This is a genomic window from Pseudomonas sp. GW456-12-10-14-LB2 (genome assembly GCF_002884345.1).
Taxonomy (GTDB): Bacteria; Pseudomonadota; Gammaproteobacteria; order Pseudomonadales; family Pseudomonadaceae; genus Aquipseudomonas; species Aquipseudomonas paraglycinae.
Genome location: NZ_POHV01000019.1, coordinates 1 through 57083 on the forward strand (window position 1 = coordinate 1; position 57083 = coordinate 57083).

Consider the following 57083-nt stretch of genomic DNA (forward strand, 5'->3'; position numbering starts at 1 on the left):
CCACCCCCACCACCGCAAGCCTCCAGCGACGAACTATTCAGCCAACTCGATGCAGACGGCGACGGCACGGTTACCGCCACCGAACTGAACAGCGCGTTGCAGACCAGCGACAGCACCTCCTCAAACAACACCGACACCGCCACCGCCCTGCTCAAGGTTCTGGACAGCGACAGCAGCGGAGGCGTCAGCAGCGACGAACTGAAAGCTGCACTGCATGCAGGTCGCGAACGCCCGGATGACGAACAGACCGCCAGCAATACTCAAACCACAACCGAAGCGCTGAACCGCATGATTGCCAATCTGAGCAAGCAGTACTCGCTAGAAAGCACCGCGTCGGTGGGCAAGTATTTGAATGTGGCGACTTGAGATTGGGTGAAGAGGATCGCTCTCGGGTCAAGACTTGAGGGGCGATTAACTCTGGCTGGGTGAGTGGTTTGCTTTGGCTCTGCGGTGTGTCATCAAAGCGGCCCTCACCCTAGCCCTCTCCCAGAGGGAGAGGGGACTGACCGAGGTGTTTAAGCGAACTACACCGACGTGAAATACCGAGGTGAACTCAGGTTTCAAAGCACATACAACCCCACTCCTGCTTTCGCTTTGGCTTTGGCCTCCCACCACTCAACACAATGAGCGTTAGCTCGAGTACCGCTTTTGACGTGCCGGCCCCATCGGAAGGCTGAGTGGAGGGATTTATCCGGGGGTGGGAGCGCAGCGACCGTGCGGCGCAGCCGCATGCATCGAGAGGAGGTGCAGCGAAGCAAACCGTAGGCGATGCCCCCGGATGAATCCCGGAGCGAAGGAACGCCGAGCCACAGCGAGGCGCCGAACGCAGGGGCCAAGACCTTTGCTTCCTTTGGGGCGTTTGCCAAAGGGAGTCGCTGTAAAAGCGAAACCGCCAGCGGCAACACCCGAAGAAACGGATATTCACCCAATCCCAAAGAGCCTGGTCGGCCCAAAGGCCGCCAAGTCAAAAGCCTCAAACCCGAGCCTGACTCTTACTCCAATCCGTCAACAAACTATAAGCAACAGCCAAAAGCGTAGGCCCAATAAACAACCCGATAAACCCAAACGCAATCAACCCGCCAAACACCCCAAGCAACACAATCACCAACGGCAGATTCCCACCCCGGCTGATCAGATACGGCTTGAGCACGTTATCCACGCCACTGATGATGAACGTCCCCCAGATCCCGAGAAACACCGCCATCCCGTACTCGCCCTTCCAGGCCAGCCACGCCGTGGCCGGAATCCACACCAGCGGCGGCCCCATCGGAATCAGACTGAGCAAGAACGTCACGATCCCCAGCACCAGCGCCCCCGGCACCCCGGCAATCAGGAACCCGATCAGCGCCAGCACCGCTTGCGCCGCCGCCGTACCGATCACCCCGTTGACCACCCGCTGCACCGTACCGGCCACCAGATCGATGTAGTAACCAGCCCGATCACCGATCAGGCGTTCCAGCAGACTGTGCACGAACGCCGCCAGTCGCGGCCCGTCACGGTAGAAAAAGAACACGAAGACAATGCTCAGGGTCAGCTCGAGGATCCCGCTGCCGATCTGCGCACTGCGCGCCAGCAACCAGTTGCCGACCTGCCCCAGATAAGGTTTGACCGTCACCATCAGGGCCGCGCCCTGCTGATCGATGCTGTTCCAGATCCCGACAAGCCGTTCGCCCACCACCGGTACGCCACCCAGCCAGCTCGGCGCCTCGGGCAATCCGTCGACCTGCACATCCTTGATAAACGCCGTGGCATCACGCACGTGATCGGCCAGGTTAAAGCCGAGCCACACCAGCGGCCCCGCCACGAGCAGCATCCAGCCCATGGTCAGCAACAGCGCCGCGAGGGATTCCCGGCCATTGAGCCAGCGGGTCAGCAAACGCATCAGCGGCCAACTGGCGAACGCCAGCACCGCGCCCCAGAACAGCGCCGACCAGAACGGCGCCATCACCCAGAAACTGGCACCAAACAACACCAGCAACAGGATCTGCACCAGCAGACGATCATTATTGGGCATGTGAAATCTCGAAAAAAATCAGTCAGGCAAAGAGTAGGCGAACACGTCGAGCGTGTCCGCCAAAGACACCTTATCGCAACAGATCGATGCGCAGACCTTCGCCGTCGACACTGCCGGTTTCCATTCGCGCGGCGCGCACGCCCTGCCCGATCAGCGCCTGCCGCCAGGCCTCGGCCTTGGGTCCGGACACCGTCACCCGCAACGTGGTGTCGAGGTTCAAGCCACGGGACAGCAAGCGCAGCCAGGTGTCATCCGGATCGCCGGCCAGTTTTGGAAAATCCAGTTCGCCGGTGCTTTTCAGTTCCCGCAACAGCGTGGCCGAGGTCGGCAGCAGCTCACCGAGCGGTGCCAGTGCTTCAAACTGTTCAACGTGCAGATAAGCTTTGCGATTGCCGCGGGTGATGCTGTACAGCGCCACCAGCGTGTTGTCGCGCGGGGCCGCGAGCCTCAGCAGCAGATAGGCCTGCTGCTCGTCGGCACCGTACAGCTTGGCGTTGCCGAACACCTCATTGGCCCACAGACTGCTCTCGCCGCAATCCCGGGCCTGGCACCAGAACAACAGCTGGGCATCCTGCTTTTGCAGGGCTTCGCGGGCAAGGGTAAAGGCTTCGGTGGCGGAATGCTCCGGCGGTAATTCATAGGTCACCGAGGTGGTCTGCCCCCGGGCGCTGACCTGGCCGTCGAAACGCAATTGACCGCTGATCTTGCGGATCGAGCCGAGCGGGTAGATCCGCTCCAGCTCCACGGCGGGGCGATAGTCGACGATCTGCGCATCGGCCACACGCGGCACGATCGGCAAGTCCTGACTGCCCGGCAGGTCGGCAGCGAATAGAAAGGGACTGAAACAGCACAGCGCCAGCAGACTGATAGATCGCATGGACAGGCTCATCGCAGGGGCATGGCCAGGGTGCCTTGAGGGCAGTTCGAAGTCGCAGCGGTGTAGAAATCCATCTTGGTTGTCTCCCATTTCAACCTGCCCAGCCTCGACAGTTGCCGGGAGCAAGTCAAGGAATGGCGAAGAACCGATTGAAACAGTCTGCGACAAGGTCGGCCCCGGCCTCATCGTTCAGGTGCAGATGATGCCCGCCCGGCAGCTGTTCCCGGTCAAAGGGTAGACGTTCCAGCAGCTCCGGATGTTTGGCCAGCATGCCATCGGCGGCGACCACCAATTGTGCAGGGCAGGCAATGCGCTGCACGAACGCCATCGCCTGTTCCTGGGTCAGACGCAGCGGCGAAGGCAAAGTCAGGCGGTTGTCGGTGCGCCAGGTGTAACCGCCGGGCACCGGCATCAGACCGCGCTGGGCCAGCAGTTCGGCGGCTTCGCGACTGACCGCCACCAGCCCTTTCATCCGTGCTTCGATCGCCCGGTCGAGGGTGTTGTAGACCGGTTTGCGCTTTTCCCGAAGATCGAGTTGCGCCTGCAGGGCCATGCCCATGCGCTCGGCGGCGTTCTCGCCTTTGTCGGTAGGAGGAATTATCCCGTCGATCAACGCCAGATGGGTGATGCGTTCGGGCAACGACCCGGCCAACACCAGCGAAACAATGGCGCCCATGGAATGCCCGAGCAACCCGAAACGTTTCCAGCCCAGTTGTTCGGCGACCTGCAGCACGTCATGGGCGTAATCCCACAGTGCGTAACCGGCGCCGTTCGGCCGGTGCCCGGAATGTCCGTGGCCGGCCATGTCCAGCGCGACGATGCGCAAGCCTTTGAGCTTCGGCGCCAGTCGGGCGAAGCTGTTGGCGTTGTCCAGCCAGCCGTGAAGGGCGATCACCGGTAACCCGTCTTCCGGGCCGAACAGGTGCGCTGCCAGTTCGATATGCGGCAGGCTCAGGCGCACTTCTTCGACGCCGGGGTTCATGCGCAATCCTTGTCTTGCCGGCGCTCCCAGCGATCGAACAGGTTTTTCAGTAATTGCGCGGTGTCCTGCGGGCGCTCAAGCGGAAACATGTGCCCGCCGGGCACGGTCAGCGCCTCGCCCTGAGGCAGGCGTCCGACGAAGCGGGTGTGGTGGTTCATCACCACGCGGCTCTTGTGTCCACGTACCACCGCCAGCGGCACTTTCAATTGCCGGGTATGCGCAGGACTGGTGTGCGGCACGCCGCGATAGATGCTGATCTCGGTCGCAGGATCGAAGCGCAGGCGCAACTTGTCGCCGACCTTGTGCAGGCCGTGCTGCAAGTAGGCATCGAAACATTCCGGATCAAAGCTGCGGAACAGGGTTTTGCCGGCAAAATAACCTCGGGCGCTGTCCAGATCGGCAAACTCTTCGCGGCGTCCCAGCGTGCGACCGGCCGGGGTCAGTTTGTCGATGAAACCAAAGCGCTTGGCGGCGCGGATCACCCATTGATCGGTGCGGGTCAGCACCGGCGAGTCGAGCATCACCACGCCCCGATACAGTTCAGGGCAACGCAGTGCAGCGTGCAAATGCAACATGCCGCCGAAGGAATGGCCGACGCCCCACACCGGCTCATCTTGCTGTTGCAGGTGATGGATGAGTTCGTCGACCAGGTGGTACCAGTTGTCACCCGCCGGGAAACGCGGGTCATGGGCGTGTTGTTCCAGATGCGCGACCCGGTACTCGGGCGCCAGCGCCGCGAACAGTTTGCCGTAGGTACCCGAAGGGAAACCATTGGCGTGGGCGAAGAAGATCGGTTGCGACATACCGGCAAATCCATGAGCGGAAAACAGGCGTTGATTGTCCGTAAGACCGCGTCCTTCAGCAATGACCGTAACTGCCAGGAATGATGACAGTCCGGTCAGGGCTATGACGCTTCGGCCATCAACGCGCCGGCGGTTGTTCCCCAAGTGGAACAACCGCCATGGTCAGGCGCGACACGCAACTGGCCTTGCCTTCATCGCTGGTCAGACGGATGTCCCAGACGTGGGTGGTGCGGCCGATGTGAATCGGTTTGGCCACAGCCGTCACCCGTCCGCTGCGCAGGCCGCGCAAGTGGTTGGCGTTGATTTCCAGGCCCACGCAATAGAACTTGCTGGCGTCGATGCACAGGTAACTGGCCATCGAGCCGACGCTCTCGGCCAGCACCACCGAGGCGCCGCCGTGCAGCAGGCCGTAAGGCTGATGGGTGCGATGGTCGATGACCATGCTGGCCGTCAGGGATTCTTCGTCGAAGGACTCGAAGCGGATGTCCAGCACTTCGCCGATGGTGTTTTTCTGGATTGCGTTCAACTGCTCGATGTTCGGAGTGGTGCGCCACAAGGTCATCGCAGGCTTCCTTTGTTGTTTTGATCGACGCTCAATCCTGCCACAGCACCGCCTCGCTGCGCTCGCTCCATTCTTCGAAACGTGCTCCGTAGGTGTCTTCGATGATGTTGCGTTTGATCTTCAAAGTCGGCGTGAGGAAGCCGTTCTCCACCGCCCAGCTGTCCTTGACCACCACCAGCCGGCGCAGGCGCTCGTGCTTGTCGAGCACGGCGTTGACCTCCTCCAGCAGTTTTTCCAGGCTCGAATGCAGCGGCGCGCGGGGCTCTTCCCGGCCCACCGCCGAGAGCACGCACAACCCCAGCGGCGCACTCAGGCCATCGCCGACCACGCAGACTTGTTCGATCCGCGAATGCACCGCCAGCCGATTTTCGATCGGCGCCGGGGCGACGTACTTGCCCTTGCTGGTCTTGAAGATTTCCTTGAGCCGCCCGGTCAGGCGCAAGCGCCCTTCGGCGTCCTGTTCGCCCTTGTCGCCGGTGCGCAGGAAGCCGTCTTCGGTGAGGGTCTCGGCGGTTTTCTGCGGTTCCTTGAAATAGCCGAGCATGTTCGCCTGGCTGCGCACCTGCACTTCGCCGGACTCATCGATCCGCACTTCCACGTCGGGGCATGGCCGGCCGATCCAGCCTTCCTTGTATTGCCCCGGCAGGCAGATGTGCGAATACCCGCAGCTTTCGGTCATGCCGTAGACCTCCAGCACGTCGAGCCCGAGTTTCTGATACCAGCGCAACAGGGTCAGCGGCACCGGCGCCGCACCGGACAGCGCCACGCGCAACGCATCCAGCCCCAACCCCGCCAATACCTTGTGGCCGATCCGTTTGCCGATAAAGGGCAGACCGAGCAGGAAATCCAGACGTTTTGCCGGGATCTTGCTGTAGACGCCCATCTGGAACTTGGTCCAGATCCGCGGCACCCCGAACATCGCCGTCGGCCGCGCCCGCTTGAGATCGGCGAGAAAGGTATCGAGGCTCTCGGCGAAAAACACAGTCTGCCCGGTGTAGATCGACGCCAGTTCGACGAACATCCGTTCAGCCACATGGCATAGCGGCAGATACGACAGCAGCCGGTCGTGCTCATTGAGACCGAACAGTTGCGTGCCGCGCGTCGTCGCAAACCCGAGATTGGCGAAGCTGTGCATCACGCCCTTGGGCAGGCCGGTGGTGCCGGAGGTGTAAATGATCGTCGCCAGTTGCTCGGCGGCGGGACGCGGATCGTCCTGGATCGGCGAGCTGCGTTGCAGGTCATCCCAGTTGAAATCGAACGTGCCCGGCGGATGCAGCGGCAAGCTGACGGTGGTCAGGCCGGCTGGCACACCTGGCGACATGCCCGGCCAGTCATCGAGCTTGCCAATGAACGCCAGCACGCTTTCCGAGTGGGTGAGCACCTGATTCACCGATTCGGCGGTGAGGTTCGGATAAAGCGGCACAGAGACATGCCCGGCCATCCAGATCGCCAGATCAGCGATGATCCAGTGCGCGCAGTTTTTCGAGATCAGCGCGATGTGGCTGCCTTGCGGCAATTCCCGGGAGCGCAGCCAGTGCGCGGCGCAGCGGGCCTGATGGCCGACGTCGGCCCAGGTCAGTGTCTCGACCTGCCCGCCGCCAATCGGCTGCACCAGAAAACGCTGACGCGGGTGCCGGGCCTCACGTTCGTAAAACACGTCCAGCGGCAAACGGAAGGCGGAAGACATTCGACTCGCTCCTGTTTTTTGGTCTGGAGCAAGCGTAGTCAACCAAGCAAGTGCTTGGTTGACTATTTCGTACAAAAAATTTCAGGGATGTTTAAGGCTGTTGAGCGTCATCGAACCGATCAGCAATTCGCTGTGCTCGAGCTCGGCCAGCCCGGCGGTGCTGACTTTCTCCGGCGGATAGCCCGCACCGTGTTGCAGGTAGCTGAGCAGGTTTCCCACCAGCGGATTGTGGCTGACCAGCAGCACGTTGCTCACCGACACCAGTTGCTCGGCAACGCGGTCCGGGTCAACTTCCGGGGTCAGCCACTCGACCGTGCGGATCTCCGGCTCGAAGCCCAGAGCTTCGCGCACCAGTTGCGCCGTCTGTTGCGCCCGCAGGTACGGGCTGGCGTAGATCGCCGTCAGCGGCTGGCCCATCAAACGGGCTGCGCTGCTCAACACTTCCTTGCGACCGTGGGCAGTCAGTTCCCGCTCGGAGTCGGGGCGCGAGCCATAGGGCTCGGCCTCACCGTGACGCAATACCCAGAGTTTCATAGCTTGGGTTCCTCATCCCGGGCCGGATGCGGTGCCGGCGCAACAACGTGTGGCGCTTCACCTTCCGGCGTACGCGGCGCCGGCCAGTCGGCGAACGGCCAGGGTTTCTGGTCGCTGTGGAAGCTGCCGAAACGGCCGATCTGCGCCAGAAACTGGCTCAGGCTGTCGCCGAAATTCATCAGGCTGGCGCTCGGGGCGCCATAGATCAAACGATAGATCAACTGCACCAGCACCACCGCGCCGAGGATGAACTGCGCCACCTGCCAGACCAGGATGTAAACAATCATCCACAACACCCGCAGGAGGATGGATTCATATTTGGCTTCGGTTTTCGGATCGTTCATGGCCTGCTCCCTGCTGAATCAGTTGAAACCACTGGTGGAAATAAAGTCGACATCGGTTTTCGGCTCGGCGCGCATCAGCAGACCGATCACCTGCTCAAGCGTGCGCCCTTCGAAGAGGATTGCATGCAGTCCGGCGACCAGCGGCATGTAGACGCCAACCTCCTGAGCCTTGGCCTTGAGCACTTTCAGGGTATTGACCCCTTCGGCCACCTCACCCAGGCGCGACACCGCTTCGTCGAGGCTCAAGCCCTGACCGAGGGCAAAACCGACCTGGTAGTTGCGGCTTTTCGGCGACGAGCAGGTAACGATCAGATCGCCGACCCCGGCCAGACCGAGGAAGGTCATCGGGTTGGCGCCCTGATTCACCGCAAACCGGGTCATCTCGGCCAGGGCGCGAGTGATCAGCATGCTCTTGGTGTTCTCGCCCATCTCCAGCGCCACCGCCATGCCGGCAATGATTGCGTAGACGTTTTTCAGGGCACCGCCCAGCTCCACGCCGAAACGGTCGGCGCTGGCGTAGACGCGGAAAGTGCGGCCATGCAATGCGGCCTGCACGGCTTTGCAGAGTTCTTCGTCTTCACTGGCAACCACGGTGGCAGTCAGCGCGTGGTCGGCGATTTCCCGCGCAAGGTTCGGCCCGGACAGCACGCCGATACGTGCCTGCGGGGCGATCTCTTCGAGAATCTGGCTCATCAGTTTGAAGGTGTGGGCTTCGATGCCCTTGGTCAGGCTGACCAGCATCTTGCCGCTCAGGCGCTCGGCATGAGGCGCCAAAACCGTGCGCAGCGCGCTGGACGGCAACGCGACGAAACACAAATCGCAGGCGTCGAGGGTTTCCTGCAGGTCGGTGACCGCGGTCACGCCCGGCAGAATCTTGATGCCTTTGAGGTAACGCGGGTTCTCGCGATTGACCCGGATGGCCTCGGCCTGTTCGGGGTCACGCATCCACTGCCGGACTTGATGGCCGTTCTCGGCCAACAGATTGGCCACGGCGGTACCGAAACTTCCGCCTCCCAGGACCGCAATCGGGCGCTGTTCAGTCATATGTAATCCGTTAATCCATACCAGTGGCGATGCCGGCATTATACGGAGCGTCCCCTTCTCGGACAGCCCCGGCGTCAATTACCCGCACTTGTAGGAAGAAGACCAATAAAACCGAGGAAAATGCCTGCAACGTGACTGGAAAAGTCGTCGACCTCAGTTAACATGCGCGCCAATTCTTTGCTATCAAGGCTGCGTCGTGTTTTCTGGCCCCCCTTCCCCGCGTTCGTCCCTGCTGCTGGCGCTGCTGTTCAGCCCGGTGCTGCTGGCGGACGACCTGTTTGTCGACAGTGAGGCCTTGCCGCAGATCCTGACCGCCACGCGCCTGAAACAGTCGCCGGCGGAAGTCCCGGGCAGCATGACCGTACTGGACAGCGAACTGATCGCCGCCAGCGGTGCCCGGGACATCAGCGAACTGTTGCGGCTGGTGCCGGGGATGATGGTCGGCAACATCAGCGGCAATCAGGCGGCGGTGAACTACCACGGGACCAACGCGACTGAAGCCCGACGCATGCAGGTGCTGATCGACGGACGCTCGGTGTACCGCGCCGGTCTCGCAACCGTGGACTGGAGCGACATTCCGGTGGCGATGGAAGACATCGAGCGCATCGAAGTCTTTCGCGGCCCGAACACCGTCAGCTACGGCGCCAACGCGCTGATGGCAGTGGTCAACATCATCACCCGCAACCCGGCGGACAGCCACGGCACGCGGCTGAAGCTGACGCGCGGCCAACGCGGCATCAACGACTTCTATGCCAGCCAGAGCACCGGCTGGAATGACGGCGACTTGCGTCTTTCTCTGTCCGGCCAGGAAGACGACGGCTTTGACAGCGACCGCACCGGCGCCGATTACCGCGACAGCCGCCGCTTGAACCGCTTCAGTCTCGCCGTCAGCCAGACCCTGAGCGACAACCAGAGCCTGGACTGGCAGATCAACGCCAAGGACGGGGCCAATCAACGGCCCTATACCTACCGTCCGGTGTTCTCCGGGATTACGGCTGCCGGGAACAATTCCGACGTGGTTGCCAAGGACTATGCCGGTTCGGTGCGCTGGAATCTGGACCTCAACCCCGATCACAGTCTTTATGTGCAGGGCTCGGCGCAACACTGGGATCGCCAGCAAACCTGGCGCGCCTGTGACGCCGAGGTGTCGTTCAGCCCGCAGCTCACGGAGCTGTGGCAACTCAACCCGAACTACACCGAACGCCTGGCCCGCAACATGACCCTGTTCACCGGCCCCGGCGCACCCGCCGGCACGCCGCAGGAAATGGCCCTGGCCAATCAGGTGCTGGACCAGTGGCGCAACGGCGCGCGCCAGACCCTGTGCGGCGACATCGACCAGAGTGCCCGGGAATCGCGTTACGACCTGGAATTGCAGGACACCCTCAGCCTGTCCGATAGCCTGCGTCTGGTCAGCGGCCTGAACTATCGTTACGACCGTGCCGATTCCGAGACCTATTTCAACGGCACGCTGGACGACACCACCTGGCGCGCCTTCGGCCAGCTGGAATGGCGCGCCAGCGAACACTGGCTGTTGCAGGGCGGCGCCATGTTCGAAGACACGCAATTGATCGGCAGCTCCCTGACGCCCCGGTTTGCGGTCAACTACCTGTTCAATCCGCGCCACAGCCTGCGCGCGGTGTATTCGGAAGCCATCCGCTCGCCGGACATGTTCGAGAACAACGTCAACTGGAGTTATCAGGTGACCAACCTGCGGCCCGCCGCCTATGGCCAGTCTTCGGCCCGCTACTTCGTCAAGACCCGGGGCCCCGGCGATCTGGACCAGGAACACATGCGCTCGCGGGAACTGGGCTACAACGGCTTTTTCCCGGAATGGGGCCTGGCGCTGGACGTGAAGCTGTTCTACGACGAAATCACCGGGATGATCAGTGAGCCGCTGCGCAACAATCAATACATCGCCAGCAACGCCAACGATTCGCGCTTTCGCGGCACCGAGACGCAACTGGACTGGCGCCTGAGTGCGGCCGACCGCCTGCGCCTGACCTACGCCTTCGTCGACGCCGAGGCGAGCAACCCACTGGACCAGCAATTCACCGCGCGCAACAGCGGCTCGGCGGGCTGGCTGCGCGATTGGGGCCACGGCTGGAACAGCGCCCTCTTCTATTACGGTGACAACGCGCTCAACGGTTACCGCTTCGAGCGGGTCGACACGCGCATCGCCAAACGCATCGCCTTGGGCAAGGCCCAACTGCAACTGGCCGGCGTGCTGCAACAACGCCTCGACCATGAACCGACCACCTTCGTCGACAACAATTACGACGAACGCCGCGTGGTGTATTTCAGCGCCGAGCTGGAGTTCTAGATGCGCTACGCCATGTCACGGAAGATGCCAACACTCGGTCAATGGCTGGCCGGGCTTTGTCTGTTCCTGACAGCGTGGCTGCATGGCGTGGCGGTGCAGGCGGCCGACATTTTGCTGACCGGCGCCGAGGAAAGCCCTGGCGTGCAGTCCTTCGTTCAGGCCCTGAGCGAACTGCGCCCGACCGACCGCGTGCATTTCCAGCCGCTGGCCAGTTTGCCGGCGCCGGGCAAGTTGCCGTCGAGCCTGCGCCTGATCCTGCTGGATCTGCCGAGCCTCGACTGGCGCATGCAGGAAAGCCAGGGCCCCGCGACGTTGGTCCTGCGCATCAGCCGCCTGCAAGCTCGACAGCGCTTCGGCGACGTGCAACCGCCCCACTTGAGCCTGCTGTGGGCCGATCCGCCGCTGAGTCGTCAGTTGCAACTGATCCGCCGGATCCTGCCCCAGGCCGGGCGAGTCGGCGTGCTGTTCGATCAGCACAGCGAGTTCCTGCTCAAGGAGCTGCAATCGGCCGCCCAGCCGCTGAATCTGCAAATTGTCCCGCAGCGCTGGGACAACACCCACGACAGCCGCCCCTTGCAGACTGTGCTGAAAAATAGCGACGTGCTGCTGGGCCTCGACGACCCAGACCTGTACAACCCGAAAACCGCGAAGAACCTGTTGCTCAGCAGTTACTCTCGGCAACTGGCGCTGGTCGGGCCGAATGTCGCTTTCGTTCGCGCCGGCAGCCTGGCCAGCACGTACAGCGATCAGAACGACTGGCTGGCCGTTCTCGACGAATTGCTGGACCGGCCACCGGCCACCTGGCCGCGCACGCTCTATCCCGGGCGTTTTAAAGTCTCAAGTAATGCGCAGGTGGCTCGTTCCTTAGGGATAGAACCGATGAATGAAGCGTCTGTCGCCGCAGAGCTGGCCGAAGGAGAGCGCCGCCCATGATTTTCCGCCGTTGGGACATCAACACCCGCACCCAGTTGATCAGCCTGGGCCCTGCGCTGTTGCTGACCTTGCTGCTGATCAGCTTTTTCACCTTCGTGCGCATTCAGGATTTGCGTCAGGAGCTGAACCACACCGGCCAGTTGATCGCCAACCAGCTCGCACCGGCCACCGAGTACGGGGTGATTTCCGGCAACAACGAAGTGCTGGAAAGCCTGCTCAAAGCCACGCTGGCCACGCCGAACGTGCGGTTTCTGGAAGTGCAGGACAGCGCCAACCGGATTCTGGCCTACGTCGAACAGCCGGCGGATGCGCACAATCGTCCGCATCAGGTCGAGGTGTTCCAGGCGCCGGTGCGGCTGCAACGCATTGCCCTGCACAACGATTTCTTCCAGGACGGCAAGAGCAGCCCCGGCGTGGCCAGCGAGGACTATCTGGGACGGGTGATCGTCGGTCTGTCGAATGACGCGTTCAGTCAGCGCCAACAGGAAATTTTGCTCAAGGCCGGGATTCTCGCGCTGTTCGCTCTGCTCTTCACGTTCGTCCTGGCGCGGCGGCTGGCCGGTAGTCTGTCGCAGCCGATTCGCGACATCGGCAATGCGGTCAAGGCGATTCAGGACGGCGATTACAAGACCCCACTGCCGATTGTCGATGACACCGAGCTGGGCGCCCTGTCCCAGCACATCAACAACCTGGCCCAGGCGCTGGAGCAGGCCAGCCGCGAGCAGCATCAGGCGATGGCGCAACTGATCCAGACCCGCGAAGAGGCGGAGAAAGCCAACAATGCCAAATCGGATTTCCTGGCGATGATGAGCCATGAACTGCGCACGCCGATGAACGGCGTGCTGGGCATGCTGCAATTGCTGGAAACCACCGACATGACCGAGGAGCAGGTCGAGTACGCGGCGCTGGCTTCCGAGTCGACCGAGCATTTGCTCAAGGTGATCAACGACATTCTGGATTTTTCGCGCATCGAGCGTTCGGAACTGGAGCTGGAGCATATTCCGTTCAACCTCGCCGAAGTGATCGGCGCCTGCGCCCAGTCGTTCCAGCACAGCGCGGCGCAACGCGGGCTGGCCCTGCAACTGCGGATTCCCGACGACATGCGCGACTTGCAGGTACAGGGCGATCCGACGCGGATCCGGCAGATTCTGGTCAACCTGGTCGGCAATGCGCTGAAGTTCACCGAACAGGGGCGCGTCAGCATCGAGGCGCAGTGGCAGTCGCTGGATCACGAATTGCTGTGGTTCACCTGCGCGGTACGTGACAGTGGCATCGGCATTTCGCCGGAGAGCCTGGAGCTGATGTTCAACGCGTTCCAGCAGGCCGACAGTTCGATTTCCCGTCGATATGGCGGCACCGGCCTGGGCCTGCCGATTGCCCGCACCCTCGCCGAACGGATGGGCGGCACCTTGCGCGCTCAGAGCGAAGAAGGTCGCGGATCGGTATTCACTCTGGAAATACCATTGGCTTTATATAAGCAGGCACTGCCCGCGCTGGCGGCACCGCGCACACTGAACGGCGACGGTCACGGCGAAGGACGCAATGTGCTGCTGGTGGAGGACAACCCGGTCAACCAGACGGTGATCGAAGCGATGTTGCGCAGTCTGGGATTTACCGTCAGCGTCGCCACCGATGGTGTGCAGGCGGTGCGCAGCGCCGGGGACAACCGTTTCGAAGCGATCCTGATGGATTGCCGCTTGCCGCTGATTGACGGTTACGAGGCAACCCGACAGATCCGCCGCCTGCCCGGCTGCGGCCATGTGCCGATCATCGCCCTGACCGCCAATGCGTTGCAGGGCGACCGCGAAAACTGCTTGTCGGCGGGGATGAACGATTACCTGGCCAAGCCATTCAAACGCAATGATCTGCAGCAGATTCTGCAGCGATGGGTGCAGTAACGGGGCCCTTTCGAGCATCTGCGACTGGCGTGAAAAGCGAAAGTGCGGCAGTCTTAGGCACCCGAACGAGCCTCAAAAGGGGCTTGATTAAAAATTTCAGTGCACAAGTGTACATTCATGTCCTTGGTGCTGTGACTTTCACCACAACGCAATAGTCTATGAGTAGGCTGCCGGTTCGAGGCATGAACGCGTCGATCGGCCGGGAAGATTTGCCCCACCTGCCGCATGGGATTATTGAGGAGCTCGCATGACCAAACAAAACGCCTTTACTCGGGAAGACCTGCTGCGCTGCAGTCGCGGTGAGCTGTTCGGCCCAGGTAACGCGCAACTGCCCGCCCCGAACATGCTGATGGTGGATCGCATCACCCTGATCAGCGAAGAAGGCGGCAAGTACGGCAAAGGTGAATTGGTCGCCGAGCTGGATATCAACCCTGACCTGTGGTTCTTCGCGTGCCACTTCGAAGGCGATCCGGTGATGCCGGGCTGCCTGGGTCTGGACGCCATGTGGCAACTGGTCGGCTTCTTCCTGGGCTGGCAAGGCCTGCCGGGCCGTGGCCGTGCGCTGGGTTCGGGCGAAGTGAAATTCTTCGGCCAGGTCCTGCCGACCGCCAAGAAAGTCACCTACAACATTCATATCAAGCGCGTCCTCAAGGGCAAGCTGAACCTGGCCATTGCCGACGGTTCGGTGACTGTCGACGGTCGCGAAATCTACACCGCCGAAGGCCTTCGCGTCGGCGTGTTCACCTCCACTGACAACTTCTAAGGGTTATTCGCATGCGCCGCGTCGTTATCACTGGTCTGGGCATCGTTTCGTGCCTGGGCAATGACAAAGAGACCGTCTCCGCTAACCTGCGTGCAAGCCGCCCTGGCATCCGGTTCAACCCGGAATACGCCGAAATGGGTCTGCGTAGCCAGGTTTCCGGCTCCATCGACCTCAACCTTGAAGAGCTGATCGATCGCAAGATTTATCGCTTCGTCGGCCACGCAGCGGCTTACGCCTACCTGGCCATGAAAGACGCCATCGCTGACTCCGGTCTGACCGAAGAGCAGGTGTCCAACCCGCGTACCGGCCTGATCGCAGGTTCCGGCGGCGCGTCGACCCTGAACCAGATGGAAGCGCTGGACATCCTGCGCGAGAAAGGCGTGAAGCGCGTCGGCCCATACCGTGTAACGCGGACCATGAGCAGCACCGTTTCGGCTTGCCTGGCCACCCCGTTCAAGATCAAGGGCCTGAACTACTCCATCGCATCTGCCTGCGCCACCAGTGCTCACTGCATCGGTACCGCCATGGAACAGATCCAGATGGGCAAGCAGGACATCGTGTTCGCCGGCGGCGGTGAAGAGGAGCACTGGAGCCAGTCGTTCCTGTTCGACGCGATGGGCGCCCTGTCCAGCAAGCGTAATGACACCCCGGAACAAGCTTCCCGCGCCTACGACGCCGACCGTGACGGTTTCGTCATCGCCGGCGGTGGCGGCATGGTAGTGGTCGAGGAGCTGGAACACGCTCTGGCCCGTGGCGCGAAGATCTACGCGGAAATCGTTGGCTACGGCGCGACTTCCGACGGCTACGACATGGTGGCACCAAGCGGCGAAGGCGCAATCCGCTGCATGCAGCAGGCGCTGTCCACCGTCGATACCCCGATCGACTACCTGAACACCCACGGCACTTCGACTCCGGTCGGCGACGTCGCGGAAATGAAAGGTGTGCGTGAAGTGTTCGGCGACAAGGCCCCGGCCATCAGCTCCACCAAGAGCCTGTCGGGTCACTCCCTGGGCGCCGCCGGCGTTCACGAAGCGATCTACTGCATGCTGATGATGGAAGGCAACTTCATCGCCGGTTCCGCCAACATCGACGAACTGGACCCTGAAGTGGCCGATCTGCCGGTGCTGACCAAGACCCGCGAGAACGCCACCATCAACACCGTGATGAGCAACAGCTTCGGCTTCGGTGGCACCAACGCCACCCTCGTGCTGAAGCGCTGGGAAGGCAAGTAATTCCCTCCCGCTGAGCCGCACATGAAAACGCCCCGACTGGTTCGGGGCGTTTTTTTTCGCCTGGAGAAAGGCATTTTCAGCGGTGCCAAGATGAAACGTTTGTCATGCAACTTACCGCCCTGCGACTCAATGTCGCGGATTCAGCGGGCTCCAGCCCTGTTGCAGATTTCGCAAGAATACATTGCACGAATCGGGCGTTTACTTAGCAGGCTAACAAAATCTATAACAGAGTCCTGCACACGCCTTGCTGCAGATAACTTGAGATTTGGAGCTAGCAGATGACTGTAAAAGTAACTGAACGCGACGATTCACACATGTCCCATGAAGGCGTAGCCGCCGGCGTACGGATCTGGGATGTGCATCAACAAGACTTGCTGGTCGGCATGTTCCACAACGAGATCGACGCCCACAACTACAAGGCCGAACTGGAACTGCAGGAACAGCAGCGGGATCGGAAATCCGCCTGAAACAAAACCACAGCATTGAAAACGACAAACCCCGCCATGAGCGGGGTTTGTCGTTTTGGGGATTTCAGGGCCGCTTCGCAGCCCGGCGGAACCCGCTTACCACATCAGATCATCAGGGATCACATAGGCCGCGTACGGATCGTCCTCGGCATTGACCTCTTCGACCTTCTCGTTGAGCTGCACGATGCGCTGTGGATCGCGCTCCTGAATCTTCAGGGCCGCCTCACGAGGAATCACTTCGTAACCGCCGGCATGGTGCACGATCGCCAGCGAGCCGCTGCTGAGCTTGTTGCGCATCAGCGTGTTGACCGAGATGCGCTTGACCTTCTTGTCGTCAACGAAGTTGTAGTAGTCCTCGGTCGTCAGCTTCGGCAGACGCGAGACTTCGATCAACTGCTTGACCTGGGCGGCGCGGGCCTTGGCTTCCGCCTTCTCCTGCTGCTGACGGTTCAGCTCCTGGTCGCGCTTGACCTTCTCGGCCTGGGCTTCCTGGGCAGCACGCTGCTGGGAGTCGTCCAGTTCGATCTGGCCTTTGTGGGCCAGGCGCTGTTGTTTCTGTTTGTCTTTGCTGACCTGCTTGGCCTGCTTTTGGTTGACCAGTCCTGCCTTGAGCAACTGGTCGCGAAGGGAAAGGCTCATTGATGCTTACTCACTTGGGCAACGGCTCAGCCACAGCTGGGCGAATTCTTTTCCTGACGTTTGGCTTCGCCCCACAGGGCGTCCAACTCTTCGAGGGTGCAATATTCCATGGGTCGGTGGGTGTCGCGCAATGCCTGTTCGATAAAACGGAAACGTCGCTCGAACTTGGCGTTGGCGCCACGCAATGCGGTTTCCGGATCGACCTTCAGGTGCCGGGCCAGATTGACCACGGAAAACAGCAGGTCACCGATCTCGTCGGCCACCGCTTGCGGGTCATTTTCGGACATGGCTTCGAGTACTTCATCGAGCTCTTCACGGACCTTATCCAGCACCGGCAAGGCATCCGGCCAGTCAAAACCGACCTGCCCGGCGCGCTTCTGCAACTTGGCCGAGCGGGACAGGGCCGGCAATGCAGCCGGCACATCGTCGAGCAGTGACAGTTGCTGCGGCTCGGCGGATTTCTCGGCGCGCTCTTCGGCCTTGATCTCCTCCCAGCGCTGTTTGACCTGCTCTTCGTTCAGGCGCGGCACATCCAGCGGCGCATACAGATCACCGGTGGGAAACACATGCGGATGGCGACGGATCAGCTTGCGGGTGATGCTGTCGACCACGCCGGCGAATTCGAACCGCCCCTCCTCCCGTGCCAGCTGGCTGTAATACACCACCTGAAACAGCAGATCGCCCAACTCGCCCTGCAGGTGGTCGAAGTCGCCGCGCTCGATGGCGTCGGCGACTTCGTAGGCCTCTTCAAGGGTGTGCGGGACGATGGTCGCGTAAGTCTGCTTGATGTCCCACGGGCAACCGTACTGCGGGTCGCGCAGACGGTTCATCAGGTGCAGCAGGTCTTCAAGGCTGTAGATCGGTTTCATGGAGTCCGGTTACGCCGCGTTTCGATGATGTTCGGCAACTGGGAAATCCGCCCCAGCAACCGCCCCAGCGCGTCCAGACCCGGAATCTCGATGGTCAGGGACATCAGCGCGGTGTTGTCCTCCTTGTTCGAGCGGGTGTTGACCGCCAGCACGTTGATCCGCTCGTTGAGCAGCACCTGCGAAACGTCACGCAGCAGACCGGAACGGTCGTAGGCGCGGATGACGATGTCCACCGGATAGGTGAGCACCGGCACCGGGCCCCAGCTGACCTGAATGATCCGCTCCGGCTCCCGCCCGGCCAGTTGCAGCACCGAGGCGCAGTCCTGACGGTGAATGCTCACGCCACGGCCCTGGGTGATGTAGCCGACGATCGCATCGCCCGGCAACGGCTGGCAGCAGCCGGCCATCTGGGTCATCAGGTTGCCGACACCCTGGATCTGGATGTCGCCGCGCTTGCCCGGTTTGTAGCCGGTCGCCTTGCGCGGAATCAGTTCCAGCTGTTCGTTGCCGCGTTCCGGCTCGACCAGTTGTTGCGCCAGATTCACCAGTTGCGCCAGACGCAGGTCGCCGGCGCCAAGGGCGGCGAACATGTCCTCGGCGGTTTTCATGTTGGCCTTGTCGGCCAGCTTGTCGAAATCCACCGCCGGCAGGCCGAGGCGACTGAGTTCGCGTTCGAGCAGGGTCTTGCCCGCCGCGACGTTCTGATCGCGCGCCTGCAACTTGAACCAGTGCACGATCTTCGCCCGCGCCCGGGACGTGGTGACGTAACCGAGGTTCGGGTTCAGCCAGTCACGGCTCGGCGTGCCGTGCTTGCTGGTGATGATCTCGACCTGCTCGCCGGTCTGCAGGCTGTAGTTGAGCGGAACGATGCGCCCGTTGATCTTCGCGCCACGGCAGTTGTGCCCGATTTCGGTGTGCACGCGGTAGGCGAAGTCCAGCGGTGTCGCGCCCTTCGGCAAGTCGATGGCGTGACCGTCCGGGGTGAAGATGTAGACCCGGTCCGGCTCGATATCGACCCGCAGCTGTTCGGCGAGACCACCGATGTCGCCCAGCTCTTCGTGCCACTCGAGGACCTGACGCAGCCAGGAGATTTTCTCTTCGTAGTGGTTCGAGCCGGACTTGACGTCGGTGCCCTTGTAGCGCCAGTGCGCGCAGACGCCGAGCTCGGCCTCTTCGTGCATCGAATGGGTCCGGATCTGGACCTCCAGCACCTTGCCTTCCGGGCCGATCACCGCCGTGTGCAACGAGCGGTAGCCGTTCTCTTTCGGGTTGGCGATGTAGTCGTCGAACTCTTTCGGGATGTGCCGCCACAGGGTGTGGACGATGCCGAGCGCGGTGTAGCAGTCGCGCATTTCCGGCACCAGCACGCGCACCGCACGCACGTCGTAGATCTGGCTGAATTCCAGACCCTTGCGCTGCATTTTGCGCCAGATCGAATAGATGTGTTTGGCCCGGCCGCTGATGTCGGCTTCGACGCCGGTGGCCTGCAATTCGTCCTTGAGCTGGGTCATCACGTCGGCGATGAAACGCTCGCGGTCGAGCCGCCGCTCGTGCAGCAGCTTGGCAATCTGTTTGTATTGATCGGGTTCCAGGTAACGGAAGGACAAGTCCTCCAGTTCCCATTTGATATGACCGATGCCGAGTCGATGCGCGAGCGGCGCATAGATATCGAATACTTCCCGGGCGACCCGGTTACGTTTTTCGTCGTCGGCGGTTTTCACCGCACGGATCGCGCAGGTGCGTTCGGCGAGCTTGATCAGCGCGACACGCACGTCGTCGACCATCGCCACCAGCATCTTGCGCAGGTTTTCCACCTGGCCCTGGGTGCCGAGGACCATCGACTGGCGAGGGCTGAGGCTGGCACTGATCGCCGCCATGCGCAGCACGCCGTCGATCAGCTTGGCGACCACCGGGCCGAAGCGCTGGCTGACCGCCGCGAGTTCGATCTGGCCTTCGCGCACGCCGCGATAGAGAACCGCAGCCACCAGCGAATCCTGATCGAGCTTGAGGTCGGCGAGGATCTCGGCGATCTCGAGGCCCGTGCTGAAACTGCCGCTGCCTTCGGACCAGAGATTCTTCGCCGCATTGGATTGTTGCTCGGCCTGGCGAGCGTACTCGCAGGCCTCTTTCAAGGCTTCGCGATCCAGTGCCAGATCGACACTGACCGCATGATCGAGCCAAGCCTCGAGATTGATACTGCCGTCAGTGTTGATCGGCTGGTGTGCTCTCACCTGTACCATCTTGCTTTACCTTCCCTACGACGCAGATTCAATGCGTCAAATCACTGACCGTCAATGCCCGTTCGCGCTCGCGGGGCCAATGCGAGCGCTACGGACGACCAGTCGGATCAGACGAGCCATCCTGGCTCGCTTCAAATAACGCCATGGCCTCGACATGTGCCGTCTGAGGAAACATATCGAGAATCCCGGCACGTTTTAACCGGTAGCCCTGCTTGATCAATTCGACCGTATCGCGCGCCAGAGTTGCAGGGTTGCACGACACGTACACCAACCGTTTGGCGCCCAGGGTCGCCAGCTTGCGCACCACCTCGAAAGCACCGTCGCGCGGTGGGTCCAAGAGTACCGCAGAAAAGCCGTTTCCGATCCACTGGGCATCGGTCAAAGGCTGGGATAAATCGGCCTGAAAAAACTTTGTGTTATGCAAATTGTTGCTAGCGGCATTGGCCGCCGCGCGATCGACCATGGTCTGCACGCCTTCGACCGCCACCACTTCACGCGCGGCTTTCGCCAGCGGCAGGGCGAAGTTGCCCAGACCGCAAAACAGGTCGAGCACGCGCTCATCGCTCGTCGGTTTCAACCAGTCCAGCGCTTGCGCAACCATGGCCTCGTTGACCCCGGCGTTGACCTGAATGAAATCCCCCGGCCGGTAGGCCAGTTGCAGATCCCATTGTTCCAGGCGATAGCCGAGCGACAGTGCATCATCCACCGGCTGCGGCTCGCCTTCGCCATGCAGCCAGAGTTGCGCTTCATGGAACGCGCAGAAATCCTTGAGGATCGTCAGGTCGGCCTCGGACAGCGGCGCCATGTGACGCAGCAGAACGGCGAGTGACGAGCCACTGAACAATTCGACATGCCCCAGCGCCTGAGGTTTGCTCAAGCGACGAAGCATCTCCGGCAAGCGGGTCATGATCGGCTGCAAGGGCTGTACCAGCACCGGGCATTCGCTGATCGCGACGATGTCCTGACTGCCGGCGGCACGGAAACCGACTTCAAGCTTTTTGGCCTTGCTGTCCAAGCGTACGGCGATCCGGGCGCGGCGACGGTAGCCGAATTCTGGACCGGTCAACGGCGCCGCCCACTCCTCGGGTTCGGCACCGGCAACTCGCGACAACTGCTCGGCGAGCATGCGCTGTTTCAGGGCAAGCTGTTCGTTGTGGGGCAGATGCTGAACGCTGCAACCGCCGCAACGGCCGGCGTGCTGGCAAGGTGCGGGACGGCGCAATTCACTGGCGGTGAATACGCGCTCGGTGCGCGCCTCGACCACTTTGCCGTGGGCGCCAAGCACCCGCGCTTCGACCTCTTCACCCGCGAGGGCGCCGAGGACGAACCAGGTTTTGCCTTCAAAAAACGCGATGCCGCGACCGTCATTGGCCAGGCGCTCGATGCTCAAACGCTGCTTTTTGCCGGTCGGGATTTGCGGGGCCTTGCTGCCGCCGGTGGGCTGGAAGCGCAGGCCTCTCTCGTGCTTGGCCATCAGTTGGGCGCGTCGAAAATGCCGGTCGACAGGTAACGGTCGCCACGGTCGCAGATGATCGCAACGATCACCGCGTTTTCAACTTCTTTGGACAGGCGCAGCATCGCTGCCACCGCACCGCCCGAGGACACGCCACAGAAGATGCCTTCTTCGCGGGCCAGACGACGAGTGACGTCTTCGGCTTCACTTTGCGCCATGTCGACGATGCGGTCGACACGCTCGGCCTGATAGATCTTCGGCAGGTATTCCTGCGGCCAGCGGCGGATGCCGGGAATGGCCGAGCCTTCCATCGGTTGCAGGCCGACGATCTGCACCTTGTCGTTCTGCTCCTTGAGGTAGCGCGACACGCCCATGATGGTGCCGGTGGTGCCCATGGAGCTGACGAAATGAGTGATGGAGCCCTGGGTCTGACGCCAGATTTCCGGGCCGGTGGTGGTGTAGTGCGCTTCAGGATTGTCGCCGTTGGCGAACTGATCCAGCACCTTGCCACGGCCTTCGGCTTCCATCCGCTGGGCGAGATCGCGAGCGCCTTCCATGCCCTCTTCCTGGCTGACCAGAATCAGCTGCGCGCCGTACGCGGTCATCGCCGCTTTACGTTCGGCACTGGAGTTGTCCGGCATGATCAGGATCATCTTGTAACCCTTGATCGCGGCGGCCATCGCCAGGGCGATCCCGGTGTTGCCCGAGGTCGCTTCGATCAGCGTATCGCCTTCGTGGATCTGCCCGCGCAACTCGGCGCGAGTAATCATCGACAACGCCGGACGATCCTTGACCGAACCCGCCGGGTTGTTCCCTTCGAGCTTGAGCAAAAGGGTGTTGCTGGTGACACCGGGCAGGCGCTGCAAACGCACCAGCGGCGTGTTGCCGACGCAATCGGCGATGGTTGGGTACTGCAAGGTCATGGCGTTTTTCGCAATCCGGACAGCGGGGGCGCCTATCATACCGGCAAACCTGCGCAGGCCATATCACGCAAAGTGTGGTGCTTATGGTTTCTTGGAATAAGCAATAAAAGTCGCGCCAGTGGTGCGACTTTTAAATAGTGTCAGCAGCGCTGACACTTTCTTGTGCAGCTCAAACTATCTGCGGGCGGCTCATGTCCACGGTGGGAGCTGGCTTGCCAGCGAAGACGTCGGGACTGACAGCACTGTCATCCGCCACCAACCGCAGATTCAGTCGCAATCCCGACGGGCCGTTCTCGGCCCACAGGGTTCCGCCCTGGCGTTGCACCGCGTTCCTCGCGATGCTCAGTCCCAGACCAAATCCACCGTCCCCCGGCCGCGAGCCGTCGAGGCGAATGAAGGGCGAGAAGATCCGTTCCAGATCCGCCTCGTCCACGCCGCCGCCCTCGTCCTCCAGCCACAGGTGCCAGTAATCGCCATCTCGCCGACCATCGAGCCGCACGATGCCTCCCGGTGGCGAATGGCGAATCGCATTGCGCAGGATGTTTTCCAGAGCCTGGGCCAGGGTGTTGAGATTGCCGCGCACCCAGCAGGAAGCTTCAACCCCGCACTGCAACTGCCTGATCGGGCAGCAACTTTCGTAGCAGGCGTTTTCGGTGAGCATTTCCCATAGCGCCTGAATCTGAATCGCTTCGTCCGGCAACGGTGCGCGTTCGGTGTCGAGCCAGGCCAGTTGCAGGGTGTCTTCCACCAACCGCTGCATCACGTCGACTTCGCGACCGATGCGCTCGCGCAACGGTTGCAGTTGCTGCTCGCTTTCGCTGGCGACCCGCAACCGGCTCAGAGGCGTACGCAGTTCGTGGGACAAATCGCGCAGCAGCTGCTGTTGCAGGGCGACGGTGGATTGCAGGCGTTCGGACATCGAGTCGAAGGCGCGGGCCAGTTCACCGAGCTCATCGGGGCGCTGGGTGATGCCGCTCGACAACCGCACATTCAATTGATCGGCGCGCCAGGCATTGGCCTGCTCGCGAAGATTGTTCAGCGGCACCACCAGCAGGCGATACAGGCCGACGCACAGCAGCAAGGTGAACAGACCGGGAATCACACCGTTGGTGATGACGCGCCAGAACACCCGGTATTTCCCCGGCAGGAATCGCTCGGGCAACTCGATCACCAGACTGCCGGCAGTCGGGTCAGTGGGGAACGGGACCCGCAGCCACGGCCGGCCCTTTTTGTGAATCGGCCAGTCAAGGCCTCGCAGGAAAGTCAGGTGCTGAAGCTCTTGAGTGCTCAACGGCTGGCTGCCCAGCGACTGCAGGTTGCCACCGATCACGCCGACCCAGCCGGCTTCGCGCAGCTCCATGCTTTGCAACCAGCTATCAATGCCATCGCGCTCGCCCTGCTGCCAGGCGCGTTCGGCCTCGGCGGCATAACGGCTCAGCGTGCGGCGGGCGTCGTCGGAGAGGAACTGGTTGCGCTGTTCCATGTACCGGCCCCAGGACCAGCTCAGCCAGATCATCAGCAGACAGAACGCCATCAGCAGGCAGGCGAGTTTCCAGAACAGCGAGTGCCGGCCCGGCAGGTCATACACTTTCATCGACGGCACTCAGGACGTAACCCTTGCCCCACACCGTGCGCACTTCCCGCTCGGTGTAGCCGACCGACTTGAGTTTGCGGCGGATCTGGCTGATGTGCATGTCGAGGCTGCGGTCGTGGGCGGCATAACCGCGCTGAAGAACGTGCTGATAAAGGAAGGCCTTGCTCAGCACTTCCTCGTCGTTGCGGTTGAGGGTTTCCAGCAGGCGGTATTCGCTGCGGGTCAGGCCGGCGGGTTGGTCGCGGTAGAACACGTCGCACTGCTCATCGTCGAAACGCAGCCCGCCCGCCGGCACCACCGGGGCGATGGCCGCCGGACGACGGTCGAGGGCGACCCGGCGCAGGATCGCTTCGATCCGCACATGCAGCTCGGCCATGCTGAAGGGTTTGGGCAGATAGTCGTCGGCGCCGAGGCGAAACCCGCTGATACGGTCGGCTTCGGCACCGAGGGCTGACATCAGCAGCACCGGGGTGGAATGGCTCTGACGCAGCTGGGTCAGGACGTTCAGACCGTCCAGCCCCGGCAACAGAATGTCCATCAGCACCACATCGAACGGCTGGCGCCGGGCAATGCTCAGGCCTTCGCTGCCGTTCTGGCACCAGGTGACCTGGAAGCCGCTGCGACCCAGTTGTTCATGGACATAGGCACCGAGGACGGGATCGTCTTCGATGGAAAGAATGCGGGGTTGGCCAATAGAGACAGGAGTCATGACTATCTGCAAATAATTCTCAGTTGGGCGATTATTCAAGATTGCCCGGCGCCCGGCAACCCAAGCTTGACCTGTCGGACAGATGACCGGCCTGCGAGTGAACAACCACGACATCATTTTTCCCAAGATTGCCCGCAAGCAAATCGCTACACTGCGCCGATACCGCGTGCCGGACGCACGTGTGAGTCAACGATCAGCGGGATGCAGGAGAAAGGCGTGCTCAAGAAACTGGGAATCAAAGGTCGCGTGTTGCTGCTGACCCTGTTGCCGACCAGCCTGATGGCACTGGTGCTGGGCGGGTATTTCACCTGGACGCAGCAGTCCGACCTGCAAGCCCAATTGATGCAGCGCGGCGAAATGATCGCCGAGCAACTGGCCCCGCTGGTAGCACCGGCCATGGGCCACGGCGATGCCGAACTGCTCGAGCGCATCGCCACCCAGTCTCTCGAACAACCGGACGTGCGCGCCGTGACCTTCCTCGCGCCCGACCGCTCGCCACTCGCCCACGCCGGCCCGACCATGCTCAATCAGGCGCCCAGCGGCGACAGCGCGCATTTGCTGCGACGCAGCGGCAACGACGCCACGCGCTATCTGCTGCCGGTTTTCGGTAAACACCGCAACCTCGCCGGCGAACTGATCCCGCAAGAGTCCGACCGCCTGCTCGGCTGGGTCGAACTGGAGCTGTCGCACAACGGCATGCTGTTGCGCGGCTATCGAAGCCTGTTCGCCAGCCTGCTGCTGATCGGCGCGGGTCTGGCCGGCGCCGCCTTGCTGGCCTTGCGCATGGGCCGCACGATCAACCGCCCGCTGAGCCAGATCAAACAGGCCGTCGCGCAGCTCAAGGACGGTCACCTGGAAACCCGTCTGCCGCCATTGGGCAGTCAGGAGCTGGATGAACTGGCGTCCGGCATCAACCGCATGGCCGGCACCCTGCAAAACGCCCGCGAAGAATTGCAGCACAGCGTCGATCAGGCCACCGAAGACGTGCGCCAGAACCTGGAAACCATCGAGATCCAGAACATCGAGCTGGACCTGGCCCGCAAGGAAGCGCTGGAAGCGAGCCGGATCAAATCCGAATTCCTCGCCAACATGAGCCACGAGATCCGTACACCGCTCAACGGCATTCTCGGTTTCACCCACCTGTTGCAGAAAAGCGAGCTGACCCCGCGCCAGCTCGACTACCTGGGCACCATCGAAAAATCCGCCGACAGCCTGCTGGGGATCATCAACGAGATCCTCGATTTCTCGAAGATCGAGGCCGGCAAACTGGTGCTCGACCATATTCCGTTCAACCTGCGCGACCTGTTGCAGGACACCCTGACCATCCTCGCCCCCGCTGCTCACGCCAAGCAGCTGGAACTGGTGAGTCTGGTGTACCGCGACACGCCGTTGTCGCTGGTCGGCGATCCGCTGCGCCTCAAGCAGATCCTGACGAATCTGGTGAGCAACGCGATCAAGTTCACCCGCGAAGGCACCATCGTCGCCCGCGCCATGCTCGAAGAAGAAAACGACGACAGCGTGCAGTTGCGCATCAGCATTCAGGACACCGGCATCGGTTTGTCGAACGAGGACGTGCGCGCGTTGTTCCAGGCCTTCAGCCAGGCGGACAACTCGCTGTCGCGCCAACCCGGCGGCACCGGTCTGGGGCTGGTGATTTCCAAGCGTCTGATCGAGCAGATGGGCGGCGAGATCGGCGTCGACAGCACGCCGGGCGAAGGTTCGGAATTCTGGATCAGCCTGAACCTGCCCAAGACCCGCGACGACGCCGAAGACCTGCCCTGCGCGCCGTTGCTCGGGCGCCGGGTGGCGGTACTGGAAAACCACGAACTGGCGCGTCAGGCCCTGCAGCATCAACTGGAAGATTGCGGGCTCGATGTCACGCCGTTCAATACCCTGGAAAGCCTGACCAATGGCGTTACCGGCGCCCATCAGACCGATCAGGCGATCGATCTGGCGGTGCTCGGCATCACCAGCAACGACATGCCGCCGGAGCGTCTCAACCAACACATCTGGGACCTTGAGCACCTCGGTTGCCGGGTGCTGGTGTTGTGCCCGACCACCGAACTGACGCTGTATCACCTTTCGGTGCCCAACCCTCACAGCCAGCTGCAATCGAAACCGGCCTGCACCCGCAAACTGCGCCGGGCCTTGTCGGACATGGTCAACCCGCGCCAGCCGCGCAGCGAACCGGGCGAACCGTTGTCGAGCCGCGCGCCGAAAGTGCTGTGCGTCGACGACAACCCGGCCAACCTGTTGCTGGTGCAGACGCTGCTCGAAGACATGGGCGCCAAGGTGCTGGCCGTGGAAAGCGGTTACGCCGCGGTCAAGGCAGTACAGAACGAAACCTTCGATCTGGTGCTGATGGACGTGCAGATGCCCGGCATGGACGGACGCCAGAGCACCGAAACCATCCGCCAGTGGGAAAGCGAGCGACACTGCACGCCGCTGCCGATCGTCGCCCTCACCGCCCACGCCATGGCCAATGAAAAACGCGCGCTGCTGCAAAGCGGCATGGACGACTACCTGACCAAGCCGATCAGCGAGCGGCAACTGGCGCAGGTGGTGCTGAAGTGGACCGGCCTTGCGTTGCGCAATCAGGCGCCGGACCGTGGCGGCGAAAGCCTGCTGGGCAATCAGGAACTGCCGATACTCGATCACGAGGAAGGTCTGCGCCTGGCTGCCGGCAAAGCGGATCTGGCGGCGGACATGTTGGCGATGCTGCTGGCCTCGCTCGAGGCCGACCGCGAAGCCATCCGCACCGCCCGCGACAGTCAGGATCAGAACAGTCTGCTCGAACGGGTGCACCGCCTGCACGGCGCCACCCGTTACTGCGGTGTGCCGCAATTGCGCGCCGCCTGCCAGCGCAGCGAAACCCTGCTCAAGCAGCAGGATCCCAAAGCCTCGACCGCGCTGGACGAGCTGGAACGGGCGATCAATCGTCTGGCGGCCCAGGCGAAGATCAGCGCCTGATCCACGGCAATGCCGGTCAACGTCGACGCAGCTAAAGTTGTCGCGGGTGATTTGCGCCCGCGTCGATGCTCCAGGAGGATTTCATGCGCACGATCGTTTTCAGCAGCCAGACCTACGACCGCGACAGCTTCCTCGCCGCCGACTGCCCGGCCGGGATCGAACTGCACTTCCAGCCAGCCCGGCTCAGTCTCGATACCGCAGCGCTGGCCGAACATCACGAAGTAGTCTGCGCGTTCATCAACGATGACCTCAGCGCCCCGGTGCTGGAGCGTCTGGCCGCGGGCGGCACTCGCCTGATCGCCTTGCGTTCGGCCGGCTACAACCATGTGGATCTGGCCGTCGCCAAACGTCTGGGGCTGGCCGTCGTGCGCGTACCGGCCTACTCGCCCCATGCGGTGGCCGAACATGCGGTGGCGTTGATCCTCGCCCTCAACCGGCGCTTGCATCGCGCCTACAACCGCACCCGCGAAGGTGATTTCAGCCTGCACGGGCTCACCGGTTTCGATCTGGTGGGCAAAACCGTCGGCATCGTCGGCACCGGACAGATCGGCGCGACCTTCGCGAAGATCATGCACGGCTTCGGCTGCGAATTGCTGGCCTACGACCCTTACCCGAACCCTGCCGTCGAAGCGTTGGGCGCGCGCTACCTCAGCCTGCCGGACCTGCTGGCGCAAGCACGGATCATCAGCCTGCACTGCCCGCTCAACGAACAGAGCAAACACCTGATCAACCGCGATTCGCTGGCGCACATGCAACCGGGGGCGATGCTGATCAACACCGGGCGCGGCGGTCTGGTGGACACGCCGGCGCTGATCGACGCCCTGAAGGACGGCCAGCTCGGTTATCTGGGACTGGATGTGTATGAAGAGGAGGCGCAGCTGTTCTTCGAAGATCGCTCCGATCTGCCGCTACAGGACGACGTGCTGGCGCGGCTGCTGACGTTCCCGAATGTGATCGTCACCGCGCATCAGGCATTCCTGACCCATGAGGCGCTGGGCGCGATTGCCGCGACCACCTTGCACAACATCGCGACCTGGGCGGCGGGTACGCCGCAGAACCAGGTCGAAGGCTGAACGATCAGACTCAGACCGGAGGCGGCGTCGGGGTAATCGCCACGCACAGGATCAACAGCGCCAGCCAGCCGAACCCCAGCAAACGTTGCTTGAGGGAGTGGCCGCTGCGCAGCAGGAACCAGACAAACACCAGCGGCATCAGAAACGCCATGATCTTCAGCCAGCCTTCCACCGGGCGCGAACCGTCCGGGTTCAACACCGGTTCGACAGGCTGCGAACGACGGCGTCGCCCCGCCGCGGCCGGCATGATCTTCGGCCGCTCGGGGGCCGGCGGCGGAACGAAGGCCTCGGGCACTGCCTTGTTACGCGGCAGGCTGCCAAAGGAAATCGTCGACGCGCCCTTTTCGGCGTGAGGAGCCTGTGCATCTGCCAGTGGAGCCCCGCAATGAATGCACGCCGTGGCTTCTGAGCTGATGCTCCGCTTGCATTCATAACATTCGATCAGCGCCATGTTCCGTTCCTTGAAAATGAAGGCGGCAGTTTGCCACGACTGCGGTGTCGATTTGAACCGGATCGAAGGTCGCACGCGCGCATCATTCTGCAATCAAGCCCGTGCTAGCATGTCGCGCATATTTGGAGGACCCATGGTCGAACACGATTTCCGCTACACCCTGATGAACCCGCAACATACCCTCACCGAATGCCGCGCCCTGGTTCCGGGCCGCTATCAGGTCACCGGCAACGGTGGCTCGATCCGCATCGGCGACGTGCTGGTCGTGACCCTCAAAGGCAGCAAGGACTTGTCCATGCGCCTGACCGTCGACACCGTCCGCCACCTGATCAACCCGCCGGGTCAATGGACTGCCATGACCACCGGCCCGGTGTTCGGTGAACTGGCGATCCACACCTGGCAGGTCAACTGCGACAGCTGCGCCAAGGAGCTGAGCTTCGAATTCGCCGTGGACGCCAAGCTGGGCAAGCCTGCGGAAAAACCGGCCGCCACGGCACGTATTGCGGAGCTGGGCTGGAAAGCCGTCGGCGACAAGCACCTGTGCCCGAAATGCCAGGAGCCGGCGTGATGAAACACCTGGCCCTGACCGCCGTTGTCGGCGCCGGCCTGATGGGTTGCGCCGCGGAACCTGTGCAACTGCAACAGAACCGCAGCTACATTCTGGAATGGATCGGCGAGCGTCCGCTGATGGACTACAGCCACCTGACAGTGACCCTCGGCGATGATGGCCGGGCGTACGGTAATGGCGGCTGCAACCACTGGTTCGCGCCGTACACTCTGGAAGGCGACAAGCTGAGCTTCGGCAAGATCGGCAAAACCCGCAAACTGTGTGCCCCGGCGCTGATGGAGCAGGAGCAACGCTTCCTCCAGGCCCTGGAACACGTGGAACGCTGGGATATCTCGCCGATCGAGCAGATGCGCTTCTGGCCGGCTGAAGGCAAGCCGTTGCGCTGGTGGCTGGAAGAAGGTTGATGCTTTAGATCGCCAAGCCCCTCACCCTAACCCTCCCGAAACGTCGGACCGCCCAAAGGGAGAGGGGACTGATTGGGGGATATTGGAGAGATACGCCGACCTGAAAGACCTTCACCGAATCCATAACCAACCGGATTCCACTCTGACGAATCTTCAGTCGACCTGATCTTCCAGGTCGATGGAAATCGCCAGACACCTCGGTCGGCCCCCTCTCCCTTCGGGAGAGGGCTGGGGTGAGGGATGCTTTTTAGCGGCAACTCAATTTGTAGCCTGCAACGCCTCAAGCTTCGCCATCACCCCCGCCGCCGTCTGCTCGCCCATCAACTGTTCCCGCACCTTGCCCTTGTTGTCGATGATGTAAGTCACCGGCAAGGCTTCACTGCGCGGCAGCTCGAACAGTTCCGCCGGGTCCTGCGCCAGCACGGTGAACTTGATGCCCAGCTTCTCGCTGGCGCTCTTCAGCTCTTCACCCTGCACGTTGTCGAAATTGACCCCGAACACGCCGATCTTCTTGCCCTTGAGTTCGTCCGCCAGGTGATTGAGTTCCGGGATTTCCGTGCGGCACGGGCCGCACCATTCGGCCCAGTAATTGAGCACGACCCATTGTTTGTCGAGGCGCTCGGACGCCACTTTCTGCCCGTTCTGGTCGATGCCATAGTCGTTACCGCAGCCCCCCAGCATCAACGCCCCGATGATCGTCAATGCCGCTGCCAGTGCCCGTGTCATGTCGTGTTCCTTGTGAAAAATTGAATGCGCCTGCGACCCATCGCCTCCCAAGGTTCTGGATTGCGCGCTGCACAGTTAGAATAGCCGCCACTCTACGCAAGAAGCGACCCGCCCATGACCGATCTGACGCTTTATCACAACCCGCGCTGCTCGAAATCCCGCGGTGCGCTCGAACTGCTCGAAGCCCGTGGCCTGACGCCGAACGTGGTGCGCTACCTCGAAACCCCGCTGGACGTCGCGCAGATCAAGGCCTTGCTCGGCAAGCTGGGAATCAGCGCACGGCAACTGCTGCGCACCGGTGAAGACGAATACAAGACCCTGAACCTGGCCGACGCCAGTCTCACCGAGAAACAATTGATTGAAGCGATCGCGGCCCATCCGAAGCTGATGGAGCGACCGATTCTCGAAGCCGGCGACAAAGCCGTCATCGGCCGTCCACCGGAGCAGATCCTGGAGCTGCTGCCGTGAGTGCGCCGTACATTCTGGTTCTGTATTACAGCCGCAGCGGCTCGACCAACGAGATGGCCCGGCAGATCGCTCGTGGCGTCGAGCAGGCCGGCCTCGAAGCGCGCCTGCGCACCGTGCCGGCGATCTCCACCGAGTGCGAAGCCGTGGCACCGGACATTCCGGATGAAGGCGCGCTGTACGCCACTTTGGATGACCTGAAGAACTGCGCCGGCCTGGCCCTCGGCAGCCCGACCCGTTTCGGCAACATGGCCGCGCCGCTCAAGTACTTCCTCGACGGCACCAGCAACCTGTGGCTGACCGGCGCACTGGTCGGCAAGCCGGCCGGAGTGTTCACGTCCACCGCCAGCCTGCACGGCGGTCAGGAAACCACCCTGCTGTCGATGATGCTGCCGCTGCTGCACCACGGCATGCTGATCACCGGCCTGCCCTACAGCGAATCGGCGCTGCTGGAAACCCAGGGCGGCGGCACGCCGTACGGCGCCAGCCATCACGCCGGGGCCGACGGTAAAAGCGGTCTCGATCAGCACGAAGTGGCGCTGTGCCGCGCCCTCGGCGCACGTCTGGCCAAGACGGCCCGGAAACTGGGGAACTGAGATGGCCAGAAAGCCGAAAGTCCTGCCCGCCGTCGAGTGGCTGGAGCCGCGGGTGCGGGCGATGCGGGTGATCAGTCTGCTGTGCTTTTTCGGCCTGGCCGGACTGCTCGCCGCTTATTACCTGATGTTCGCCGACCTGCACGGCGCGCGGCCGTGGGTGATTCTGCTGATCGAGCTGATCCCGTGGATCGTGCTCGCACCGGGCATGATCATGGGCAGCGCACGCGGGCATTCGTGGATGTGCTTTGTGGTGAATCTGTATTTCATCAAGGGCGCACTGGCCGCGTATGACCCGAGCCGGCAGCTGTTCGGTGTGCTGGAGATGATCGCCAGTCTGGCGGTGTTTTGCTCGGCACTGCTGTATGTGCGGTGGCGGTATCAGTTGAATCGCAAACTGGCGGGCGAAGGCGAAGTCTCCGTCGCCTGACTGCTCGCCAGATCGCCGAGCTAACCGAGTTCACCGAGTCTGCCGGGATCGTTCCCACGCTCTGCGTGGGAATGCCGCCCGGGACGCTCTGCGTCCCTGAGACGCGGAGCGTCTCTTTATGCATTCCCACGCGGACGGTTCGACGCCTCGACGTGGGAACGATCGCTTTGAACTCAATGATTGACGGTGTACGCCAGCATCATCGAGATCTGGCTCATCGGCCGTCCACCGCTCTCTTCATGCCACTGGTTGAACGCGTTCTGCACCGTCGCCAGATCCCGCAGACTGCTCGGCACCTTGTCGACGATCTTCTGAGCATTCAACGCCGCGACCACGTCGTAGCTCGGCACGAACGTATCCTTGCCAACCATCCGCAAAAACCGAGGCGCCGACAGCCCGCCCAATTGATGACCGTGCTTTTTCAGGTAGGTCCACAAACCGACGATATCGGTCACCGGCCAGTCGGCGAGCAACGCACCGAAACTGCCCTTCTCTTTCTCGACGTCCAGAATGAACTGCGCATTGCGCGGCACGCTCTTGAGCTTGCCCAGGTGACGGATGATCCGCGCATCCTGCATCAGCCGCTCAAGGTGTTCGGCGCTCATCAGCACGACCTTTTCCGGGTCGAACTTGAAGAACACTTCTTCGAAGGCCGGCCACTTGGCGTCCACCAGGCTGTGCTTGAGCCCGGCGCGAAACACCCGCAGGGCCATGGTCGAGAGGTAACGGTCGTCGCTGATCTTGCGCAGTTGCGCCGGGGTCTTGGGAACGGGCAGATGGGCTTCCAGTTCAGCCGCCGAACCGAAGCGGTTCAGACAGTATTCGTGCAGCCACTTGTAGTCGCGCATGCCCTCTCCTAAAAAATGAATTGAAAACGGCGCCCGCGAGCGCCGTTTCTTTCGAGCGATCAGATCACTTACAGGTTCACCACATTGACGAAACGCGAAGCCGCCGTCTCGTCGATCTTCAGGCTGGTGAAGTCAAACAGGTTACGGTCAGCCAGTTGCGACGGGATCACGTTCTGCAGGCTGCGGAAGATGCTTTCGGTACGGCCCGGGGTCTTGCGCTCCCAGTCCACCAGCATTTCCTTGACCACCTGACGCTGCAGGTTTTCCTGGGAACCGCAGAGGTTGCACGGGATGATCGGGAATTGCTTGAAGTCCGAGTAGGCCTGGATGTCTTTCTCGTTGCAGTAGGCCAGCGGACGGATGACCACGTTGCGGCCGTCGTCGGCGCGCAGCTTCGGCGGCATGGCCTTGAGGCTGCCGTTGAAGAACATGTTGAGGAAGAACGTCTCTACGATGTCGTCGCGGTGATGACCGAGGGCCATTTTGGTCGCGCCGATTTCGTCGGCGAAGGTGTACAGCGTGCCGCGACGCAGGCGCGAGCACAGCGAGCAGGTGGTCTTGCCTTCCGGGATCAGCTCCTTGACCACCGAGTAGGTGTCCTTCTCGACGATGTGGTACTCGATGCCCAGCTCTTTCAGGTAGGCCGGCAGCACGTGCTCGGGGAAACCCGGCTGCTTCTGGTCCATGTTCACGGCGACGATCTCGAACTTGATCGGTGCAACCTTCTGCAGGTGCATCAGCACGTCGAGCATGGTGTAGCTGTCCTTGCCCCCGGACAGGCAGACCATGACCTTGTCGCCGTCTTCGATCATGTTGAAGTCGGTGACGGCTTCGCCGGCCAGGCGGCGCAGGCGCTTTTGCAGTTTGTTCTGGTTGACCGTAAGAGTGCCCATGACGCGAAATCCGTGAGGTGTGACGAAAGGCGGGCATTTTACGCAAAAACACTTGGCTTGTGGCCACAGGTTGTCGCCCCTCAAGTGCCTGCTTACACAGACCCCGACGCGATTACCCCGCGGTTTTACAGCGCGATTTGCTCTAAGCCCCCATCACCTGTGCGGTTAAGACCTTTCTATACTGCGACATAAGGTCGCACACAATCTGAAGACCTGTATTTGCTCGGCCGCATTGGCCCGTAGGCGCTCCGCTGGGGGGCGATGGCAATAACGAGAGGAGTGACTGGCATGATCCATCACGTAGTGGGACTTTTTACCCACCCCGATCAGGAATGGAAGGAAATCCGTGGCGACCAGGAAGAAAGCATCAGCCACATGTACCTGACGCACACGCTGATTCTGGCGGCGATCCCCGCTGTTTCGGCATTTATCGGCACGACTCAGGTCGGCTGGGTGATCGGCAACCGCGCACCGGTGATGCTCACCGTCGAAAGCGCGTTGTGGATGACGATCATGTCTTACCTGGCAATGCTCGGCGGAGTCGCGGTCATGGGTGCCTTCGTGCACTGGATGGCCCGCACCTATGACGCCAACCCGAGCCTGGCCCGTTGCGTGGCATTTGCCACCTACACCGCGACACCGTTGTTCGTCGGCGGGCTGGCGGCGCTCTATCCACACATGTGGCTGGGGATGATCGTCGGCACGGCGGCCATCTGCTACACGGTTTACCTGTTGTATGTGGGGCTGCCGACCTTCATGAACATTCCGTCCGACGAGGGTTTCCTGTTTTCCAGCTCGGTGCTGGCGGTGGGTCTGGTGGTGCTGGTCGCCATCATGGCGTTTACCGTGATTGTCTGGGGTCTGGGCGTGGGGCCTGTCTACACCAATTAGCGACCGGTTCCTCCCGAGAAGAACAAGATCCGCCAACACAGGCCGCCGCAAGGCGGCCTTCTCATGCCTGGAATGAACGTCGCGACCATTCGGCAGTTTGGCGATACGCAACGCCGAAAGGTTGCGGCATACTCCAAATCTCTGGAGATCCATCAAGCATGCCCGAGCAACTCAATACCCGCGTCGAAGACTGTTTCCAACTCGCTGAATCCTTTTTCAAACGTCCCTTCAAACGCCCCGTGGTGAGCCTCAAGCTGCGCGGGCAAAAAGCCGGGGTCGCGCATCTGCACGAGAATCTGCTGCGCTTCAATCCGCAGCTGTACCGGGAAAACACCGAACATTTCCTCAAGCAGACCGTGGCCCACGAAGTCGCGCACCTGATCGCCCATCAACTGTTCGGCGACCGCATCCAGCCCCACGGCGAGGAGTGGCAACTGATCATGCGCGGCGTTTACGAATTGCCGCCGGACCGCTGCCATACCTATGAAGTCAAACGCCGCAGCGTGACCCGCTACATCTATAAATGCCCGTGTGCCGATAGCGATTTTCCGTTTTCGGCGCAGCGCCATAGCCTGGTCAGGCAGGGTCGGCGCTATCTGTGCCGGCGCTGTCGCAACACATTGGTGTTCAGTGGCGAGATGCGGGTCGAGTAACCCACGAGCTACGCGATGACTTTCGCGGCGCGTAATTCGGCAATCCGCTCAGGACTCAACCCCAACTCCGTCAACACCTGATCTGTATGCTGCCCCAGCGCTGCCCCCACATGCCGCGGCGCCGGCAACGCCTCGGAAAACTTCAGCGGACAGGCGATCTGCGCCTGCACCGTGCCATCACCGCGGGGCACCTGGGTCACCAGTTCCCGCGCCTGCAATTGCGGATGCTGCACCGCCTCGCCCAGGTTCAACACCGGCTCGACGCAGGCATCGATCCCGGCGAACAGCTCGCACAGTTCGGCAAAGTCATGCTTCTCGAACTCGACCTTCAAGGCGTCCTTGAGCGCCCGCTGCTGCTCGGGTTTGGGCGACAAGCCCTGCGCCGCCAGTTCCGGCCGGCCCAGCGCCGCACACAGTTGCTGCATGAAGGCCGGTTCCAGACTGCCCACCGACATCCAGCGCCCGTCGCGGGAGCGGTAGTAATCGTAGAAGCTGCCGCCATTGAGCATCTGATCCTCCCAGCCCGGCTCCTCGCCGCAGGCCAGATACCCGGCACCGGCCATGGCGTTCAGGCTGAACGCGCAATCGGTCATGCTCACATCCAGATGGGTGCCCTGCCCGGTCTGCTGGCGGGAAATCACCGCCGCCAACAAGCCGATCACCCCGTGCAGCGAGCCGCCGGCGACATCCGCCACCTGCATGCCCAGCGGCAACGGCCCGCTGTCGGCGCGGCCGGTGTAGCTGGAGAGCCCGGCCAGCGCCAAATAGTTGATGTCGTGGCCGGCGCGATCCTTGTACGGTCCGGTCTGGCCGTAACCGGTGATCGACACATAAATCAGCTTCGGATTGATCGCCTTCAGCGCCTCGTAACCCAGCCCCAGCCGCTCCATCACACCGGGGCGAAACTGTTCCAGCACGATGTCGTAATTCACCAGCAACTGCTTCACCAGCTCCAACGCCTCGGGCTGCTTGAGGTCCAGCGCCAGGCTGCGCTTGTTGCGGTTGAGATAAGCGTGACTGGCCGAGACGCCGTGATCGTGAGGCGGCAACACCCGCACCAAGTCGAGGCGGGTCGGCGATTCGATGCGCAGCACTTCGGCGCCCATATCCGCCAGCAGCAGCGAGGCAAACGGCCCCGGCAGCAGGGTCGAGAAATCCAGAATCTTCAGTGAGGCCAGCGGTGCAGACATGGGCAATCTCCATCAACGATGCATGCAGCCTAGGCAGCCATCGGCGATGGGGCAATTACCGGATCCATCAGTTGCGCTGACCGTTGCGCTCAAACAGCAGGCAAGAAAAAACCCGCCGAAGCGGGTTTTTCCATTCAAGCAATGCTTACTTCACATTGCTCGGGGTCGGGCCTTCGGCCACGCCCAGGTCATCTTCCTCACGCTCGTCGGAGATACCACGACCGCCCGAGGCCAGCTCGGATTGCAGCACATCGGTGTCCAGCTCCTTGACCCACTTGGCCACGACGATGGTCGCTACGGCGTTACCGACCAGGTTGGTCAGGGCGCGGGCTTCGGACATGAAGCGGTCGATACCGAGGATCAGTGCCAGACCGGCCACCGGCAGGTGACCTACCGCCGACAGGGTGGCCGCCAGTACGATGAAGCCCGAACCGGTCACACCGGCTGCGCCTTTGGAGGACAGCAGCAACACTACCAGCAGAGTGATCTGGTGAGTGATGTCCATGTGGGTGTCGGTCGCCTGAGCGATGAACACGGCCGCCATGGTCAGGTAGATCGCGGTGCCGTCGAGGTTGAACGAGTAGCCGGTCGGGATCACCAGACCTACCACCGATTTCTTCGCGCCCAGACGCTCCATCTTGATCAGCATGCGTGGCAGTACCGATTCCGAAGAGGAAGTACCCAGCACGATCAGCAGCTCTTCACGGATGTAGCGGATCATCTTCAGCACGCTGAAGCCGTGCATGCGGGCGATACCGCCGAGCACGATCAGGATGAACGCCAGGCAGGTGATGTAGAAGCAGATCATCAGTTGACCCAGCTGCACCAGCGAGCCGACGCCGTAGGCACCGATGGTGAACGCCATCGCACCGAAGGCACCGATTGGCGCGAGCTTCATGATCATGTTGATGATGTTGAACATCACGTGGGCGAAGCGATCGATGAAGTCCAGGATCGGCTTGCCGTAGGCACCCAGGCGATGCAGGGCGAAACCGAAGATCACCGAGAACATCAGCACTTGCAGAATGTCACCGGTGGCGAACGCGCCGACGATGGTGGTCGGGATCACGTTGAGCAGGAAGCCGACAACGCTCTGGTCTGCGCCTTGAGCAACATAGGTCGCGACTTTCGAGGCATCGAGGGTGCTGACGTCGATGTGCATCCCGTTGCCCGGTTGCACGATGTTGACCACGATCAGGCCGACCAGCAGGGCGATGGTCGAAACGATTTCGAAGTACAGGAGTGCGTAACCGCCGGTCTTGCCGACCGATTTCATGTTCTGCATGCCGGCGATGCCGCTGACCACGGTGCAGAAGATGATCGGGGCGATGATCATTTTGATCAGTTTGATGAACCCGTCACCCAGCGGCTTTACGGCCACGCCGAACTGCGGGTAGTAGTGGCCGAGCGCAATACCGATACAGATTGCGACGATCACCTGGAAATACAGGGATTTGTACAGTGGCTGACGAGTCGTCATTGCAAAGTTCCTCAAGAGTCCCGCGTGGCAACATCCATCTGTTGAACGCGAAACCTGAATTGCGAACCCTCCTGCACTGGAGGGATTTGTTGTGTCGAACGGCGCTTTCCGGACCGGCTCGGCGCACGCTTCTGTCGCTCTTATCGCAAACGTCGTGCCACTTTGGTGCAAATCGCTGCAAGCCTTTTGATATCAGGGGATCCGGCTTTTTCTGTGTCACCGTTCGGTTACTCAAGTGTGGCGGATTTCCGCCAACTCGCCCGACCTCGTCCTACAATTTGGCGGAAATCCGCCTTGTTACCGATCAAAGGCAGCCGCTACCATCGGTCGCCAGAGGAAGGATCTGCCGCTCATGCGCGAACGCACCATCGCCAGTCACTTTGCCCGCGCCGCCCTCGGTGGCGCGCGGCGCTCGGGTTACGACTACTCGGACCTGCTGCAGCAACTGGGCATCAGCCCCGAACTGCTCGACGAGCCGCGCGCGCGGATCGCCCCGGAACAATTCACCCAACTGATCCAGAACCTGTGGCTGGCCCTGGACGACGAATACCTGGGTTTTGGCAACGCTCCGAGCAAACCTGGCAGCTTCGCCATGATGTGCCACGCCATCATCCATTGCCGCAGCCTGGAGAAGGCTCTGCAACGCGGCTTATTGTTTTATAGCCTATTCCCCGAAGCCCCGTGCCTGACCCTGAGCCATGAAGACGAATGGGTACGCCTGAGCCTCGACGATGCGCAGTTGTGGGACCCGGATCACTTTCTCAGCGAGAGCCTGCTGGTGATCTGGCATCGCCTCGGCAGCTGGCTGATCGGCCAGCGGATTCGTCTGGAACAGGCGAGCTTCAGCTACCCGAAACCGGCGCACGGGGCGGAATACGATCTGCTGTTTTCCTGCCCGCTGGAATTTTCGGCAACGCAAAGCAGCCTGGTGTTTCACAGCCGTTATCTGCACATGCCGCTGTTGCAGGATGAACGCACCCTCAAGCATTTCCTCGAACGCTCCCCCGCCGACCTGCTGTCCCGCCCGGACGACGGCAACAGCCTGAGCAGCCGGCTGCGCCGTTTGCTCAGCCACGACAGCGCACGCTGGCCGGACCTCGAAGCAGTTGCCGCGCACCTGCACATCAGCCCGCAAACCTTGCGCCGGCATCTGCGCGAGGAAGGCACCAGTTTTCAGGAATTGAAGGATCAGTTGCGCCGGGACATCGCAATTTATCACCTGGGGCGGGCCGATCTGTCGTTGCAACAGATCGCCGAACAGCTCGGGTTTTCCGAGCCGTCGGCGTTTCACCGGGCGTTCAAGAAGTGGACGGGGCTGACGCCGGGGGCTTATCGGGCGCAGGAGCAGTGAGGCCAAAGATCAAAAGCCCCCTCACCCTAACCCTCCCGAAACGTCGGACCGCCCAGAGGGAGAGGGGACTGATTGGGGGATGCTCAATAAATACGCCGACCTGGAAGCTTGCTGTTGAATCCATATTCGATGCAAATCGCTCAGGTCGATCATTTTCTAGAGACACTTCGATCAGTTCCCTCTCCCTCTGGGAGAGGGTTAGGGTGAGGGCCGATCGTTTTCACACCGCAGGAAAATGAATCCTGAACGCCGCCCCGCCCATCGGCGAATCGCCCAGGGTCAGCTTGGCGCTGTAGCTCTCGATGATGTCCTTGACCACCGCCAGCCCGATCCCCTGCCCCGGGTGCTGGCGATCCAGGCGTTCGCCGCGTTCGAGAATCCGTGCGCGCTGATCCGGTGGTACGCCGGGGCCGTCGTCTTCGATGCACAGCTCCATTCCGGAATGGCTTTCGCGCACGCTGATGCGCACTTCGCCCAGACACAGGCGATAGGCGTTTTCCAGCAGGTTGCCCATCATTTCCAGCAAGGCGCCCTGCTCGATCGGCACGTAACAGTGCTCCGGCAGATCGAAGGCGACGCGCACGTGTTTGTCGCGGTAGACCTTGTCCAGCGTGTCGCACAGGCTTTGCAGCACCGGGCGCAGGCGCACCTGATGGCGCACCAGACCGCTTTTGCGCAGGCTGGCGCGTTGCAACTGATAGCCGATCTGCTGGCTCATGCGTTCGATCTGGGTTTGCAGCACCCACGCCTGATCGCGGTCTTCGGGGCGCTGGGCCATGTCTTCGCTGACGCCTTGCAATACCGCCAGCGGGGTTTTCAGGCTGTGGGCCAGATCGTCGAGGGAATCGCGGTACCGGCTGCGCTGCTGGCGTTCGCTGTGCAGCAAGCGGTTGAGGGAACCGGTCAGGCGCAGCAGTTCACGCGGGTGCTGTTCGCTGAGGCTTTCGAGGGTTCCGCCTTCGATTTCGTCGAGTTCCTGACTGAGCCGGCGCAAGGCTTTCAGGCCCCAGGTCAGGCCGATCCACAGCAGCGCCAGCAGCACCAGCAATGCCGCGCCAAAACCGAGGTAGAGATTTTCCCGCAGGCCTTCGAGGGTGGTTTCGTATTCGCGCACCGGTTGCAGGGCCACGATACTGAAGGCTGCACTTTTGCCGCCAAGCAGTTTGACTTCGACGTCGTAGACGAAGAATTCCTGGCCGTTGGCTTCACGGATCCGCGCGAACTCGTTGCCGAGGCCGTCGTAGCGCGGCGTGTAGTTGATCTTCTCTTCCTGGGTGCCCTTCGAGCGCCAGACCAGATGCCCTTCGCGGTCATAGATGTAGCCGAGCAGGCGATTGTCCGTGAGGTTGAAGCGCTCGTCGGGCAACTGTGCCGGCATCATCAGGCGGTTGTTTTCAACCCGCGCGGCGGAGATCAGCGTGGTGACGTCGGACGCCAGCCGCTGTTCGATCGAGTCCTGCAGCGCCAGGCTGAACGCGCCCTGCATCGCCGGGAGCAACGCGAGCATGAACAACACCGCCAGGGTCGTGGCGGCAAGCATCAGCCGGACGCGAAGGGAACGGATCAAGTGCAGCGCTCATTGAACAGGTAACCGAGGCCGCGCACGGTGTCGATCGGCTTGAATCCGGCCGGGCCTTCGAGCTTGCGGCGCAAACGGCCGACCAGCACTTCGATCACGTTTGGATCGCGCTCGTCGTCATCCGGGTACAACTGCTCCATCAACCGATCCTTGGGCACCACCTGCTGGTGATGGCGCATGAGGTATTCGAGGATCCGGTACTCGTAGGCGGTCAGCGCCAGCGGTTGCTCGTCGAGGGTCGCCTGCTTGCGATTGAGGTCCAGCAACAGCGGGCCGGCGACGATGGTCGACTGAGTGAAACCGCTGGAGCGGCGCAGCAACGCATTGAGCCGCGCTTCGAGTTCTTCGAACTGGAACGGCTTGACCAGATAATCGTCAGCCCCGGCTGCCAGACCTTCGACCTTGTCCTGCCAGTTGCCGCGCGCGGTGAGGATCAGGATCGGAAACGTCTTGGCGCCCGAGCGCAGCTGGCGGATCAGGTCGAGGCCACTCATGCCCGGCAGTCCAAGGTCGATCACCGCCAGGTCAAAGTTGAATTGCCCGGTCTGGTACAACGCCTCTTCGGCATTGGCCACGGACTCGACCACGTGACCGCTCTCCGTCAGGCGGGTTTGCAGGTGATGGCGCAACAGCGCTTCATCTTCGACGACCAACAGTTTCATGACGCTCTCCCGGGTAAATCGACAACTCCAAAGGCTTTCGCCTCACATGGCTGCGCCGGGTCGCCCCTCGAAGGACGACCCGGCGCGGGCCTGACGCCAATCGCTTAGAAAGCGTAGTTGGCCGACAGGTAAGTCTGGGCGCTGCTGGTCAAATCCAGCGAGCCTTGCTTGCTGCCGCCGCTCTCTTTCATCTCAGTGCTGGCGTTGCTGCGCAGGTAACGGTAACCGAGTTCGACCGAGGTGTTCTGCGAGACTTGCTGCAACACACCGAACTGGCCGCCGACGGCGTAACCGATGTCGCTGTCACGGCTGTAGCTCGGCGAATCCTGGGTCAACTTGGTCAGACCGGCCGTGGCACCGCCGAACAGCTTGGTGCTGCTACCCACCGGGTAAAACAGATCGTAGCTGCCCAGCAGGTTTTCCTGGCGCAGTTTAATGCCATTGTGCGAGCCGGACACGTTGTCGTAGGTGGCGTAGTAGCGACCCTGGCTGTTTTGCTGACCCAGGCGCAGGCCGTAGGTGTTGTTGCCGTCGATGGCCGCGGTGGCATCCGGATGGCCGAGGTTGTCGTTCAGGGCGTTGGATTTTTTGATCTTGTCGCTGGTCTGGCCAAAGGTCAGGCCGGCGAAGTTGGTGGTGGTGTCGGCGTGGGCCGCGATACTGGCGCTCATTACGGTAAAAGCCAGCAGCAGTTTATTTAAACGAGTCATGGAGTTTCCTCTTTCACAGTGCTGTTTGGGTATGGCGCAAGGTTACTGACCCTCCCCTGTACCGCCCCTGAACGCTCTCTGAACCTGGCCTGAATGAAATGAACTAGGCTGTTTTGACCACTTTATTGTCCGGAGACCCGATCATGCGCCTGCTTCTAACCCTCGCCCTCCTTGTCTTTAGCGGCCTCAGCCAGGCTGCGATCAAGACCGAGGAAATCCCCTATCAGAGTGCTGACGGCACCAAGCTGATCGGTTACTACGCCTACGACGATGCAATAAAGGGCCCGCGCCCCGGCGTGGTGGTGGTGCATGAGTGGTGGGGCCTGAACGACTACGCCAAGCGCCGCGCCCGGGATCTCGCCGGGCTCGGCTACAGCGCGCTGGCCATCGACATGTACGGTGAAGGCAAGAACACCGAGCACCCGAAAGACGCAATGGCGTTCATGCAAGCCGCCACGCAAAACGCCGATGCGGCCAGCAAGCGCTTTCAGGCCGGGCTGGATCTGTTGAAGAAACAGCCACAGACCGACAAGGATAAAATCGCCGCCATCGGTTACTGCTTCGGCGGTGGCGTGGTGCTGAATGCGGCGCGTCAGGGGGTGCCGCTGGCCGGTGTGGTGAGCTTCCACGGTGCGCTGGCCACCAAGACTCCGGCTACGCCGGGCAGCGTGAAGGCGAAAGTCCTCGTCGAACACGGCGCGCTGGACAGCATGGTCACGCCGGACAACGTCGCGGCGTTCAAGTCGGAAATGGACAAGGCCGGCGCCGACTATCAATTCGTCAGCCTCGACGGTGCCAAGCACGGGTTCAGCAATCCCGACGCGGATCGCCTGAGCCACGGCGATCACGGTGGCCCGGATATCGGCTACAACAAGGCCGCCGATGAAAAATCCTGGGCGGACATGCAGGCGTTCTTCAAGAAGATTTTTGGCTGAACCCGGTCGCCCCCTCACGCTGATGCTGATCGTTCCCACGCTCCGCGTGGGAACGATCATGTCGGCACTATCCAGCCGGAGGACAACCCGGCAAAATGCCGACATGACTGCCAGCCCTTTCCTCCCCGCCTGCTGCACCCCGCTCGATGCCCATTGGCCGCTGCCGACGGTATTGCCCGACACCGTGCTGCTGAGCACCCATTTCGATCCGTCGCAATTGCTCGGTGATGACTTCCGCCGCAGCGCCATCGAGTCGCCGCCGAGCATTCAGCGTTCGGTGGCGAAGCGGCAGGCGGAATTCCTTGCCGGGCGGATTTGTGCACGGGCGGCGTTGCAGCAGCTGGAAGGCTCAAGCACTGTTCCGGCGATCGGCGAGGATCGCGCGCCGATTTGGCCGGCACACATCTGCGGCTCGATCACCCACAGCACCGGCCGTGCGGCGGCGATTGTCGCCAACAAACAGCACTGGCGCGGGCTGGGCATGGACCTGGAAAACCTGCTCAACGCCGAACGCGCCGAGCGGCTGGCTGGAGAGATCCTGACCCCGCCGGAAATGCAGCGCATGGCCGCCGGCTCCCGGGATCAGATCGCGCTCTGGGTGACCCTGACCTTTTCGGTGAAAGAAAGCCTGTTCAAGGCGCTGTACCCGATCGTGCAGCAGCGCTTCTACTTCGAACACGCCGAGGTTCTGGAGTGGAATGAACAGGGTCAGGTGCGGCTGCGGTTGCTGACGGATCTGTCCAGTGAATGGCGCAACGGCACGGAGCTCGATGCGCAATTCGGCGTGCAGGACGGGCAGTTGCTGAGCCTGGTCAGCATCCAGGCGTAAGCGGCTTCAGCGCCGCTCCTGATTCCTCGGCCAGCTCAGGCTGAAGCACGCTCCGCCCAGACTCTTGCTCTTGCCGATCAGCGCCCGGCCGTCGTGCCAGTGGATGATCCGCCGCACGATCGACAGGCCCAGCCCGTGCCCGCCGGACGCTCGGGTGCGGCTGTCGTCCAGGCGCAGGAACGGCGTGAAGATTTTCTCCCAAGCGGTTTCCGGCACGCCGGGGCCGTCGTCCTCGACATCCACCCGGCAACGCATCTGCCCGACCTGATAACTGACCGTGACCTTCGAGCGTGCATGGCGCATGGCGTTGCTCACCAGATTCTGCAAGGCACGGTGCAGGTAACGCGGCTCGGCCTCGACCCAGGCGTCATCGCAATCCGCCGCCGACAGGCACAAACCGCGCTGTACCGTGACTTCGGCGCGCAGAGGCGCCAGCTCTTCGATCACCTGATTGACCAGTGCATCCAGGTCGATGCGCTGGAAGGTCAGCGCCGGCGAGCCCTGCTCCAGCCGGGCGTACGTGAGCATTTCGTCGACCAGCTTGTCGAGGTCCTCGATGTCGTGGTCCATACCCTCGCGGTATTTCTCCAGCGCCTGCGGGGTGGTGGCCGAGCCGATCATCTCCAGGCCGAAACGCAGGCGCGCCACCGGCGTGCGCAATTCGTGGGACACCGCGCGCACCAGTTCACGCTGGATGGCCAGCAACTGCTGCAAGTGCTCGGCCATGCCGTTGAACGCCGCCGCCAGCTTGCCCACCGAGTCGGCACCCCGGGCCGGAACGCGAGTTTCCAGACTGCCTTTGGCGATGCGCGTGGCGGCAGCTTCGAGCCCGCGCAAACGCCGTTCGAGCTGACGCACCAATAAATAGACGATCAGGCCGATCAGGGTCAGGCCGAGAGCGGCGATCAAAACCAGCCATTCCGGCGGGTACGGATTCATCTGATACAGCGGCCCGATTTCCAGCACCCACGGCGTGCCGACCATGCCGGCGAACACCCGGATCGAATCGCCGCCCTTGCCCAGCGCCATCACCGTATCGCCTTCGGACACTCGACGACTCTGGTCTTCGTCCATGTCGGCATCGCTGACGGTGACCAGCCGCAAATCGAAGCCGAAGCCTTTGTCTTCTTTCAACTGCGCCAGTCGTTTGGGCTGTTCGCCCACGGGCACCCGCACCAGCTCATCGGCCAACAGGTAGATGGTCGCCCGGGCCAGTTGCTCGCTGATCTGCTGCACCTCGCCCACCAGCACCAGTTGATCCTTGTCACTGACCAGCCGATAGACCTTGGCCGCGTGCGGGCCGGTCTGTTCGACCAGCGCCTGGCCGCGCTGCACCCGAGTGCGCTGGGTCAGATCGAGATCGGTCTGGGCAAAGGTCTTCAGCGCCAGCGGAATCCCGAGCAGCCGCTCCCACACCAGCAAGGCGCGATGGCGCTCGGTTTCATTCATCGGTTGCAGGTTGTCGGCCATCAGCGAAAACGTGCCGTGGGCCAGACGCTCGCGGTATTGCTCGCTGCGCACCTGGTTGAGCAGGTGCAGCGCCAGCACGCCGAGCACCGCCACCAGAATCAGCGCCGCGCACATGCCGCCATAGATGCGCAGGAAGATCGAATTCACAGCGGCAGTTCTACGCAGGCTTCCGGCACGAACAGATAACCTTTGCTGCGCACGGTCTTGATCAGGCGCGGGTGATCGGGGTCGTCGCCGATTTTCGGGCGGATGCGCGAGATGCGTACATCGATCGAGCGGTCCTGGCCGTCGTAGCCAATGCCGCGCAGTGCGGTGAAGATTTCTTCCCGGGACAGGATCCGCCCGGCGTTGGATACCAGCAGCCAGAGCAGATCGAATTCGGCGCTGGTCAGCTCGATGCCGCTGTCACTGAGCCAGGCTTCGCGCAAGGCGTTGTCCACCACCAGCGGACCGAACTGCAGACGACGCGGATTGCCCGCTGGCGCCTCCGGTGTGTCACTGCGTCGCAGCAGCGCCTGGATACGCGCCAGCAACAGTCGCGGGCGCACCGGTTTGCAGACGTAGTCGTCGGCACCCAAGTCGAGCCCGAGGATCTGGTCGGCGTCATCGGTGCGCGCGGTGAGCATCAGGATCGGGCCGTCGTAACGGTCACGCACCTTGCGGCAGATGCTCAGGCCGTCTTCGCCGGGGAGCATCAGGTCGAGGATCACCAGGTCCGGCTGTTCCTTGATGATCCGCGCCGCCGCCAGCGCACCGTTGCCTTCGATCTCCACGCGCAATCCGTTGGCTTGCAGGTATTCACGGGTCAGTTCGGCCAGACGCTGGTCGTCCTCGACTATCAATACCTGCCAGGCTTCTTGCTCCACGGGTGACCTCTGCTTGCCGATGCTGCTTATAAAGGAAGGATCCTCCCGTCTTTTTGTCATCTTTAAGGAGGATAAGAATGCGTGCGCATGGCCCGATTGTATAAACGGCGTACAGCCAGAACACAAGTCGGTAAATGCGTTCGGACAAGGCGGATTTTTGTGATAGGGTTCGCGCCCTTAAAAATCCGCTGAAGCGTTTTTCCCGACTGAAAAACAGTGACAAACGGTCTAGCTCAGCAGGTTAGCGGCCTACACGGGAATTCCTGGTTTCTTACACAATTTACGCACAGGTTTATCCACAGCTCGTACGTTGCAAGCCCCCTCGAAACGCATTATCTTGTAGCACGGCGCGAGGACAGACCCTACATATAGGGTTTTCCATTCAAGAGCCCAACCACATTTCGGACCTGAAACTCAAGTGCTTTATTGCCAGTTTCCGGTTGAACCAAGCAAGTTTTTCAAAGCCCAAACCGCACTTGCGGATGGCACCGTTTTTCAGGTTGGCAACGACCGGAACGGTACGGGTGTTGCAGTCGTTACTGCCACCCTGGAAGTAATCCGGCTCGAGCCTTGGCTCGCGGCCGAAAACTTCGGCAAGGATGCGGCGTCATTAGCCTTTTTCCTACTGGTCCGAAGTTGTTATGCCCGACACCCGTCGGTTGTAGTGCTTCGGACCAGAACGGTGAGCACCATGATGGTGCCCAAACAAACATAGAGAATGTGGAGATCACCCCCCATGCAAACCGACACAACTCGCGAGAACCCGCAGGGCACCTTGCCGCAGGCCGCCGATTCGAATTCGGATCTGGCTGCCACCGCGCCTGGCCAACTGCGCGTGATCAAGCGTAATGGCACTGTCGTTCCTTACACCGATGACAAGATCACCGTCGCTATCACCAAAGCGTTTCTCGCAGTTGAGGGCGGCACCGCTGCCGCTTCGTCGCGAATCCACGACACCGTTGCCCGCCTGACCGAACAGGTCACCGCGACCTTCAAGCGTCGCATGCCGTCGGGCGGCACCATCCACATCGAAGAAATCCAGGACCAGGTCGAACTGGCCCTGATGCGTGCCGGCGAGCAGAAAGTGGCTCGCGACTACGTGATCTACCGTGATGCCCGTTCCAAGGAACGCGCCGTTCGCACCACCGCCGAAGCACCGGTACAGGCGCACCCGTCGATCCGCATCACCCGCGCCGACGGCACTCTCGCGCCACTGGACATGGGTCGCCTGAACACCATCGTCACCGAAGCCTGCGAAGGTCTGGCTGAAGTCGACGGCGACCTGATCCAGCGCGAAACCCTGAAGAACCTGTACGACGGCGTGGCCCTGAACGACGTCAACACCGCTCTGGTGATGACCGCGCGTACCCTGGTCGAGCGCGAGCCGAACTACTCGTTCGTGACCGCCCGCCTGCTGATGGACACCCTGCGTGCCGAAGGCCTGGGCTTCCTGGGCGTGGCCGAGAGCGCCACTCACCACGAGATGGCCGACCTGTACGCCAAGGCACTGCCGGCCTACGTCGCCAAAGGTATCGAGTTCGAACTGCTGAACCCTGTTCTGGCCTCCTTCGACCTGGAAAAACTGGGCAAGGCGATCAACCACGAGCGCGACCAGCAATTCACCTACCTGGGCCTGCAGACCCTGTACGACCGTTACTTCATCCACAAGGATGGCGTGCGTTTCGAACTGCCGCAGATCTTCTTCATGCGCGTGGCCATGGGGCTGGCGATCGAAGAGAAGCAGAAAGAAGACCGTGCGATCGAGTTCTACAACCTGCTGTCCTCGTTCGACTACATGGCTTCGACCCCGACCCTGTTCAACGCCGGTACCCTGCGTCCACAGCTGTCGAGCTGCTACCTGACCACCGTGCCGGATGACCTGTCGGGCATCTACCACGCGATCCACGACAACGCCATGCTGTCGAAATTCGCCGGCGGTCTGGGCAACGACTGGACGCCGGTGCGTGCACTGGGTTCGTACATCAAGGGCACCAACGGCAAGTCGCAAGGCGTGGTTCCGTTCCTGAAAGTGGTGAACGACACCGCCGTCGCCGTTAACCAGGGTGGCAAGCGCAAAGGCGCTGTCTGTGCCTACCTGGAAACCTGGCACATGGACATCGAAGAGTTCATCGAGCTGCGCAAGAACACCGGTGATGACCGTCGTCGTACCCACGACATGAACACCGCCAACTGGATCCCTGACCTGTTCATGAAGCGCGTCTTCGATGACGGCAAATGGACCCTGTTCTCGCCGTCCGAAGTACCGGATCTGCACGACCTGACCGGCAAGGCCTTCGAAGAGCGCTACGAGTACTACGAAGCCCTGACCGAGTACCCGGGCAAGGTTAAGCTGTTCAAGACCATCCAGGCCAAAGACCTGTGGCGCAAGATGCTGTCGATGCTGTTCGAAACCGGCCACCCATGGCTGACTTTCAAAGACCCGTGCAACCTGCGTAGCCCGCAGCAGCACGTCGGCGTTGTTCACAGCTCGAACCTGTGCACCGAGATCACCTTGAACACCAACAAGGACGAGATCGCGGTCTGCAACCTGGGCTCGATCAACCTGCCGAACCACATCGTCGACGGCAAGCTGGACACCGCCAAGCTCAAGCGCACCATCGACGTCGCCGTGCGCATGCTCGACAACGTGATCGACATCAACTACTACTCGGTACCGCAGGCGAAGAACTCCAACTTCCGTCACCGTCCGGTCGGCCTGGGCATCATGGGCTTCCAGGACGCGCTGTACCTGCAGCACATCCCTTACGGTTCCGACGCTGCCGTCGAGTTCGCCGACAAGTCGATGGAAGCGGTCAGCTACTACGCGATCCAGGCTTCCTGCGACCTGGCCGACGAGCGCGGCTCGTACGAGACGTTCCAGGGTTCGCTGTGGTCCAAAGGCGTACTGCCGCTGGATTCGCAACAGATCCTGATCGAAGCACGCGGCCAGAAGTACATCGACGTCGACCTGACCGAATCCCTGGACTGGGCACCGGTTCGCGCCCGTGTACAGAAAGGCATCCGCAACTCGAACATCATGGCCATCGCACCGACCGCGACCATCGCCAACATCACCGGCGTATCGCAGTCGATCGAACCGACCTACCAGAACCTGTATGTGAAATCGAACCTGTCGGGCGAATTCACCGTGATCAACCCCTACCTGGTTCGCGACCTGAAGGCTCGCGGTCTGTGGGACTCGGTCATGATCAACGACCTGAAGTACTACGACGGTTCGGTTCAGCAGATCGAGCGCATCCCGCAAGAACTCAAAGAGCTCTACGCGACCGCATTCGAAGTGGACACCAAGTGGATCGTTGACGCCGCCAGCCGTCGTCAGAAGTGGATCGACCAGGCCCAGTCGCTGAACCTGTACATCGCCGGCGCATCGGGCAAGAAGCTGGACGTGACCTACCGCATGGCCTGGTACCGTGGTCTGAAAACCACCTACTACCTCCGCGCCCTGGCCGCGACCAGCACCGAGAAGTCGACCATCAACACCGGCAAGCTGAACGCTGTATCCAGCGGCGGCAACCACGGCGACGACTCGGTCCTGGCAGCCCCTGCCGGCCCGGCTCCAGTACCGAAGGCTTGCGCCATCGACGAGCCGGATTGCGAAGCTTGCCAATAAGCTGAGCTGAATCGGGCGTTGCGAAACGCCTGATCCGAGAAACCCCCGACAGACTTCTGGTTTGTCGGGGGTTTTCTTTTGCCCGCGATAAAAGCAAAAGCCGCCCTCACCCTAGCCCTCTCCCGGAGGGAGAGGGGACTGACCGAGGTGTTTGGGAGAGATACGCCGACGTGAAATACCGATGTGAACTTGGGTTTTGAAACGCATCCAACTCAACTCCCGCATCTTCCTCTCCAAAGCCCCCTCACCCTAACCCTCTCCCGAGGGAGAGGGGACTGACCGAGTTGTTTGGGAGAGATACGCCGACGTGAAAGACCGAGTTGAACTAAAGCAAACATCCCTGCTTCCACCACTCAATACGATGAGCGTTAGCTCGAGTAAGGCTTTTGACGTGCCGGCCCCATCGGAAGGCTGAGTGGAGGGATTTATCCGGGGGTGGAAGCGCAGCGACCGTGCGGCGCAGCCGCATGCATCGAGAGGAGGTGCAGCGAAGCAAACCGTAGGCGATGCCCCCGGATGAATCCCGTAACGAAGGAACACCGAGCCAAAGCGAGGTGCCGAACGCCGGGGCCCAGCGTTTTGGTTCCTTTTGGGCGTTTGCAAAAGGGACTCGCCGTAAGGGCGAAACCGCCAGCGGCAACACCCGCAGAAACGGATAAACACCCCAAACCGCAGCCAAAAAAAAGCCCCTCAAAAAGAGGGGCTCCCATACAAAACCAAACCCAGAAATCAGGTCATCTGAATAATGGTCTGCATAATGGTGCTCTGAGTCGAAATGGTCTTGGCATTCGCCTGATAGTTACTCTGACCCTTGATCAGATCAACCAGCTCATTGGTCAGGTTAACGTTCGACTCCTCCAGCGAGTTCGAAACAACCGAACCCAACGTACCGGTCTCCGGCGCATCGTAGCCCGGAATGCCCGAAGCGTAAGTCTCTTTCCAGCTGGTACCACCAATCGGCTGCAGACCCTGCTCGTTGGTGAAGCTCGCCAGCGCAACCTGGCCGATGGCCTTGCTCTGGTTATTGCTGAAGTTGGCAAACAGCGTACCGGTACCGTCGATGGTCAGGTTGGTGATCTGGCCAGTCGCGTAACCATCCTGAGTCGGGATCGAACGCGCGGTGTCAGCGTTGAACTGAGTGGTCTTGGCCATCGAAATGGTGATGCCAGCCGGGTTCGCCGAAGCACCGTTGGCCTTCCACACGCCGTTGGTGACAGTACCCGGTACCCAGCCAGTGAGTTTCAGGTCGCTGCTGATCACGGCAGGCGGCGTGCTGACCTGAGTCAGTTGACCGGTGGAGTCGAAGGTCATGGTCGAAGCGACAGGTGCGGTGACTTTCGGATCGCTGCCGGTAGCATCCGGGTTACGACCGTCTACCAGGGTGTAGACCTTCCAGGTGTTGGCACCGGTTTTCACCATGTATTGGTCCATGACGTGGGAGTTACCCTGGCTGTCATAGATCGGGGTGCTGAACGACTTGGTGTAGGTCTCGGTCTTGCTAGGGTCGAACTTGCCGGCCGCCACTGTGTCGTCGATCACCGGAGCGGTCGAGTTCAGGTTGATGGTCGAGGTCACCAGCGAGGTGGACTTCGGCGCGAGGTTCGAGGTGTCGATCTTCAGGTCGGTCAACACGCCGTTGATGACCTTGCCGTTGGAGTCCACACCATAGCCTTGCAGACGCGAGGTGTAGTCGGTGTTGGTGATGAAGCCGTCCTTGTCGACCTTGAACGTACCGGCACGGGTGTAGGAGATCGAGCCGTTGTTGCTCAGGGTGAAGAAGCCCGAACCGTTGATGCCCATGTCCAGCACGTTGCCGGTGTTGTTGATGTCGCCTTGGGTGAACTGCTGGGAAACGTTGGCCAGGCGCACACCGTTGCCGATGACCTTGCTGCCGCTACCCAGGCGAGTGGCCGAGTAGACGTCTTCGAATTCTGCACGGGACGATTTGAAACCGGCGGTCGCAACGTTGGCGATGTTGTTGCCGGTCACGTCCAGTTGCTTGTTGGCTGCATAGAGACCGCTAAGGCCGATATTGAAAGACATATTCCACTCCTTTGTGCCGGTTAGTCGGCTCTATATACCAATGGTTTGTACTTTGGACAGGGCAACGGTGCCCTTGCCGGACAGGTTGAGCATCAGCTCGCCACCGGTCTGGCTGATCGTCACGCTGGTGACCGTGGCTGGCAGGTAGGTCGCCATATCGGTCGAGGTACCGTTGATCGAGGCGTTCGCCTTGACGGTGTAGGTACCGGTTTTCACCAGGTTGCCGTCCTTGTCCTTGCCGTCCCATGTGAAGCTCGCATTGCCGGCGGCGCGGCTGCCCAGGTCGATGGTGCGAACAACGGTGCCGCTGCTGTCGGTGATGGAGACGGTGCCGCCGGCAATCGACGACGGAACGGTGACCGAACCGGTCATGCCTTTGCTCGGATCGTCGAGCTGTACCGAGTTGGTCTGCACGATCACGTTGCGGCCGACCAGCGACGAAGCCTGCAGGGCTTGCGACGAGTTGTAGTTGCCGGCCAGCGAGCTGACGGTGCTGTTGAGGGTGGTGATCCCCTCAAGGCTGCTGAACTGCGCCAACTGGGCAACGAATGCGCTGTTGTCCTGCGGGTCGAGCGGGTTCTGGTTCTTCAGCTGGGTTACCAGCAGTTGCAGGAACGCGTCCTTGCCCAGGGCCTGGCCGCCGGTCGAGCTGTTGGTGGCCGAAGCGATGCCGCCGGTGGTCGTGCTACTGGTCTTCTTCGAAGAGTTGGCCAGTATGTCGTTCATCGTCAGGCTGCTGGTGGTATCGGTAACACTCATGGCAGTCGCCCCTTATTACTGACCGAGGGTCAGTACCTTCTGCATCATGGTCTTGGCGGTGTTCATCATTTCGGCGTTGGTCTGGAACGACCGGCTCGCGGAAATCATGTCAGCCATTTCTTCCACCACGTTGACGTTCGGGTAGTAGACGTAGCCCTTTGCGTCGGCTGCCGGATGGTTCGGCTCGTAGCGCGCTTCGAGGTTGCTCTGGTCTTCGACCACGCCCATGACCTGCACGCCCTGGCCCGCAGCATCCTGGTTCTGGAACAGCGAATTGCTGCCGCCGCTCTGGCCGCCCTGGAACATGGTGGCGAATACCGGGTGACGGGCACGGTAGGTCTGATCGATGCTCGACGAGACGGTCTCGGCGTTGGCGATGTTCGAAGCCACGGTGTTGAGGCGGGTGGTCTGGGCGCTCATGCCGCTGCCGGCAATGTTGAAAACGCTGGACAGGGACATGGATTACTCTCCGCGCAGGGCTGATACCAGCCCTTTGAATTTGCTGTTGAGCAGGGTGAAGCTGGCCTGGAAGCCGACCGCGTTTTCCGCGTAGTTCGACTGTTCCAGCTGGGCGTCCACGGTGTTCTGGTCGATCGACGGCTGCATCGGCGTGCGATACATCAGCGACTCGTCGCCATTGCCCAGCCCTTCAGCTTCGATGTGACGGCTGTTGGTCATGTTCAGGGCGATGGTGCCGTTGGCGTTCTTCTGGCTCTGTGCTTCGAGCACTTTGGAGAACTCCAGATCCCGCGCCTTGTAGTTCGGGGTATCGGCGTTGGCGATGTTGTTGGCCAGCACTTCGGCACGCTGGGCGCGGAAGCCCAGAGCCTTTTCGTGAATGCCGAGCGCTTTATCGAAGCTGATGCTCATGTCGGGAACCTTCAGGTGACCGGATTTTTCGTAACAGGGTTATAGCAAGCGGCGTGCCAGTTTGAGAAAGCCCCGGATTACGGGGCTTTGCGCGGAACCGGCAACGCGGCAATGCCAGAAAAGCGGCAACCGGTTTCCGCCGGATGCCGCTTTTCTGCCGCCGCCTGCCACCGGCAAAACCTTCAGGCATAAAAAAACGGGAGCCCCTGAGGACTCCCGTTTCTTGTGTTGCCGGTCTTGATCACTTCGCCTGGTAGATGATCCCCGGGCTGCACTGAACCATCTGGTAATGATCCGGCAGACCGTTCAGCGCCTCGGAAGCGCCAAGGAACAGATAACCGCCCGGCTTCAGCGTGCTGTGGATGCGCAACAGGATGTCCTTCTTCACCTCGGCGGAGAAGTAGATCAGCACGTTGCGGCAGAACACGATGTCGAACTTGCCCAGGCTTGCGTAGCTGTCGAGCAGGTTGAACGAGCGGAACTCCACCCGGTTCTTGATCGGTGCCTTGATCACCCAGCGCCCCGGCCCTTTCGGGTCGAAGTAGCGCTGCAGACGATCGGCGGACAGACCGCGACCGATTGCCAGGCTGTCGTACTCGCCGGTCTTGCAGTTGGTCAGCATGCTGCCGGACAGATCGGTGGCAACGATCTGCACACCCATCTTCAACTGGCCGATGTTGGTCCGCTCGAACTCGTCGATCGACATCGACAGCGAATAGGGTTCCTGACCCGACGAGCAGGCCGCCGACCAGATCCGCAGACGCTGGTTGGGAGCGGCCTTGATCGCTTCGGGCAGCACCTTGTTCTTCAAGACTTCAAACGGATAGGTGTCGCGAAACCACAGGGTTTCGTTGGTCGTCATGGCATCGACCACCTGCTCGCGCAAACCGCTGCGCGGCTGGGTCTGGATGCGCTGAACCAGCTCACCCAGGGACTTGATGCCTTGCTGCTCCATCAGTTTGTTGAGACGGCTCGACACCAGGTACTGCTTGTTTTCACCGAGCAAAATGCCACAGGCTTTTTCCAGGAAGACCCGGAACTGTTCGAAATCCAAATTACCCGTAGACAAATGATGCCGCCTCTTAAATCGTGTTGAACGCCAGGGGCAAAAGGCCCTTAGCTGATATCTGCTGCTTTGATCCGGTCGACTACCCGGGATGCCAGGTCATCAGGACGGAATTTGGCCAGGAAGTCATCGGCACCGACTTTCTTGACCATCGCCTGATTGAACACACCCGACAACGAAGTATGCAGGATGATATGAAGCTTTTGCATGCGAGGGTCGCTGCGGATCTCGGCCGTCAGGGTGTACCCGTCCATCTCCGGCATTTCGATGTCGGAGATCATCATCAGGAACTCTTCTTCCGGCTTCTTGCCCTCGTCGACCAGCTTGCGCAGGTAATCCAGCGCCTGCTTGCCGTCGTTCAACGCCACCACTTCGACGCCGACCGTCTGCAGGCAACGCGTCACCTGCTTGCGCGCCACCGACGAGTCATCGACCGTCAGCACCCGCAGCGACAACGCCTTGCTCTGGGTCTCGACATCCACCACGCCGACCGAAATCGCTTCCGGCGTCGGCGCAACTTCCGCCAGCACCTTCTCGACGTCGATGATTTCGACTAACTGATTGTCGACCCGAGTCACAGCGGTCAGGTAATGATCGCGTCCGGTGCCCTTGGGCGGCGGATGGATCTCTTCCCAGTTCATGTTCACGATACGTTCCACCGAGCGCACCAGGAAACCCTGCGTCTTGGTGTTGTATTCCGTGATGATCACGAACGGACTGTTCTTGTCTTTCAAAGCACCGGAGCCGGTCGCCATCGCCAGATCAAGGATCGGAATGGTCGCCCCCCGGATATTCGCCACCCCGCACACGACAGGACTGGACTTGGGCATCAGCGTCAGTTGCGGGCATTGCAGCACTTCCCGAACCTTGAACACGTTGATCCCGTAGAGCTGCTGGCCGTCGAGACGGAACAACAACAGCTCCAGGCGATTCTGCCCCACCAGTTGCGTGCGCTGGTTCACCGAATCCATTACACCAGCCATGCCCAGACTCCTACACCAACGCCAAGTGTTGTTGCGACGCACATTCATTGCTAAACGGCACGGCGCTTGCTTTTTAACTCGTATGAACGCTCAAACGACATTTTTCCGACGCCTGACATCTCCCCTCCGCAGAGGGCTTTGCGCGATGTCCGCCATTTGCCTTTTTTTCGCTGGCAGCCCTGCCGGTGCTGATGCGGTTACCTTGCCTGACATGCTTATCGGCGTCACTCAGGGCTTTCTTGAATTCACCGTAGAAGACTATCTGGCTACCAGTCAAACGGAAGGCCGTTATGAAATCGAGGTCAACCAGCTCGATCCACGCATGCGCATGCCTATGTGCGACAAGGAATTGACAGCGACACTGGAGAGTCCGGCACGCCCTCTGGGCCGTGTCACGGTCAAGGTCCGCTGCGAAGGCACCTCCCCCTGGACGGTGTTCGTGCCCGCTCAAGTCCGCCTGTTTCGCGAGATTGTGACCACCACGCGACCACTCAAACGCGCCGGCATCATCGAGCCTCAGGACGTGACGTTGCGCGAACGCGACGTCAGCACGATCAATCAGGGTTTCCTGACGTCGGTGGATGAAGCGATCGGACAAAAATTGACCCGACCAACGGTAGCCGATCAAGTCATTACCCTGGTGCATCTGGAACAGGCGGAAGTGGTTCGCAAGGGCGATCAAGTGGTGATCACCGCCCGCAGCGGCACCCTCGCCGTCCGCATGCCGGGCGAAGCCCTGTCGAACGGCGGCCTGAAAGAACAGATTCGGGTGAAAAACCTCAATTCCCAACGGGTTATCAAGGCGCA

The 57083-nt window shown here is 61.5% G+C and carries 54 protein-coding genes (1 of these 54 running past the window's edge); 21 read left to right on the top strand and 33 right to left on the bottom strand.

The window, feature by feature from the left end; translation table 11 throughout:
• Positions 1-366, top strand: a 366-nt coding sequence (locus tag C1X29_RS14950; RefSeq protein WP_173940193.1) for an EF-hand domain-containing protein, incomplete at its 5' end; no start/stop codon positions are given.
• A 607-nt stretch (positions 367-973) separates the two neighbouring features.
• Here the strand turns inward: C1X29_RS14950 and C1X29_RS14955 are convergent.
• The 9 genes from C1X29_RS14955 to C1X29_RS14995 all read right to left on the bottom strand — a co-directional run bounded on the left by C1X29_RS14955 (position 974) and on the right by C1X29_RS14995 (position 8847).
• Positions 974-2014 (bottom strand): AI-2E family transporter, encoded by a 1041-nt coding sequence (locus C1X29_RS14955; protein ID WP_007957818.1) that lies wholly within the window; start codon positions 2012-2014, stop codon positions 974-976.
• A gap of 70 nt (positions 2015-2084) precedes the next feature.
• On the bottom strand, positions 2085-2891 hold the full coding sequence (locus C1X29_RS14960) for a DUF4892 domain-containing protein (RefSeq protein ID WP_064383534.1): 807 nt from the start codon (positions 2889-2891) through the stop codon (positions 2085-2087).
• A gap of 127 nt (positions 2892-3018) precedes the next feature.
• Entirely contained in the window at positions 3019-3873 is an 855-nt protein-coding gene (locus C1X29_RS14965) for an alpha/beta hydrolase (RefSeq protein ID WP_102717785.1), read from the bottom strand.
• Positions 3870-4676 carry an alpha/beta fold hydrolase gene (locus tag C1X29_RS14970; RefSeq protein ID WP_085745087.1) on the bottom strand — a complete coding sequence of 269 codons (807 nt, stop codon included), beginning with the start codon at positions 4674-4676 and terminating at the stop codon, positions 3870-3872. Before C1X29_RS14970 ends, C1X29_RS14965 begins: the two co-directional genes overlap by 4 nt.
• Positions 4677-4794: 118 nt before the next feature.
• On the bottom strand, positions 4795-5238 hold the full coding sequence (locus C1X29_RS14975) for a hotdog fold thioesterase (protein WP_102688130.1): 444 nt from the start codon (positions 5236-5238) through the stop codon (positions 4795-4797).
• Between the two features lie 31 nt (positions 5239-5269).
• Complete coding sequence (locus tag C1X29_RS14980; RefSeq protein ID WP_102717786.1) at positions 5270-6925, bottom strand: AMP-binding protein; 1656 nt, start codon at positions 6923-6925, stop codon at positions 5270-5272.
• Positions 6926-7006: 81 nt separating this feature from the next.
• On the bottom strand, positions 7007-7459 hold the full coding sequence (gene sixA, locus C1X29_RS14985; protein ID WP_007957806.1) for a phosphohistidine phosphatase SixA: 453 nt from the start codon (positions 7457-7459) through the stop codon (positions 7007-7009).
• Positions 7456-7803, bottom strand: coding sequence for a DUF4389 domain-containing protein (locus tag C1X29_RS14990; protein ID WP_102717787.1), 348 nt, complete (start codon positions 7801-7803; stop codon positions 7456-7458). Before C1X29_RS14990 ends, sixA begins: the two co-directional genes overlap by 4 nt.
• Before the next feature lie 18 nt (positions 7804-7821).
• On the bottom strand, positions 7822-8847 hold the full coding sequence (locus tag C1X29_RS14995) for an NAD(P)H-dependent glycerol-3-phosphate dehydrogenase (RefSeq protein WP_102717788.1): 1026 nt from the start codon (positions 8845-8847) through the stop codon (positions 7822-7824).
• 196 nt (positions 8848-9043) lie between these two features.
• Here C1X29_RS14995 and C1X29_RS15000 point away from each other — a divergent pair, with 196 nt between their 5' ends.
• From C1X29_RS15000 to C1X29_RS15025, 6 genes are all read left to right on the top strand, one after another.
• Positions 9044-11167, top strand: a complete 2124-nt coding sequence (locus C1X29_RS15000; RefSeq protein ID WP_102717789.1) for a TonB-dependent siderophore receptor — start codon at positions 9044-9046, stop codon at positions 11165-11167.
• Positions 11168-12100: an ABC transporter substrate-binding protein gene (locus C1X29_RS15005; protein WP_102717790.1), complete on the top strand. Its 933-nt coding sequence runs from the start codon at positions 11168-11170 to the stop codon at positions 12098-12100.
• Positions 12097-13998: an ATP-binding protein gene (locus C1X29_RS15010; RefSeq protein WP_102717791.1), complete on the top strand. Its 1902-nt coding sequence runs from the start codon at positions 12097-12099 to the stop codon at positions 13996-13998. The genes C1X29_RS15005 and C1X29_RS15010 overlap by 4 nt, the downstream gene beginning before the upstream one ends.
• A 247-nt stretch (positions 13999-14245) precedes the next feature.
• On the top strand, positions 14246-14761 hold the full coding sequence (gene fabA, locus C1X29_RS15015; RefSeq protein WP_003227150.1) for a 3-hydroxyacyl-[acyl-carrier-protein] dehydratase FabA: 516 nt from the start codon (positions 14246-14248) through the stop codon (positions 14759-14761).
• 11 nt (positions 14762-14772) lie between these two features.
• Entirely contained in the window at positions 14773-15993 is a 1221-nt protein-coding gene (fabB, locus tag C1X29_RS15020) for a beta-ketoacyl-ACP synthase I (protein WP_007957797.1), read from the top strand.
• Between the two features lie 278 nt (positions 15994-16271).
• Positions 16272-16460, top strand: a complete 189-nt coding sequence (locus tag C1X29_RS15025) for a hypothetical protein (RefSeq protein WP_039772867.1) — start codon at positions 16272-16274, stop codon at positions 16458-16460.
• A gap of 96 nt (positions 16461-16556) precedes the next feature.
• Here the strand turns inward: C1X29_RS15025 and C1X29_RS15030 are convergent, their stop codons facing one another.
• The 7 genes from C1X29_RS15030 to C1X29_RS15060 form a co-directional block, all read right to left on the bottom strand.
• A complete protein-coding gene (locus C1X29_RS15030; RefSeq protein WP_007957793.1) occupies positions 16557-17099 on the bottom strand; it encodes a DUF2058 domain-containing protein in 543 nt (180 codons plus the stop codon).
• 26 nt (positions 17100-17125) lie between these two features.
• Positions 17126-17959 (bottom strand): nucleoside triphosphate pyrophosphohydrolase, encoded by an 834-nt coding sequence (mazG, locus tag C1X29_RS15035; protein ID WP_102717829.1) that lies wholly within the window; start codon positions 17957-17959, stop codon positions 17126-17128.
• A 5-nt stretch (positions 17960-17964) separates the two neighbouring features.
• A complete protein-coding gene (gene relA / locus C1X29_RS15040) occupies positions 17965-20208 on the bottom strand; it encodes a GTP diphosphokinase (protein ID WP_085745095.1) in 2244 nt (747 codons plus the stop codon).
• Between the two features lie 88 nt (positions 20209-20296).
• Positions 20297-21682: a 23S rRNA (uracil(1939)-C(5))-methyltransferase RlmD gene (gene rlmD, locus C1X29_RS15045; RefSeq protein ID WP_102717792.1), complete on the bottom strand. Its 1386-nt coding sequence runs from the start codon at positions 21680-21682 to the stop codon at positions 20297-20299.
• Complete coding sequence (cysM, locus tag C1X29_RS15050; RefSeq protein ID WP_102717793.1) at positions 21682-22584, bottom strand: cysteine synthase CysM; 903 nt, start codon at positions 22582-22584, stop codon at positions 21682-21684. The genes rlmD and cysM overlap by 1 nt, the downstream gene beginning before the upstream one ends.
• A 169-nt stretch (positions 22585-22753) precedes the next feature.
• On the bottom strand, positions 22754-24178 hold the full coding sequence (locus C1X29_RS15055) for a sensor histidine kinase (RefSeq protein ID WP_102717794.1): 1425 nt from the start codon (positions 24176-24178) through the stop codon (positions 22754-22756).
• A complete protein-coding gene (locus C1X29_RS15060; RefSeq protein WP_102717795.1) occupies positions 24165-24887 on the bottom strand; it encodes a response regulator transcription factor in 723 nt (240 codons plus the stop codon). Before C1X29_RS15060 ends, C1X29_RS15055 begins: the two co-directional genes overlap by 14 nt.
• A 216-nt stretch (positions 24888-25103) precedes the next feature.
• Between C1X29_RS15060 and C1X29_RS15065 the strand changes: the two genes are divergently transcribed.
• Positions 25104-27857, top strand: a complete 2754-nt coding sequence (locus C1X29_RS15065; protein ID WP_085745420.1) for a response regulator — start codon at positions 25104-25106, stop codon at positions 27855-27857.
• An 83-nt stretch (positions 27858-27940) separates the two neighbouring features.
• A complete protein-coding gene (locus C1X29_RS15070) occupies positions 27941-28930 on the top strand; it encodes a 2-hydroxyacid dehydrogenase (RefSeq protein WP_102688138.1) in 990 nt (329 codons plus the stop codon).
• Positions 28931-28940: 10 nt separating this feature from the next.
• On the opposite strand, the gene C1X29_RS15075 is transcribed toward C1X29_RS15070, so the two are convergent.
• On the bottom strand, positions 28941-29381 hold the full coding sequence (locus C1X29_RS15075; RefSeq protein WP_085607393.1) for a hypothetical protein: 441 nt from the start codon (positions 29379-29381) through the stop codon (positions 28941-28943).
• A gap of 133 nt (positions 29382-29514) precedes the next feature.
• Between C1X29_RS15075 and C1X29_RS15080 the strand changes: the two genes are divergently transcribed.
• The gene (locus tag C1X29_RS15080) at positions 29515-29949 is read left to right on the top strand and encodes a hypothetical protein (RefSeq protein WP_007957770.1); all 435 of its coding nucleotides are present in this window, start codon (positions 29515-29517) and stop codon (positions 29947-29949) included.
• Positions 29949-30353, top strand: coding sequence for an META domain-containing protein (locus C1X29_RS15085; RefSeq protein WP_039772881.1), 405 nt, complete (start codon positions 29949-29951; stop codon positions 30351-30353). Before C1X29_RS15080 ends, C1X29_RS15085 begins: the two co-directional genes overlap by 1 nt.
• A gap of 258 nt (positions 30354-30611) precedes the next feature.
• On the opposite strand, the gene C1X29_RS15090 is transcribed toward C1X29_RS15085, so the two are convergent.
• Positions 30612-31079, bottom strand: a complete 468-nt coding sequence (locus C1X29_RS15090; RefSeq protein WP_102688139.1) for a TlpA disulfide reductase family protein — start codon at positions 31077-31079, stop codon at positions 30612-30614.
• 114 nt (positions 31080-31193) lie between these two features.
• On the opposite strand from C1X29_RS15090, the gene arsC reads away from it, so the two are divergent.
• From arsC to C1X29_RS15105, 3 genes are read left to right on the top strand one after another with little or no spacing between them, the layout of a single operon-like run.
• Positions 31194-31547 carry an arsenate reductase (glutaredoxin) gene (gene arsC / locus C1X29_RS15095; RefSeq protein WP_102717796.1) on the top strand — a complete coding sequence of 118 codons (354 nt, stop codon included), beginning with the start codon at positions 31194-31196 and terminating at the stop codon, positions 31545-31547.
• Complete coding sequence (gene wrbA, locus C1X29_RS15100; protein ID WP_085745100.1) at positions 31544-32140, top strand: NAD(P)H:quinone oxidoreductase; 597 nt, start codon at positions 31544-31546, stop codon at positions 32138-32140. Before arsC ends, wrbA begins: the two co-directional genes overlap by 4 nt.
• A gap of 1 nt (position 32141) precedes the next feature.
• Positions 32142-32567, top strand: a complete 426-nt coding sequence (locus tag C1X29_RS15105; protein ID WP_102717797.1) for a DUF2069 domain-containing protein — start codon at positions 32142-32144, stop codon at positions 32565-32567.
• A gap of 173 nt (positions 32568-32740) precedes the next feature.
• On the opposite strand, the gene C1X29_RS15110 is transcribed toward C1X29_RS15105, so the two are convergent.
• Both C1X29_RS15110 and ttcA read right to left on the bottom strand, forming a co-directional pair.
• Positions 32741-33415: a DNA-3-methyladenine glycosylase I gene (locus tag C1X29_RS15110; RefSeq protein ID WP_085683575.1), complete on the bottom strand. Its 675-nt coding sequence runs from the start codon at positions 33413-33415 to the stop codon at positions 32741-32743.
• Between the two features lie 68 nt (positions 33416-33483).
• Positions 33484-34308 (bottom strand): tRNA 2-thiocytidine(32) synthetase TtcA, encoded by an 825-nt coding sequence (gene ttcA, locus C1X29_RS15115; protein WP_064598661.1) that lies wholly within the window; start codon positions 34306-34308, stop codon positions 33484-33486.
• 288 nt (positions 34309-34596) lie between these two features.
• Between ttcA and C1X29_RS15120 the strand changes: the two genes are divergently transcribed.
• On the top strand, positions 34597-35199 hold the full coding sequence (locus C1X29_RS15120) for a Yip1 family protein (RefSeq protein WP_007957761.1): 603 nt from the start codon (positions 34597-34599) through the stop codon (positions 35197-35199).
• A gap of 158 nt (positions 35200-35357) precedes the next feature.
• Positions 35358-35852, top strand: coding sequence for a SprT family zinc-dependent metalloprotease (locus C1X29_RS15125; protein WP_007957760.1), 495 nt, complete (start codon positions 35358-35360; stop codon positions 35850-35852).
• An 8-nt stretch (positions 35853-35860) separates the two neighbouring features.
• Here C1X29_RS15125 and C1X29_RS15130 read toward each other — a convergent pair whose 3' ends face one another.
• Both C1X29_RS15130 and C1X29_RS15135 read right to left on the bottom strand, forming a co-directional pair.
• On the bottom strand, positions 35861-37042 hold the full coding sequence (locus C1X29_RS15130; protein ID WP_102688143.1) for a CaiB/BaiF CoA-transferase family protein: 1182 nt from the start codon (positions 37040-37042) through the stop codon (positions 35861-35863).
• A gap of 145 nt (positions 37043-37187) precedes the next feature.
• Positions 37188-38522 carry a dicarboxylate/amino acid:cation symporter gene (locus tag C1X29_RS15135; RefSeq protein ID WP_064383574.1) on the bottom strand — a complete coding sequence of 445 codons (1335 nt, stop codon included), beginning with the start codon at positions 38520-38522 and terminating at the stop codon, positions 37188-37190.
• A gap of 352 nt (positions 38523-38874) precedes the next feature.
• On the opposite strand from C1X29_RS15135, the gene C1X29_RS15140 reads away from it, so the two are divergent.
• Complete coding sequence (locus C1X29_RS15140) at positions 38875-39873, top strand: AraC family transcriptional regulator (protein WP_085745103.1); 999 nt, start codon at positions 38875-38877, stop codon at positions 39871-39873.
• A 220-nt stretch (positions 39874-40093) separates the two neighbouring features.
• Here C1X29_RS15140 and C1X29_RS15145 read toward each other — a convergent pair whose 3' ends face one another.
• The 3 genes from C1X29_RS15145 to C1X29_RS15155 form a co-directional block, all read right to left on the bottom strand.
• Positions 40094-41440, bottom strand: a complete 1347-nt coding sequence (locus C1X29_RS15145; RefSeq protein ID WP_085745104.1) for an ATP-binding protein — start codon at positions 41438-41440, stop codon at positions 40094-40096.
• Positions 41437-42114, bottom strand: a complete 678-nt coding sequence (locus tag C1X29_RS15150) for a response regulator transcription factor (protein WP_085745105.1) — start codon at positions 42112-42114, stop codon at positions 41437-41439. Before C1X29_RS15150 ends, C1X29_RS15145 begins: the two co-directional genes overlap by 4 nt.
• A 104-nt stretch (positions 42115-42218) precedes the next feature.
• Positions 42219-42824, bottom strand: coding sequence for a hypothetical protein (locus C1X29_RS15155; protein WP_007957751.1), 606 nt, complete (start codon positions 42822-42824; stop codon positions 42219-42221).
• Positions 42825-42967: 143 nt separating this feature from the next.
• Here C1X29_RS15155 and C1X29_RS15160 point away from each other — a divergent pair, with 143 nt between their 5' ends.
• Complete coding sequence (locus C1X29_RS15160; protein ID WP_102688145.1) at positions 42968-43759, top strand: dienelactone hydrolase family protein; 792 nt, start codon at positions 42968-42970, stop codon at positions 43757-43759.
• 103 nt (positions 43760-43862) lie between these two features.
• Positions 43863-44588 carry a 4'-phosphopantetheinyl transferase gene (locus C1X29_RS15165; RefSeq protein WP_102717798.1) on the top strand — a complete coding sequence of 242 codons (726 nt, stop codon included), beginning with the start codon at positions 43863-43865 and terminating at the stop codon, positions 44586-44588.
• A 6-nt stretch (positions 44589-44594) separates the two neighbouring features.
• On the opposite strand, the gene C1X29_RS15170 is transcribed toward C1X29_RS15165, so the two are convergent.
• Together C1X29_RS15170 and C1X29_RS15175 are read right to left on the bottom strand one after the other, a co-directional pair.
• A complete protein-coding gene (locus C1X29_RS15170; protein ID WP_007957745.1) occupies positions 44595-46205 on the bottom strand; it encodes an ATP-binding protein in 1611 nt (536 codons plus the stop codon).
• The gene (locus tag C1X29_RS15175) at positions 46202-46924 is read right to left on the bottom strand and encodes a response regulator (RefSeq protein WP_085745108.1); all 723 of its coding nucleotides are present in this window, start codon (positions 46922-46924) and stop codon (positions 46202-46204) included. The genes C1X29_RS15170 and C1X29_RS15175 overlap by 4 nt, the downstream gene beginning before the upstream one ends.
• 736 nt (positions 46925-47660) lie before the next feature.
• Here C1X29_RS15175 and C1X29_RS15180 point away from each other — a divergent pair.
• A complete protein-coding gene (locus C1X29_RS15180) occupies positions 47661-50555 on the top strand; it encodes a ribonucleoside-diphosphate reductase subunit alpha (protein WP_085745109.1) in 2895 nt (964 codons plus the stop codon).
• Between the two features lie 729 nt (positions 50556-51284).
• On the opposite strand, the gene flgE is transcribed toward C1X29_RS15180, so the two are convergent.
• From flgE to C1X29_RS15210, 6 genes are all read right to left on the bottom strand, one after another.
• Complete coding sequence (gene flgE / locus C1X29_RS15185) at positions 51285-52598, bottom strand: flagellar hook protein FlgE (protein ID WP_085607420.1); 1314 nt, start codon at positions 52596-52598, stop codon at positions 51285-51287.
• Positions 52599-52628: 30 nt separating this feature from the next.
• Positions 52629-53357: a flagellar hook assembly protein FlgD gene (flgD, locus tag C1X29_RS15190; protein ID WP_085745111.1), complete on the bottom strand. Its 729-nt coding sequence runs from the start codon at positions 53355-53357 to the stop codon at positions 52629-52631.
• Positions 53358-53372: 15 nt separating this feature from the next.
• Positions 53373-53816, bottom strand: a complete 444-nt coding sequence (gene flgC, locus C1X29_RS15195; protein WP_007960329.1) for a flagellar basal body rod protein FlgC — start codon at positions 53814-53816, stop codon at positions 53373-53375.
• A gap of 3 nt (positions 53817-53819) precedes the next feature.
• The gene (flgB, locus tag C1X29_RS15200; protein WP_007960328.1) at positions 53820-54227 is read right to left on the bottom strand and encodes a flagellar basal body rod protein FlgB; all 408 of its coding nucleotides are present in this window, start codon (positions 54225-54227) and stop codon (positions 53820-53822) included.
• Between the two features lie 241 nt (positions 54228-54468).
• Positions 54469-55296 (bottom strand): protein-glutamate O-methyltransferase CheR, encoded by an 828-nt coding sequence (gene cheR / locus C1X29_RS15205; protein ID WP_007960327.1) that lies wholly within the window; start codon positions 55294-55296, stop codon positions 54469-54471.
• A gap of 47 nt (positions 55297-55343) precedes the next feature.
• Complete coding sequence (locus C1X29_RS15210; protein WP_007960326.1) at positions 55344-56276, bottom strand: chemotaxis protein CheV; 933 nt, start codon at positions 56274-56276, stop codon at positions 55344-55346.
• A gap of 82 nt (positions 56277-56358) precedes the next feature.
• Between C1X29_RS15210 and flgA the strand changes: the two genes are divergently transcribed.
• Positions 56359-57083 carry the 5' portion of a flagellar basal body P-ring formation chaperone FlgA gene (flgA, locus tag C1X29_RS15215; RefSeq protein WP_102688146.1) on the top strand. It continues 37 nt past the right edge of the window, so the window shows 725 of its 762 coding nt (coding positions 1-725); the start codon lies at positions 56359-56361; the stop codon falls past the right edge of the window.

Coding starts and splice junctions, on each gene's coding strand:
- fabA (WP_003227150.1), top strand. CDS start 14,246: ATGACCAAACAAAACGCCTTTACTCGGGAAGACCTGCTGCGCTGCAGT.
- C1X29_RS15120 (WP_007957761.1), top strand. CDS start 34,597: ATGATCCATCACGTAGTGGGACTTTTTACCCACCCCGATCAGGAATGG.
- C1X29_RS15135 (WP_064383574.1), bottom strand. CDS start 38,522: ATGACGACTCGTCAGCCACTGTACAAATCCCTGTATTTCCAGGTGATC.
- flgB (WP_007960328.1), bottom strand. CDS start 54,227: ATGAGCATCAGCTTCGATAAAGCGCTCGGCATTCACGAAAAGGCTCTG.
- C1X29_RS15090 (WP_102688139.1), bottom strand. CDS start 31,079: ATGACACGGGCACTGGCAGCGGCATTGACGATCATCGGGGCGTTGATG.
- C1X29_RS14965 (WP_102717785.1), bottom strand. CDS start 3,873: ATGAACCCCGGCGTCGAAGAAGTGCGCCTGAGCCTGCCGCATATCGAA.
- C1X29_RS14955 (WP_007957818.1), bottom strand. CDS start 2,014: ATGCCCAATAATGATCGTCTGCTGGTGCAGATCCTGTTGCTGGTGTTG.
- C1X29_RS15005 (WP_102717790.1), top strand. CDS start 11,168: ATGCGCTACGCCATGTCACGGAAGATGCCAACACTCGGTCAATGGCTG.
- C1X29_RS14980 (WP_102717786.1), bottom strand. CDS start 6,925: ATGTCTTCCGCCTTCCGTTTGCCGCTGGACGTGTTTTACGAACGTGAG.
- rlmD (WP_102717792.1), bottom strand. CDS start 21,682: ATGGCCAAGCACGAGAGAGGCCTGCGCTTCCAGCCCACCGGCGGCAGC.
- C1X29_RS15025 (WP_039772867.1), top strand. CDS start 16,272: ATGACTGTAAAAGTAACTGAACGCGACGATTCACACATGTCCCATGAA.
- C1X29_RS15130 (WP_102688143.1), bottom strand. CDS start 37,042: ATGTCTGCACCGCTGGCCTCACTGAAGATTCTGGATTTCTCGACCCTG.
- cysM (WP_102717793.1), bottom strand. CDS start 22,584: ATGACCTTGCAGTACCCAACCATCGCCGATTGCGTCGGCAACACGCCG.
- relA (WP_085745095.1), bottom strand. CDS start 20,208: ATGGTACAGGTGAGAGCACACCAGCCGATCAACACTGACGGCAGTATC.
- C1X29_RS15010 (WP_102717791.1), top strand. CDS start 12,097: ATGATTTTCCGCCGTTGGGACATCAACACCCGCACCCAGTTGATCAGC.
- flgE (WP_085607420.1), bottom strand. CDS start 52,598: ATGTCTTTCAATATCGGCCTTAGCGGTCTCTATGCAGCCAACAAGCAA.
- C1X29_RS14975 (WP_102688130.1), bottom strand. CDS start 5,238: ATGACCTTGTGGCGCACCACTCCGAACATCGAGCAGTTGAACGCAATC.
- C1X29_RS14960 (WP_064383534.1), bottom strand. CDS start 2,891: ATGCGATCTATCAGTCTGCTGGCGCTGTGCTGTTTCAGTCCCTTTCTA.
- C1X29_RS15075 (WP_085607393.1), bottom strand. CDS start 29,381: ATGGCGCTGATCGAATGTTATGAATGCAAGCGGAGCATCAGCTCAGAA.
- C1X29_RS14970 (WP_085745087.1), bottom strand. CDS start 4,676: ATGTCGCAACCGATCTTCTTCGCCCACGCCAATGGTTTCCCTTCGGGT.
- flgD (WP_085745111.1), bottom strand. CDS start 53,357: ATGAGTGTTACCGATACCACCAGCAGCCTGACGATGAACGACATACTG.
- C1X29_RS15140 (WP_085745103.1), top strand. CDS start 38,875: ATGCGCGAACGCACCATCGCCAGTCACTTTGCCCGCGCCGCCCTCGGT.
- C1X29_RS15030 (WP_007957793.1), bottom strand. CDS start 17,099: ATGAGCCTTTCCCTTCGCGACCAGTTGCTCAAGGCAGGACTGGTCAAC.
- C1X29_RS14995 (WP_102717788.1), bottom strand. CDS start 8,847: ATGACTGAACAGCGCCCGATTGCGGTCCTGGGAGGCGGAAGTTTCGGT.
- flgC (WP_007960329.1), bottom strand. CDS start 53,816: ATGTCCCTGTCCAGCGTTTTCAACATTGCCGGCAGCGGCATGAGCGCC.
- C1X29_RS14990 (WP_102717787.1), bottom strand. CDS start 7,803: ATGAACGATCCGAAAACCGAAGCCAAATATGAATCCATCCTCCTGCGG.
- C1X29_RS15160 (WP_102688145.1), top strand. CDS start 42,968: ATGCGCCTGCTTCTAACCCTCGCCCTCCTTGTCTTTAGCGGCCTCAGC.
- C1X29_RS15165 (WP_102717798.1), top strand. CDS start 43,863: ATGACTGCCAGCCCTTTCCTCCCCGCCTGCTGCACCCCGCTCGATGCC.
- C1X29_RS15105 (WP_102717797.1), top strand. CDS start 32,142: ATGGCCAGAAAGCCGAAAGTCCTGCCCGCCGTCGAGTGGCTGGAGCCG.
- sixA (WP_007957806.1), bottom strand. CDS start 7,459: ATGAAACTCTGGGTATTGCGTCACGGTGAGGCCGAGCCCTATGGCTCG.
- C1X29_RS15180 (WP_085745109.1), top strand. CDS start 47,661: ATGCAAACCGACACAACTCGCGAGAACCCGCAGGGCACCTTGCCGCAG.
- C1X29_RS15060 (WP_102717795.1), bottom strand. CDS start 24,887: ATGACTCCTGTCTCTATTGGCCAACCCCGCATTCTTTCCATCGAAGAC.
- C1X29_RS15155 (WP_007957751.1), bottom strand. CDS start 42,824: ATGACTCGTTTAAATAAACTGCTGCTGGCTTTTACCGTAATGAGCGCC.
- C1X29_RS15150 (WP_085745105.1), bottom strand. CDS start 42,114: ATGAAACTGTTGGTCGTCGAAGATGAAGCGCTGTTGCGCCATCACCTG.
- C1X29_RS15110 (WP_085683575.1), bottom strand. CDS start 33,415: ATGCGCGACTACAAGTGGCTGCACGAATACTGTCTGAACCGCTTCGGT.
- C1X29_RS15080 (WP_007957770.1), top strand. CDS start 29,515: ATGGTCGAACACGATTTCCGCTACACCCTGATGAACCCGCAACATACC.
- C1X29_RS15055 (WP_102717794.1), bottom strand. CDS start 24,178: ATGAAAGTGTATGACCTGCCGGGCCGGCACTCGCTGTTCTGGAAACTC.
- ttcA (WP_064598661.1), bottom strand. CDS start 34,308: ATGGGCACTCTTACGGTCAACCAGAACAAACTGCAAAAGCGCCTGCGC.
- C1X29_RS15070 (WP_102688138.1), top strand. CDS start 27,941: ATGCGCACGATCGTTTTCAGCAGCCAGACCTACGACCGCGACAGCTTC.
- C1X29_RS15085 (WP_039772881.1), top strand. CDS start 29,949: ATGAAACACCTGGCCCTGACCGCCGTTGTCGGCGCCGGCCTGATGGGT.
- C1X29_RS15125 (WP_007957760.1), top strand. CDS start 35,358: ATGCCCGAGCAACTCAATACCCGCGTCGAAGACTGTTTCCAACTCGCT.
- arsC (WP_102717796.1), top strand. CDS start 31,194: ATGACCGATCTGACGCTTTATCACAACCCGCGCTGCTCGAAATCCCGC.
- fabB (WP_007957797.1), top strand. CDS start 14,773: ATGCGCCGCGTCGTTATCACTGGTCTGGGCATCGTTTCGTGCCTGGGC.
- C1X29_RS15210 (WP_007960326.1), bottom strand. CDS start 56,276: ATGGCTGGTGTAATGGATTCGGTGAACCAGCGCACGCAACTGGTGGGG.